Below are 53969 nucleotides of genomic sequence, written 5' to 3'. Positions count from 1 at the left end.
CTCGGCTTTTGCGTCGGGAGTGTGGCAAAAGTCCCGCGGCGCCGCGAATGTCCACCGGAGCCGCGCGATCACCGGCACCGCGGGGCGTCCGGGTCCCCCGGGATCAGGGGCGGCCGTGCTGCCGGCCCGCGAGGCGGTCGAGGAGCACGTGCGGCACGGTCAGGGCCGACAGCATCCGGAGCGTCAGGGTCAGCAGGTCGGATGCCGCGTCGGGCGGACCGGACGCGTAGAGCGGCCATAGGCCCGCGCCGATCAGGAGGGTCAGCGCGAAGACCGGCAGCGAGCCGCGGACGGCCCGGCCCATCGTGTCGATGCCGGGTGCCTTCGTGGAATCGCGCACCAGGGCCCGCATGTGCCGGGGGCCATGCAGGCCGACGAAGTACAGGGTGAAGGCGGTGAGCGGCGGCAGCAGCCAGAAGGCGGTCGCGAGGACGACGAACTCGGCCCGCAAAGCCGGCCGCGCGTGCCGCGTCAGGAGCCAGGCGGCAGCAAGGGCGAGCCAGAGCCAGGACGCGGCCGTCCACCACGCGGGAAGCGACGGAATCGGCACCCGTGCCACCGCCGCGAAGATCTCGGCCGTCTCCTGCGGGCGCAGGAGCGCCGGCAGGGCGATCGGCAGGCCTCCGCGCACGAGGGCCTCGAACGGTCGGCCGGGACCGGCATCTTCCTCGCCGAAATGCAGGACCGACAAGGCCAGGAAGCCGGCGAGCGCCGCAAGCGGCGCGAGCTGCCAGGCGAGGAGGACCAGGGCCGAGAGGCCGAGATAGGGGATGGCGAAGACCCCGAACCACGCCCGGCCGTAGCGGGGACGCAGAAGCGGTGCCGCGATCGCGCCGTCGAGCGCCCCGTGGGGTACGCCGAGGACGATCACGACCGCGAGCGCCGCGAGCCAGGAGGCTTCGCGCGGCAGGAACGCGGAGGCGACGAGCCCGAGCGCGACGAGCGCGGCGGCCAGGTGTGGCAGCCAGGTCGTCGCGGCGCGAAGGCGGCCCGCGGCGTCGGCCGCCGCGAGGGGCGGACGAGACGCGCGGACCGCCATGCGGTTCAAGCCGCCCGGCGCAGCGGCTTGGCGGCGGCCGTTCCCTCGGCCAGGTCGCGATCGACGGCGCGGGTCGTCTCCATCGTCGCCATGATGCCGTAGGCGACCTTGGCGGTCAGATCGAGGATCGCGACCACGGCGAGCGCGACGGCGGGCGAGAGTAGGCCGAGGCCATCCTGGCCGACGAGGAGCACCACCGGGTAGGCGCACCAGACTCCGGTGAAGAACACGGCGTTGCGCAGGAAGGCTTTTCGCACGTCGGCCCGCTCGGCGGCGTTTTCCTCGCGCAGCTGCACGAAGATCCCGTAGAACACGGCCAGGAACGCGCCGCAGGAGATGGCGAACCAGGTCCACTTCACCGCGGCGACCTCGGACAGGCCGAAGGCCAGCGCCGTGACGATCATGATCAGGTCGGAGCCGACGAGGCCCCAGACCACGGCCTGCCGGCGCATGCCGGAATGCATCGCGGTGCGCGCGAGCCCGACGAGCAGGAGCGGCGTGGTGAAGGTCCAGTCGATGTAGCGCGCGACGTAGAATTGCCGCGCGACGTCCGCCGCGTCGGGGCCGGCCGGGAGGGTGATGCTGCCCTGCCCCGTCGCCATGGCGAAGTAGGAGCAGGCGGCGATGATCGGCACGATCCCGTGGATGATCCCGTCGGCTTCCTCGGTGGGCGTCCGCCGCTTCGCCAGGAACAGGATCGCGGCGGCTCCGGCGGCCATGCCGGCGCAGCCCAGCCACAGCCAGAATTGAGGCGTCATCGTCGTCTCGTCGGTCGGGGGATGAAAGCGCGTCCGGGAACGTGGCAGCGCCCGAGCCCAATCCCCCCCCACCTCCGATCGTTGCGCCGGCGCGTTGTCGCGGGCGCGGCGCCATCACGGGCGCGGGACCCTCGCGGGCGGACGGGTGCCGAGGTGGTCGCGCAGGGTGCGGCCCGCGTATTCCGTGCGGACGAGGCCGCGCCGGCGCAGCTCCGGCAGGACCAGCTCGATGAAGTCGTCGAGGCCGCCGGGCAGGGTCGCCGGCATGACGTTGAAGCCGTCGGCCCCGCCGGCGCGGAAGCGCGCCTCCATCTCGTCGGCGATCTGCGTGGGCGTCCCGACGATCTGCGAGTGGCCCCGCGCCCCGGCGATCCGCAGGTAGAGCTGGCGCAGGGTCAGGCCCTCGCGGCGGGCGAGGTCGAACATCAGCTGCTGGCGCGACTTGGCGCCCTCGGCCTCCGGCAGCTCCGGCACCGGGCCGTCGGGATCGAAGCCGGAGAGGTCGAAGCTGCCGACCATCCGCTCGAGCAGGGCGAGGCCCACCACCGGGTCGATCAGGTCCTGCAGCGCCTCGAACTTGGCCCGCGCCTCCGCCTCGCTGCGCCCGACCACCGGGAACAGGCCCGGCATCACCTTGAGGTCGTCGGGGCTGCGGCCGAACCGCGGCAGGCGCGCCTTGAGGTCGCCGGTGAACTCCACCGCTTCCGCGAGCGTCTGGTTGGCGGTGAACACCACCTCTGCGGTGCGGGCCGCCAGATCCTTGCCCGGCCCCGACGAGCCCGCCTGCACCACCACGGGCTGGCCTTGCGGCGTGCGCGAGATGTTGAGCGGTCCGCGCACCTCGAAATGCGTCCCGCGATGGTTCAGTGGGCGGAAGCCGTCGGGCTTCGAGAACTGGCCGCTCGCGCTGTCGATCACGACCGCGTCGTCGTCCCAGGTGTTCCACAGCCCGAGCACCACGTCGACGAATTCCTCGGCCCGGGCGTAGCGATCGCCGTGGCGGGCGATGCCGGCCTCGCCGAAGTTGGCGGCTTCCGCGTCGGTGGTCGAGGTGACGAGGTTCCAGCCGGCCCGGCCGCCGCTGAGGTGGTCGAGGGAGGCGAAGCGCCGGGCGACGTTGTAGGGCTCGTTGAAGCTGGTGGAGGTGGTCGCCACGAGCCCGATCCGGTGGGTGACCGCGGCCAGCGCCGAGAGCAGCGTCACCGGCTCGAAGTGGGTGGAGCGGGCCGTGCGCTCGGACGAGCGCAGGTTGCCGTCGCGGATGCCGGAGCCGTCCTCGAGGAAGACGAGGTCGAACTTGGCCGCCTCGGCCCGCTGCGCCCAGCCGACGTAGCGTTCGAGGTTGAGGCCGCCGTCGGCCTCGCTCGACGGATGGCGCCACCCCGCCACGTGGTGGCCGGTGGCGTAGAAGAACGCACCGAGGCGCATCGTGCCGTGTCTCGCGGTGTCCTGTCCCAAGGTGCCCTACCCCGCCATCCGGTCGTGAAGCTCGCGCGAGCCTGGAGTCCCATCGCCCACCTTGCGAGAACGCACCGGGCGGCGGGCCGTTTCAGCCGAGCCTGCGCACGCACCGGAGAGCCCGGCTCCAGCCTCGCCTTACGGGTGCTTGTGGATCGGGTCGACCCAGTGGACGGCCTCGGGGCGCTCCACCGGCTCGACGTCGGGGATGTTGACCACCACCGCCTCGTTGTCGGAGCGCACCAGCACGCATTGCAGGGTCTCGTCGGGCGAGGCGTTGATCTCCTGGTGCGGCACGAAGGGCGGCACGAAGATGAAGTCGCCGGGGCCGGCTTCCGCGACGTATTCGAGCCGGTCGCCCCAGCGCATCCGGGCGCGCCCCGACAGCACGAAGATCACGCTCTCCAGGGCGCCGTGATGGTGCACCCCGGTCTTGGCGTCGGGCTCGATCGCCACGGTGCCGGCCCAGATCTTCTGCGCGCCGACGCGGGCATGGTCGATCGCCACCTGCCGGAACATGCCCGGCGTCTGCGCGGTGTTGGCGTCGAGCTTGTCGCCGGGGATCACCCGCACGCCGTCGTTCTTCCAGCGCTCGGTGGCGGCGCCCGGCGCCTCGCCTTCGTGCGGATGGCCGTGGGACGTGTCGTCGTGGGGCGTATCTTGGTGAGGCGTGTCTTCGTGAGGCGCATCTTCGTGAGGATCGTGCATCGCAAGGCTCCCGCTCGCCGGCCGTTCGGCGCATCCTAGCCGGTTGCAGGACGCCGGTGCGAGCGGGGCGTCGTCATCGCCGCCGCGTCCTCAGGGCGAGCGCCAGGGCCGCCGGCCAGAACGCGAGGCTGAGGGCGATCACCGGGCCGACGTTTCGCCCCTTCCACAGCGCGATGCCGACCGGAAGGAACAGGACGGGGATCGCGACCGCGAGAAACAGCCAGAACGCGCGGTCGCCCATGACGTCTTCAGGCATGTCGCGACCGGCTTGGCGTTCTTCGAGGAATGGCCTGAAGGTCCGCGCGTCCGACGGTGCCCGTGATCGAGCGGGCACGCCGAACGCTTCGCAATCCGCACCGATCCGCACCCGGCGCCGGCTGGCGGTTCAGCTCCGGCCGTGCTTGCACGCGTTGCGGAATTTCTTGCGCGCCTTGCCGTGCAGGCCCTGCTTGTCGGCTTGCATCGAGCAGTCCTTCGACTTGGCGGTCCGCTCCGCACTCGGGACGGCGGGCTTCCCCGTCGGCGCCGGCGCGGACGCCGCCGAGCCGGGCACCACGCCGGGGCTGGGGGCCGTGCCCTGCGCGTAGGCCGGGACCGCGAGGAGGAGGCTGCCGGCGACGACGGCGGCGGCGCGATTGAACGTCATGACGGGATGCTCCGGTGAGGCGCCAGAAACGGCTGCGCGCTGGCCGGCGTTCCACCCCACACGGATCGTTGATCGCCGGCGCCCCTCGCCCACCGTGGAGTCCGGCGGCACCGGTCATCCTTCCGAAACCTGTCCGGCGCATTCTGGTGAACGCTGCATCGCCAGCCGGCAGATCCGCCCGATCCGCTGCGGCGGCCCTGCTCGCTCCGGCGACGCGGGGCCGCCCCGTTCGGGTTTTGGGACGGTCGCCCAGCGGGTCCGCCGGCCACACGCGCCTCACCCCACCGGAATGTCAGGATCGTCCCGTTGCGGCCCGTCCGCTGCGTTGAGGCGTTCCTCGGCCGGCGTCTCCTCCGCGATGGGTGTGCGCAGCCAGGTCGCGATGCGCTGCAGGGCTTCGAGGGACGGGTCCTCCGGGCGGGGGCTGGCTGCGAGCGCCGCGCGGACGTCGCGCAGAAACGCTTCGGTGTCGTCATCGGACATCGCTGCTCGTCGAAGCTTGCGGAACGCCGGTCGCCGGCTTGGTGCAAGGGCGCGTGCCTGGCTGTCGGCCGGCCTCGCCGCGGGCCACGCCGAACGCGTGCGACCCACTATGGAGGCCGCGCGCGTCGCGCGCGGCCCAACTCGCTCGGTCAGGAGGTCGACCACTCGCGCTTGACCTCCTCGGCCGGGCGGTCGAGGCGCACCATGTCGCCCTCGACGGACTGGACGAAGTCGACGGGGATGTAGTGATGCAGGCCGCCGGCCGCGGCGTCCTTTTTCGTCAGCTTGATCTCGCCCTTGTCGACGTGGTCGACCGTGCCGACGTGGGCTCCGTCCGAACCCACGACGTCTGCGTGTTCCTTGATCTCTGCGACGTCGACCATGCGTTTCACTCCCGATCAGGCCCTCTCAACCGGGCCCGCGGGGCCGATGTTCCGGGAGCGTGAACTCTCGGAGGCCGGCGACCGGCCCGCCGCCCGCGGAACCGCCGCCACCGGGTGAGGTTGCGCTCATCGGGGACCCGACGACCCGTGAGGATCATGTGCGCGACAGCCGACGACCGTCACGCCGTGTCCTGCTGCGATCCGGGGGCTCCGTCGCCGCCGGGGCGATGCTCGGGATGGCGGCCGCGCAGGCCGGGGCGCAGGAGCCGGCCGTGACGGAGTCCGGCCGGCGCGCGAAATCCCTCGACACGGACTACTTCAAGGGCATGTACGCCACGGAAGCCGACCCGTGGAAGTTCGCCACCAGCGCCTACGAGCGCGCCAAGTACCAAGCCACCCTCGAAGCCCTGCCCCGGCCGCACTACGCCTCCGCCCTGGACGTCGGCTGTTCCATCGGCGTGTTCACGCACCAGCTCTGCGGGCGCTGCGACGCCGTGCTCGGGCTCGACGTGGTGCCCTCCGTGCTGGAGGCCGCGCGCGCCCGCTGCGCCGACTGCCCGAACGCGCGCTTCCAGTTCGCCGCCGTCCCCGGCCAATGGCCCGACGGGCGCTTCGACCTGATCGTGATCTCGGAGGTGGCCTACTACCTCGACCGCGCCGACCTCGCGCGCCTGGTCGCCCGGGTGGAGGGCGCGGTGCTGCCCGGCGCCGACATCGTCCTGGTGCACTGGCTCGGGGTCGCCCACTACCCGCTCTCGGGCGACGACGCGGCCGAAGGCTTCATCGCCGGCGCGAAGGGCTTCGCGCAGGTGCTGAAGCAATCGCGCACCGCCGAGTACCGACTCGACGTGCTGCGCGCGAACGAGGCGGCGCCCGCGCGCTGATTGCGTCGTGCCGCCTCATCGCCCCTGCGCCCGGCCCCTGCGCCGGGCATGCCGGTCCGCGACGCGGAACAGTACCAGGCCGACCCCCATCAGGAGCAGGCTCGCCAGCGCCTGGACCGGGCGCGAGGCGACGAGGTGGACCAGCATGAACAGCGTCACGCCGAGGAAGACCAGTGGCGTGACCGGATAGCCCCAGGCGCGAACCGGCCGCGGCAGGTCGGGCCGCGTGACGCGCAGCCGGATCACGCCGAGGACGGCGAGGAACGAGGACAGGATCAGGCCGAACTGGATGAATTCCAACACCGCCTCGAAGCTCCGCGTGAGGAGCAGGAGGCTGGCGATTGCGGCCTGGAGCAGGGTCGCGGCCACCGGCACGCCGGTTCGGGAACGCCGCGCGAAGAACGCCAGCAGCGGCACGTCCTCGCCCATCGCCACGGTGACGCTCGGGCCGATCCACATCATCGCGCTGATCGTCGGAATCAGGCCGAGGCAGATCAGCAGGCCGACGAGCCGGCCGCCCGCCTCGCCGAACACGTGCCGCCCGCTGATCAGGGCGACCTCGATCTGCCCGGCGAGCTCCGCCCTCGGCGTCGTGTAGAGGAACACCGCGTTCAGGGCGACGTAGAGCACGAGCACGACGCCCGTGCCGACGAACAGCGCCCGCGGCAGGCTGCGCGGCGGGTCGGCGAGGTCTCCGACGATGTAGGTCGCCGCGTTCCAGCCGGTGTAGGCGTACATCACGAAGACGAGGCTCACCGCGAAGCTGGCGCTGAAGATCTGCCCCGGGTCGGAGGCGCTCGGCAGGAAGCCGATCGAACCGCCCCCGCCGCCGGCAAAGCCCGCGACGATGAAGAGCACGATCAGCGCGAGCTTCACGAGTGTGAAGCCGACCTGGATCGCGTTGCCGTGGTGCCCTCCCCCGAGGCGCAGCGCCGTGGTCGCGGCGATCGCCGCGAGGCCGAGGGGCAGCGGCGGCGCCCCCGGCAGGATCGCCTGCGCGTATTGCCCGAACGCCATCGCCGCCAGCGCCACCGGCGCGCTGAACCCGACCGTCGCCGAGAGCCAGCCGGCCATGAACCCGAAGGCCGGCCCGTAGGCGCGCGTCAGGAAGTTGTACTCGCCGCTCGAGCGCGGAAACATCGCGGCGAGCTCGGCGTAGCTGAACGCCCCGCACAAAGCCACGACGCCGCCGACGAACCACAGCAGCAGCAGCGTGAACCCGGACGTGATGTCCACGACCTGGAAGCCGAGGCTGGTGAAGACGCCGACCCCGACCATGTCGGCGATCACGATCGCCGTCGCCGCCCGGGTCGTGACCGCCGGCGCCGGCTTCGCGGTGGGCGGATCGCCGGCGTCGGACATGGGCGCGATCATCGCCTCGGCGTCGCCCGCGATCAAGCGACATCATCCCGGCGATCCGGTGTTCCCGTCGGCGATGCCGGAGTCCCCTAGCTTAGGCGAGGATCGCGACGCCGGCGAAAGGCGGCGACCACGCAGCCTTCGCTGCGCGCCTCGCGGCCCCCGGCTTTGCTGGCCGGCCCCATACCGCGGTGGCGACAAATGCCGAAGGCCGAGGGCGCGACGCTCGCCCCTTCCGCCCTGTTCGACGGGCGCGACCGCATCTCCGTATAGTCTCTATCGGTGATCGCCTTCGCCGGCCTCGGCGCGGACGTGGCGCTCAGCCGGCGTCGAACGTCTCGATGTCGAGGGAGAGGCGAGCGCGCAGGACCACTTTCCGGTTCTCGTCGCGGACCACGGCGAGGTAGTCCTGGCGCTCGGGCACGGCCGTGAAGCCGAGGGCGATCTTCGACATGATCCGCACCAGCTTCTCGCGCGCGGCGTCGGCGTCGGGCAGGTCGAAGCCCTCGGTGTCGCGCACGAAATGCGCGCCGTCATGCAGGTCGATGGTGTAGCGCGGCATTGCGTGCGGTGTCCGTGGGATTTTATCCCACAACGATATGGGATTTGCGCGTCCATGGGAACGACCGTTCGGTCGCAGGCGACCGCGATCGGGGCGTCCGGTGCCGGACGTCCGCAACGAGAACCGAAGGCTCGGTTAGGAAGAAAGATCGTATCAGCGTGATGGACCGGTGAACAGGCGCGAGGACTGATCTCGCCATCACGAAGCGGCGGGTTCGTCACGTCTGGACTGAAACCGCGATCCGGCTCGGCCGTATCCATCGCGGCGTCCCGGTGGCATCGAAGGGGGCCGGGCGGTTGCGCCGCGGCGCCCGCCCCGCGATGGTGGTTCGGCTCGACCGATGCGGACCTCGCCCATGGACACCCTCTCGCTCGTCCTCGACGCCTTCGCGCCGATCGCCGGGCGCCGCCTCCTCGACGTCGGCTGCGGTCCCGGCGCGATGGCGGCCGCGCTCGCCGGCCACGGCGCATGGATGACCGGGATCGATCCTGGCGCGGCGGCGATCGCGGCCGCCCGGGACCGCGCGCCGGATTGCACCTTCGAGGCCGGCTCGGCCGAGAGCCTGCCCTTCGCCGACGGATCGTTCGACGGCGCGGTGATCCTCAACGCCCTGCATCACGTCCCCGACCCGCGCGCCGCGCTCGGCGAGGCGGCCCGGGTCGTCGTGCCGGGGGGCCGGATCGTCGTGGTCGAGCCGTTGGCAGAGGGCAGCTTCTTCGTGGCGCTCAGGCCGGTCGAGGACGAGACCGCGATCCGCGCGGCGGCGCAGGCCGCCATCGCCGACGCGATCGCGGCCGGGCGGTTCCGCTGCCTTTCCGACACGACGTTCGTGCGCCGCGAGACTTTTGCCGACCGCGACGCCTTCCTCGAACGTGTCGCCGCGGTCGACCCGGCGCGGCGGATCGCAATCCGCGACAACGCGGAAGCGATCGCCACCGCCTTCGCGGCTGCGACCGAGCGCGATGCGGACGGGCGTTACGGGCTATCGCAGCCGCTGCGGGCGCACGTCCTCGTCGCAGTGCGCGAGCCGGCTTGAGGTTTGCAGTTTGCGCCCGGGTCCTACGCCCGCGCCTTGGCCAGCCGATCGAAGGCCAGCAGTTCGGACAGGAGCGCCGACATGTCCCGCAGCGCCACCATGTTCGGGCCGTCGGACGGGGCGCGGTCGGGATCGGGATGGGTCTCGATGAAGACGCCGGCGACGCCGACCGCGACGGCGGCCCTGGCCAGCACGGCGACGAAGCGGCGCTCGCCGCCCGAGCTTCCCCCCTGCCCGCCCGGCTGCTGCACCGAGTGGGTGGCGTCGAACACCACCGGCGCGCCGCCGGTGACCGCGGCCATGATCGGCAGGCTGCGCATGTCGGAGACCAGGGTGTTGTAGCCGAACGAGGCGCCGCGCTCGGTGACCATCACGTTCGGGTTGCCGGCTTGGGTCACCTTGGCGGCCACGTGCTGCATGTCCCAGGGGGCGAGGAACTGGCCCTTCTTGACGTTGACCACGCGGCCGGTGGCGGCGGCGGCAAGCAGCAGGTCGGTCTGGCGGCAAAGGAAGGCCGGGATCTGGAGCACGTCGACCACCTCGGCGGCCGGCCCGCACTGCCCGGCATCGTGCACGTCGGTGAGCACAGGCAGGCCGTATCGTGCTTTGATCTCGGCGAAGATCGGCAGCGCGCCGGAGAGGCCGATGCCGCGGGCGGCCCCGCCCGAGGTGCGGTTGGCCTTGTCGAAGGACGCCTTGAACACGAGGCCGAGCCCGTGGGCCTCGGCCATCTCCTTCAGCGCGGCGGCGATCTCGAGGGCGTGGTCGCGGCTCTCGAGCTGGCACGGGCCAGCGATCAGCGCGAGCGGCAGGTGGTTGCCGAAGGCGACCGCGCCGGCGCGGACGGTCTTGGGCTCGTGGGTCTCGGTCGAATCGGGCATGGGCGGAGGCTTAGCCCGCCCTCGCCCCGTGCGAAAGTCCGGCCCTGCGGCGCAAGGCCGGCGGCCGGTTCGGTACCAGGACGCAGACCGTGAGGTCGCCGGCGAGCGCGTCGTCGCGCGGCCCGGTCTCGCAGCGGAGCGCCGCCTTGCCTGCGATGCCCTGGCGCGGCGCGTCGGCGAGCAGCGAATCCTGGTGGACCTGCCGCGCCAGCACCTCGGCGGCCTCGGCGGCCGCGCCGGTGAGCGCGCGCGCAGCCCGGCCGATCAGCGCGTAGTAGCCTCGGGTCGGCTCGCGGTCGCGGGAGGCGAACACCATCCGCGCCGGCGCCCGGCAATCGAGGCTCATCCGCTCGGCGTCGGTGGCGCGGAACACCGCGAGCGAGCCGGCGCGCCCGGCGAGCGAGGCCCCGGTGGCCCGGATCATCGTGGCGGCGAGCCGGTCGCAGGCATCGACCCGGGGTGCGGCGGCGGCCGGGATCGTCGTGGCGAGGACGAGGAATGCGGCCGCGCGCAGGAGGCCGCTCATTGCTGCGGCGCCGACCGCACCGCCCGCTCCGATTCGATCGCGGCGAGCAGGATGCAGAGCGCGATCCCCTCGGCCGCCTCGCGGACCTCGGACAGGCTCGGGTAGGAGGGCGCGAGGCGCAGCGCCGCGTCGCGCGGGTCGCGGCCGTTGGGGAAGGTCGCGCCGGCCGGCGTCAGGCCGATGCCGGCGCCCTTGGCGAGCGCGACGATGCGCTCGGCGGTGCCGACGCCGGCGTCGACGCTAACGAAGTAGCCGCCCTCGGGCCGGCTCCAGATCACGTCGGTCCCGGTGAGGTGGCGTTCGAGCGCCTCGGTCACGGCCGAGAACTTCGGGGCGAGGAGCTCGCGCTGGCGCTCCATGTGGGCGGTGAGCCCGGCCGGGTCGCGCAGGAAGCGGACGTGCCGAAGCTGGTTCAGCTTGTCCGGCCCGATGGTGCGCTTGCCGGCCCGCGCCAGGTACCAGCGCACGTTCTCGGGAGAGCCGGCGAAGAACGCCAGCCCCGCGCCGGCCAGCGTGATCTTCGAGGTCGAGGCGAAGACGAAGGCGCGGTCGGGGTTGCCGGCCTGCTTGCAGACATCGAGGATGTCGGGAATCGCGTGGTGCTCGGGCGTGAGGTGGTGGACGGCGTAGGCGTTGTCCCAGAACAGGCGGAAGTCCGGGGCGCCGGCCTTCATCGCCGCGAGCCGCCGGACGGTCTCGTCCGAATAGATCTCACCGGACGGGTTCGAATATTTCGGGACGCACCACATCCCCTTGACCGCCGGGTCCGCGACCAGGGCCTCGACCACCTCCATGTCCGGCCCCTCGGGGGTCATCGGCACCGGCAGCATGCGGATGCCGAACTCCTCGCACAGGAAGAAGTGGCGGTCGTAGCCCGGCACCGGGCAGAGGAAGGCCGGCGCCGCCTCCTTCGACCACGGGCGCTCGGAGCCGGGCACGCCCTTCAGCATCGCCCAGACGATGCAGTCGTGCATCACGGCGAGACTTGCGTTCTCGGCCACCACCACCTGCTCCGGCGGTGCGCCGAGGAGCGCCGGGCCGAACAGCGCGCGGGCCTCGGCCAAGCCCTGGAGGCCGCCGTAGTTGCGCGCATCCTCGCCCGACGCCGTGGTGTGGTCGCCGTTGCCGGGCAGCGCCAGCATCCCCGAGGCGAGGTCGAGCTGCTCGGGCGCGGGCTTGCCCCGGGTCATGTCGAGTTTCAGCCCGCGGGCGCGGAACGCCTCGTAGGCGCCTTGCGCCTGCGCGTAGCGCGCGGCGAGGTCGGCGGGGGACAGGTCTGCGAGTGCGGTCATCGGAACACGGGCCGGGTTGTGCGGGCGTCGGGGCGTGTCATAGGCCGATCCGTGTTCCAGCGCACGCGAAAGCCGCGGCCGGGACCGGCCGGCCCTTCCCGGATCACGGATCGGTGATCTAAGGTCGCCGCGAGGGGGCGGTCGATTCGAGAGCGCCATGATCGACGACGTCTTCACCTACGGCGGGCAAGGCCTGGGTTTCGTGGCGATCGGCCTGTGGGCCTGGCTCGCCATGACCGCGCCCGCGCTCCAGGCCTGGATCCTGGCGCGCTACGAGGACGAGCTCGGGCTCGGCGCCTCGCCGTCCGCTTCCGCCCCCGCACGCTCGGCCCGCATGGGGCTCGTCGCCGGCGGGGTGACGATGGTCGCGCTCCTGTGCCAGTCGATCGGGTTCGCGATCCCGGATTGACCTTGCCGCGATTGACCTTGCCCGGATTGAATTTGCCGCGATCGACCCTGCGCCGCCCCGCTCAGCGCCGCCCGAACAGCCGCTCGATGTCGTGGCGGCCGAGCGCGACGTAGGTCGGGCGGCCGTGGTTGCACTGGCCGGAATTCGGCGTCGCCTCCATGGCGCGTAAGAGCGCGTTCATCTCCTCCGGGCGCAGGCGGCGGCCGGCGCGGATCGAGCCGTGGCAGCTCATCCGCGAGAGCACCGCGTCGAGGCGGCGCCCGAGGGGGCCGTCCTCCAGGGCGCCGGCGCCGCCCTCCTCCACCCCGCTGGCGTCGAGCGCGTCGAGGATGTCGGCGACGAGGTCGCGCACCGAGGCGCCGGCGAGCGCCGCCGGCACGGCGCGCACCAGCACCGCACCGGGGCCGAAGCCTTCCAGCGTCAGGCCGAGCCGTTCGAGTTCGGGGGCCGCCGCGGCCAGCCGCTCGGCGGCCTCGGGCGCCATCTCGATCACGTCGGGGATCAGCAGGCCCTGCCGCAGGATGCCGCCCGACGCGCGCTCGCGCTTCATCCGCTCGTAGACCAGGCGCTCGTGCGCCGCGTGCTGATCGACGATCACCACGCCGTCGCGGGTCTGGGCGACGATGTAGGTCTCGTGCAGCTGCGCCCGCGCGGCGCCCAGCGGATGGTCGAGGGCGTCCTCGGCCGCGTCGAGGCTGCGCAGGTCGGCGGCCGGCGGCGCCAGGTCGGCCGTCGGTTCCGCCAAGCCGGCCATCGGGTCCGATAAGTCGCCGGCCGGGTCGAACGCCGCCTGCGCCGCCTCGCCGAACCCGTAAGCCTGGTTCGGTGCGGGCCGGCGGAAGCCGGACGGCGCCGCGAGCGACGGGGTGCCGGGCCGGAACGCGCCGGTTCGGGCTGCCTTGAACAGGCTCGGGCTCGCCGCCCCGCCATGTTGAGTCAGGGCATGCTGCGTCAAGGCATGTTGCGTGAGCGGAAGCCCGCTGGAGGGGCGTAGGGCGTCGAGGGTGCGGGCGGCGACGCCGGTCGAGGCCCGCGCTCCGCCCCGGCGCAGGGCCTCGTGGATCGCGCTGACGACGAGCGCCCGCACCAGCCCCGGATCGCGGAACCGCACTTCGGTCTTGGCCGGGTGGACGTTGACGTCGACGAGGCCGGGCTCGCAGGCGATCGCCAGCCCGAGCACCGGATGCCGGTCGGAGCGCAGGGTGTCGGCGTAGGCGCCGCGCACGGCGCCGAGCAGCAGCCGGTCGCGGACGGGACGGCCGTTCACCGTGAAATGGATGTGGTTGGCCGCCCCGCGATGGAAGGTCGGCAGCCCGACATGGCCGGTGAGCGAGAAGCCCTCGCGCGCCATCGCCACCGGCAGGGCGTTCTCGGAAAAGTCCGACCCCAGCACCTGCGCCAGCCGGGCGAGGTTGGCCGCCGGGTCGTCCGGCCCGGCGCCGGCGAGCGCCGGCAGCACCAGCGGCGTGCCGCCCTCGCTCGTCAGCGTGAAGCGGATCGCAGGCTGCGCCACGGCGAGCCGGCGCAGGATGTCGGAGACCGCCGCGCTCTCGGCGCGGTCCGACTTCAGGAACTTCAGCCGCGCCGGCGTCGCCGAGAACAGGTCGGTCACCTCGATCCGGGTTCCGCGCGCGGCCGGCGCCGGGCGCACCGCGCCGCGCAGGCCCGCCTCGACGACGAGCGCCGCGCCAGATTCGGCCTCCGCCGTGCGCGTGGTGATCGACAGCCGCGAGACCGCGCCGATCGAGGGCAGCGCCTCGCCGCGGAAGCCCAGCGTGTCGATCCGCGTGAGGTCGCCGCCCGGCAGCTTCGAGGTGGCGTGGCGCTCGACGGCCAGGACGAGGTCGTCCGCCGACATGCCGGCGCCGTCGTCGACCACCCGGATCAGCCGCCGGCCGCCGGCCTCGATCGTCACCGCGACCGAGCGGGCGCCGGCGTCGATCGCGTTCTCCACGAGCTCCTTGACGGCGGAAGCCGGCCGCTCGACCACCTCGCCCGCGGCGATGCGGTCGACGAGGACCGGGTCGAGACGGCGGACGGGCGCGGGGGCGGACATGATCGCCCGCTTATAGACCCGCCGCACGCGCCGATCCATCGGCGTCGCGGGTCCGCCCCCATCCGCCGTTGACGCCGCATTAACTACGCCCGGCTAGCCTTCGTTAACCATGCGGAAGCGGTGCGGCGATCTTTGCGCGCCCAACCAGGGGAGTCGGGATCCGGTGCTGGGGGTGGAAGGCGACGGGCATGCGCGACGGGAGGCAGGCCGTGCCTGCGGCCTCGCGCTGCTGCTCGCCGGCCTCCCGGCGGCGCTCGCGACCCTGCCCGCCGCGGCGCAGGCGCAAGGCGCGCGCTTCGAATCCCTCAGTCCCGTCGGCGGCCAGCCCGACAACCCCGGCATCGGCCAGGAGCCCGGCCAGGACGGATTGCCGACCTTGCGCCGCCGCCCCATGGACGGTCCGCCCCGCCTCGGCAACGGCACGTCCGGCGAGACGTCCGGCGGCGAATCCTCCGGCGGCCTCACCTCGGGCGGCGCCAGCCTGTCCGGGCCGACCGGCGCCGAGGCCGGCGCCTCGACCTTCGACACGCGCGTCCGCTCCTCCGGCAGCCGCACCGGCGGCGCCACCTCGGGCGCCAACAACCGCGCGCCGATCAGCCTGCTGCGCCAGCGCGCGGCACCGCCCCGGCGCCAGGGGACGGCGACGCGGCGCTTGACCCAGGACGTCACCCAGATCCCGCCGCCGTCCCTGCGGCTGTCGCCGGTGATCCAGAACCCGGTCGTCGGCGTGCCCCTGCCGCCGGAGGCGCCGCGGCCGCAAGGGGCGGGGCTGCCGCTGATCAATCCGCTGAGCGGCGTCCTCACGCCGGGCGCGCTGCTGGCCAACAGCCTGCGGCGGCCGCTCGCCACCGACGACGCCTACGCGCCGCTCGGGCTGAAGCTCGGCAGCTTCACGGTGCTGCCCTCCTTCACCCAGAGCCTCGGCTACGACAGCAACCCGGACCAGACGACGCCCTCCCTCGCCAAGGGCTCGGTGGCGCTGAGGAGCGAGGGCGAGCTGAACTTCCGCTCCGACTGGTCGCGGAGCGAACTCGCGGGCGAGCTGCGCGCCGGTTACCTCGAGACCCCGCAGAACGAGGTGGCGAGCCGCCCGAACGCGGCCGGCACCGTGCGGCTGCGGATCGACGCCAACCGCGACCTGCGGATCGACGCCGAGACCCGCTTCCTCGTCGACACCCAGCGCACCGGCAGCCCCAACCTCCAGGCCGTGACGGCGACCAACCGGCCGATCGTGGCGACCTATGGCGGCTCGCTCGGCGCGACGGAGACCTTCAACCGGCTGTCCGTGTCCCTGCGCGGCTCGGTCGACCGCTCCGAGTTCGAGGATGCGCGGCTGTCCGACGGCACCGTGATCAGCCAGGCCGACCGCAACCAGAACCAGTACAGCATGCGCCTGCGCACGGCCTACGAGGTGTCGCCGGAGATCAGCCCCTTCGTCGAGCTGCTCGCCGACACCCGGGTCTACGACCTGCCCCGCGACGCCAGCGGCCTGCGCCGCGACTCGGACGGCATCGCCGCCTCTGTCGGCGCGACCCTGAACTTCACCCGCTCGATCAGCGGCGAGATCTCGGGCGGCCTGCAGCACCGCACCTACGTCGACCCGGCCTTGCGCGGCCTCGACGCGCCCATCCTGGCCGCCGCCCTGATCTGGGCGGCGAGCCCCCTCACCACCGTGCGCCTCAACGCGCAGGCCGGCGTCACCGAGACGACGGTCCCCGGCTCCAGCGGCATCCGCACCCAGACGGCGACGCTGGAGGTGCAGCACGACCTCCTGCGCAACCTCTCGATCATCGTCGGCGGCGCCTACCTGCACAACGACTACCAGGGGGTCTCGATCCGCGAGACCGGCTTCTCGGCGACCGCCCGGCTCGACTACCGCTTCAACCGCTGGCTGACGCTGCGCGGCACCTATCTCTACCAGGAGATCAACAGCTCGGTGGCGACGGCGAGCTTCTCCGACAACACCTTCCTGCTCGGGCTGCGGGTGAGCCCGTAGCCCCACACGCGGCCGATACCGGACCTCGGTGAGCGCGACTCGTCGCGGTCCGGCCGCCGCGACTGCGGGGCGGCGGCAATCCGCCGGACCTCATCGGTCCTGACCCGTGAGACTTGGTGTAAGCCCTCAGCGCACCAGCGCGAGGGAGGCACCGGACTTGGTCAGCGCGCCGTCGAGGGCGCCGCCGCCCTGGCGTAGGCGCGCGGCCACCGTGCCGCCCTGCTGGTACAGGTAGACCTCGCCGTCCCGGAAATCCCAGGCCGTGACCTTGGCCAGATCCTTGTTCGGGCAGCCCGCGGCGGAGGCCTTGTAGAGGTCGAGCGCCGGCGCGCTGGACAGCGTCACCTTGCAGCTCGCCCCGGTCGCATCCTTGGCGTCCCAGGCGCCGACCACCGAGGCGCGCCCGCTCGCCACCACCGGCGGGGCAGGCGGCGGCGCGACCACCGGCTCGGGGATGACGTTGGAGGCCGGCGGGGCGATCGAGGCCTGCGCGCCGATCGGCGCCCCGTCCGGCGCGGCCGAGGCCCCCGGCGGCGGCGCGAGCGGCGCGGAGGTCACGGCGCCCGAGGGCATCGCCGGCGCGATGTTGTCGATGGCGGCCTGCTGTGCCGGCGCGCGGACGCGAGGTCCGTCGAAGCGCTGCGACGAGCAGGCGCCGAGACCCGCGGCCAGCGCGAGGAGGGCGATCGTCGAACGGTACTGGCGCGGCATCGGTCTCGGCTTCCCCGGCGCGCGTGCGGCGCCCCTTGCGGGTCCTTGCGTCGGGGGCAAATGCGATGGCCGCAAGGCGGGGGATCGGGGAACGCCCACCCGAGTGCCCACGCACGGGGCTTTTCGGGGCGAGTGTGGCGGGGCGGCCTCAGTGCCGCGCCCCGCCAGATCAGACCGTGCGCTCGACCATCATCTTCTTGATCTCGGCGATGGCTTTGGCCGGGTTCAGGTTCTTCGGGCAGGTGTTGGCGCAGTTCATGATCGTGTGGCAGCGATAGAGCTTGAACGGGTCGTGCAGCGCGTCGAGGCGGTCGCCGGTGTTCTCGTCGCGGCTGTCGATCAGCCAGCGGTAGGCCTGCAGCAGCGCGGCAGGCCCCAAGAACTTCTCGCCGTTCCACCAGTAGCTCGGGCACGAGGTGGTGCAGCAGGCGCACAGGATGCACTCGTACAGTCCGTCGAGCTTGGCCCGGTCCTCCGGGGTCTGCGGCCATTCCTTCTCGGGCGCTAGGGTGTCGGTCTTGAGCCAGGGCTCGACCGAGGCGTGCTGGGCGTAGAAGTTCGTCAGGTCGGGAACGAGGTCCTTCAGCACCGGCATGTGCGGCAGCGGGTAGATCTTCACCGCGGCGGTCTTCCGGCCCTTGGCGTGCTCCTGGCACTCGTCGATGCCCATGGTGCAGGCGAGCGCGTTCTGGCCCTCGATGTTCATGGCGCAGGAGCCGCAGATGCCCTCGCGGCACGAGCGGCGGAACACCAGCGTCGAGTCGACCTTGTTCTTGATCCACAGGAGGGCGTCGAGCACCATCGGCCCACAATCGTCGCGGTCGACCTGGTAGGTGTCGATCCGCGGGTTCTTCCCGTCGTCCGGGTTCCAGCGGTAGACGCGGAACTCCTTGAGGTTCTTGGCCCCCGTCGTCGCGGGCCAGGACTTGCCCTCGGTGATCTGGGAGTTCTTGGGGAGGGAGAATTCGGCCATGGCTGTCGTTGGCTTCCGCTAGAGTCGATCGAAGCAACGATCGGCAAGACGCATCGAGGACGCGGCCTCGCCGATCGGCTTTCCGAAGCGCAGCTTAGTAAACGCGCGCCTTCGGCTCGATGTACTGGATCTCGTTCGACATCGTGTAGGTGTGGACCGGGCGGTAGTCGATGTTCACCCGGTGGGCGCTCTCGTCCAGCCACGACAGGGTGTGCTTCATCCACTCCTTGTCGTTGCGGTCGGGGAAGTCCTCGCGGGCATGCGCGCCGCGCGATTCCTCGCGGTTGGCGGCCGATTCCATCGTGACGACCGCCTGGCCGATCAGGTTGTCGAACTCCAGGGTCTCCAGGAGGTCGGTGTTCCAGACGAGCGACCGGTCGGTGATGCGGATGTCGGCCGACGCGCTCCAGACCTTGTGGATCAGGCCCTTGCCCTCCTCCAGCACCTCGCCGGTGCGGAACACGGCGCAGTTGTTCTGCATCGTCTTCTGCATCTCGAGCCGCAGGTCCGCGGTCGGCGTGCCGCCGTCGGCGTAGCGGAAGCGGTCGAGGCGGGTGAGCGCCTTGTCGGCCGAGTCCTTGGCGAGGTCCATCGGCCGGCCGTTCGGCTCGACGATCTCGGCGCAGCGTTGGCCCGCCGCGCGGCCGAACACCACGAGGTCGATCAGCGAGTTCGAGCCGAGGCGGTTGGCGCCGTGCACCGAGACGCAGGCCGCCTCGCCGATCGCCATCAGGCCGGGCACCACGGTGTCGGGGTTGCCGTCGCGCAGCGTCAGCACCTCGCCGTGATAGTTCGTCGGGATGCCGCCCATGTTGTAGTGCACCGTCGGCAGCACCGGGATCGGCTCCTTGGTGACGTCGACGCCGGCGAAGATCTTGGCCGATTCCGAGATGCCCGGCAGGCGCTGGTGCAGGATCGCCGGGTCGAGGTGGTCGAGGTGCAGGAAGATGTGGTCGCCGCCCTTGCCGACGCCGCGGCCGGCCCGGATCTCCATGGTCATCGAGCGCGAGACCACGTCGCGCGAGGCGAGGTCCTTCGCCGACGGCGCGTAGCGCTCCATGAAGCGCTCGCCCTCGGAGTTGGTGAGGTAGCCGCCCTCGCCGCGGGCGCCCTCGGTGATCAGGCAGCCGGCGCCGTAGATGCCGGTGGGGTGGAACTGCACGAACTCCATGTCCTGCAGCGGCAGGCCGGCGCGCAGCACCATGGCGTTGCCGTCGCCGGTGCAGGTGTGGGCGGACGTCGCCGAGAAGTACGAGCGGCCGTACCCGCCGGTGGCGAGGATCACCATCTGCGCGCGGAAGCGGTGGATCTCGCCGGTGGCCTGGTCCATGGCGACGACACCGCGGCAGCGGCCCTCGTCGTCCATGATCAGATCGAGGGCGAAGTACTCGATGAAGAAGTTGGTCTGGTTCTTCACCGCCTGCCCGTAGAGGGTATGGAGCATCGCGTGCCCCGTGCGGTCGGCGGCCGCGCAGGTGCGTTGCGCCGTGCCCTTGCCGTAATCTGTGGTCATGCCGCCGAAGGGCCGCTGGTAGATCTTGCCCTCCTCCGTGCGGGAGAACGGCACGCCCCAGTGCTCGAGCTCGTACACGGCCGCCGGGGCGTTGCGCACCAGGTACTCGATCGCGTCCTGGTCGCCGAGCCAGTCCGAGCCCTTCACGGTGTCGTACATGTGCCAGCGCCAGTCGTCCGGCCCCATGTTGCCGAGCGAGGCCGAGATGCCGCCCTGCGCCGCCACGGTGTGCGAGCGGGTCGGGAACACCTTGGTGATGCAGGCGGTGCGCAGGCCGGCCTGCGAGCAGCCGACGGTGGCGCGAAGCCCTGCGCCGCCCGCGCCGACGACGACGACGTCGAAGGTGTGGTCGGTGATGGAATAGGCGGGTCCCTGCCCGTTCTGTCCGTTGGCGGCCATGGAAGGCTCCTTCAAGCTCGCGGGAAGCAGGTCAGACGAGGCGGCCGAGCCCCACGCGCAGGATGGCGTAGAGGCAGGCCACGGCCACGACGACCGCGTAGAAGTTGTTGGCGAACACCGCGGCGATCTTCAGCCCCGGGCTGTGGATGTAATCCTCGATGATCACCTGCATCCCCAGACGCATGTGGATCGCGACCGAGGTCACGGCCAGGATCAGGACGATCGCGACGAAGGGGTGCGACACCAGGGCCACCGCCTCCGGATACGGTCGGCCGGCCATCAGGGCGATGATCACCACGAAGGCGAGCATCAGCGGCGCGTTGGCGGCGGCGGTCAGGCGCTGCATCCACCAATGCCCGACGCCGTGGTGGGCGACGCCGAGGCCGCGGACGCGGGCGCGGGGGGTGCGGATCGAGACCTGCGGGTTCTGAAGGATCTTGGCCTTGGCCATGGCGGCAACTCCTCAGCGCGCCAGAAGGGCGACGGCCCAGACGACGACCGTCAGCGTCGTCGAACCGATCAGGGTAGCGCGGGCCAGCGCCATGCGCTTGTCGCGGTCGAATCCGTAGCCGGCGTCCCACACGAAGTGGCGCAGACCGCCCAGCATGTGGTGCAGCAGGATCCAGGTGTAGGCGAACAGCACGATCCGCCCGATCCAGGACCCGAAGAACCACGCCACCCAGGCGTAGGCCGCCGGGCCGGAGGCGAGCGCCACGAGCCAGATCGCGACGAGCGCGGTGCCGCCGTAGAGGGCGGTGCCGGTGACGCGGTGGAACACCGACATCGCCATCGTCCAGGTCCAGCGGTAGATCTGGAGGTGCGGCGAGAGCGGCTGGGCCACGGTGGGGCGTGCGGTGGGTGCCATCGTGCGGGGGGCCTCGTGTCGTTCTCGGAATGGGCTTCGAATTGGACCGTCTCTAATCTGTAGCGCTAGAGGTCCAGGCGTTTCGCCGCAATGCGGCATGGCGGGGCGGTGTTGACGATTCCGCCGGGATATCGCCTTCCCATTGCTGTCCTGGGGGCTCTGCTTTCGCGATAGGCCGCCTCGTCATGGCAGCCGTCCGATCAGTCGCCACCACAGGTAGTCGAGGGGTGCGGCGACCAGCAGCCCGGCGATGCCGTAGGCGAAGGTCGCCCGCGTCGCGTCCGCGAGGGACACCCCGCCCAGCTCGCGCGCGAATACGATGGGCGGCGCCTGGTAGGGGAAGAACAGGGTCGCGTAGCCGACCACCTGCACCATCACCACGTCGAGCAACGGCCAACCGCTGGCCTTCGCCACCTCGCCGGCCAGCGCCGTGTAGAGCGCGGGCGCGCCGTTGGCGGTGACGACCAGGGCCAGCGCCGTCGCGATGCCGACGAGCACGGCGAAATTCTGGACCGGGGCGCCGAGGCTGAGGGGCGCGACCGCCAGCAAGGCGTGGCCGAGGCGCTCGCCCAGGCCGGTCTCGTTGACCAGCGCGACGAGGCCGAGGAGGGCGGCGATGTAGAAGCAGGTGCGCAGGGAGACTTGCGTGAACGCCTCCGCCGGCAGCACGCCGACCCGCGGCATCAGGCAGATCACCGCGGCCGAGAGCCCGACCCAGGCCGGGGCGATCCCGTGCAGCCCGTCGGTGGTCCACAGGACCAGGGTGCCGACGAGGATCGCCGCGAGGCGGCGCTCGGCGGGCGAGGCCGGCGGCAACGCCGGCAGGGCCGCGGCCTCGGCCTCGAGCCGGTCGGGGAACAGTTTTACGAGCAGCAGGACGAGGAGCGCGCCCTTGACCAGCGCGAGCACCGGCGCGTGCAGCCAGAGATAGGGCAGGTAGGTGAGGTGCAGCCCCTGGAGCCGCTCGGCGGCGCCGGCCATCACGAGGTTCGGGACGTTGGCCGGCAGGATCGCCGCCGACAGGATCGGGGTCGCGAGCCCGATCGCCATCACCGCGCCGACCCGGCCCTTGCGACCGGGCGCCAGCCCGAACGCGTCGCAGAGCGACAGCGTCACCGGGATCATCAGGGCGATGCGCCCGAGGTTCGACGGCATCACGAAGGCGAGGAGGAAGCTGAACCCCACGAGCCCGGCGATGAAGCGCGCATAGGAGCCCGAGAGCCGGCCGCTCAGGCCCTGCGCCAGGCGCGCGCCGAGGCCGGTCCGGGTCATCGCGAGGCCGACCACCATCCCCGACATCACCAGCCAGAAGGCCGACGACGCGAAGCCCGAGAACACCGTCGCCGCCGCGCCGAGCTTGAGCAGCATCGCGAGCGCGAAGAACAGGAGCGCGGTGACGATCTCGGGCAGCAGCGCCGTCGCCCACAGCCCCATGCAGAGCACGAGCAGGCCGGCGGTCGCCAGGATCGTCGTCTCGCCTCCCATGTTGCTTCGCCCCGCCGCGTTCGGTTCCAGGCTCGTTTAGGGGCCGGATTGGAACGGTTCGCAATACGGCATCCTTTGACGGTGCCTTCGCGAACGGCGAAGGATGTGGACCGCGGTCGCCCGTCGCGCAGGGCCGGCCGCGGGGCGGACGCAGGGCGGCTTCGCGCCCGGCGAACAAGGAGGCGTCCTGCGATGATGCGCTTCGACCTCCCCGACCTCACCCTCTTCCGTCACGTGGTCGAGGCCGGCTCGATCACCCACGGGGCTGCGCGGGCGAACCTCGCGCTCGCCGCCGCCTCGACGCGCATCCGGGCGATGGAGACCTCGCTCGGCGCAGCCCTCCTCACCCGCAGCCGCCTCGGCGTGGTCCCGACCCCGGCCGGGCGGACGCTGCTGGCCCATGCCCGCGGGCTGATCGCCGGCATCGAGCGGATGCAGGGCGAGCTCTCGGCCTATTCCGGCGGCACCGTCGGGCAGATCCGGGTCCTGGCTAACACCAACGCGCTCACCGAATTCCTGCCCGATGCGCTCGCCGCCTACCTGACAAGGAACCCCGGCGTCAGCGTCGAGATCGACGAGCACACCTCGGACGAGATCGTCGGCCTCGTCGCCGACGGGCAGGCCGACCTCGGCATCCTGTCGGGCACGGTCGACACCGGCACCCTGCAGACGTTTCCGTTCCGGAAGGACCGGTTCGTGCTCGTGGCGGCCCGCGGCCACGCCCTGGCCGAGCGCGAGACCGTCTCCTTCGGCGAGGTCCTGGCGCACGACCTCGTCGGCCTCGACCGGGCGAGCGCGCTCACGCGCTTCCTCGCCGACAAGGCGGCCCGCGTCGGGCGCCCGATGCGCCTGCGGGTGCAGCTGCGGGGCTTCGACGCCGTCTGCCGCCTCGTCGAAGCCCGCGTCGGGGTCGGCATCGTGCCCGAGAGCATGGCCCGGCGGGTGGCGCGCGGCCTCGACATCGCCGTCGTGCCGCTGGTCGAGCCCTGGGCGACCCGCGCCTTGACCCTGTGCCTCCGCAGCTTCGAGGGACTTCCGGCCTTCGCGCAGGACTTCGTCAGGCACTTGCGCGATGGTGGTGAGAACCGAGCGTAAGTCACAAGCTCTCATTGTTTGAGATAATGAATACATTCTACCTAGGGTAGAATGTTTCCGAATTTTTCAGACCGTGCACGTTTCGTTGATCGTGGAGGACTACGCAAAGACCTTTTTTCGGGATGGAGTCTGCCATCTCTACCGTGCGGGCGTCGCGAAGACGCTGGCTGCCGGACGGATGTCTTCGATGATGCCTGCTCAAACAGACTGCTTCGACGTCGTGGTGATCGGCGCCGGCCTGGCCGGAACCTGCCTCGCCGGCCGCCTCGCCAGCCAGGGCCGCAGCGTGGCGCTGATCGACGCCCACACCGTCCACCCGCACGATTTCCGTGCGGAGAAGTACGGCTCGGCGCAGATGACGCTGTTCGAGGCGCTCGGCTTCGGCGACGCCACCCGCGGCTGCACGACCCGGACCGATTCCGTCCGGGTCGTCCGCTTCGGCCGCCTCGCCCACTGGGAGCGGACCACCGAATACGGCGCTGCCTATCCCGACCTGATCAACGCCCTGCGCGCCGCCCTGCCCGCCGGGCTGCTCACCGTCGGCCGGGTCGCCGACCTCGACCTCGGCCCGGACCGGCAGGTTGTCACACTCGCCGACGGGCGCCGGTTCGAAGGCCGGCTCGTCGTGCTGGCCACCGGCCTCGGCGACGTGCTGCGCCGCAAGGCCGGGATCTCACGGCGCGTGATCGGCGAGCGACACTCCCTGGCTGCGGGCTTCGACATGGCCGCGCCGCGTTCCGCCTTCCCGTTCCCGGCGATGACCTACTTCTCCGAGCGCTTCGGCGGCGGCGACGCCTACCTCACGCTGTTCCCCCTCGGCGAGACCATGCGGGCGAACCTGTTCTGCTACCACCAGCCGAACGCCCCCTGGACGAAGGCGCTCCGCGCCGACCCGGAGGGCGCCCTGCGCACGCTGATGCCGGGGCTCGCCGCCCATTGCCTGGACCTCGCGATCGCGGGCGCGGTCGAGGTTCGCCCGATCGACCTGATGCGGGCCGAAGGCCACGTGCGCGACGGGCTCGTCCTCGTCGGCGACGCGTTCCAGACCGCCTGCCCGATTCCCGGCACCGGGATCGGCAAGGTGCTGACCGACGTGCGCCAGCTCGCCGAGGCGCACCTGCCGGGCTGGCTCGCGACGCCGGGGATGGGCGCCGACAAGGTCGCCGCGTTCTATGCCGACCCGGTCAAGGTCGCCTGCGACGCCGCGAGCCTGGAATCCAGCCTCTACGCCCGCGCGCTGGCCACCGAGACGACCCTGCCCTGGGCGGCCCGCCGGGTGCGCAACCGCGTCGCGCGCCACGCGATCCGCTACGCGACCGACGCCTCGCGCGGGGCGATGCGCGCAGCCTCGGTGGTCGTGGCCCACTTGGCGGTGTGAAGCGGGCTTGGCCGTTTGAAGCGGGCTTGGCCGTGTGACGCGAACTCGGCCGTGTAATACTAAGTCTCATGGGTCAGGACCCATGAGGTCCGGCGGATTGCCGCCGCCCCGCAGTCGCTGGGGCCAGACCTCGATGAGTCGGGCTCATCAAGGTCTGGTATAACGCGGACTCGGCCGTCCGACGCGCGCCGCGCGGTTGCCCCGTCCCGCCGTTGGCGTAGCCTCGGTGGCGCGACGGAGGGGACGGCGATGGCGATCACCAATGTGGAGTCTCTGGGCAGCCGCCGCGGGGCGATGGTGCTGCTCGAGGTGCTGCGCTCCGAGGGCGTGCGCTACATCTTCGGCAATCCCGGCACCACCGAGTTGCCGCTGATCGATGCGCTCACCGACACCCCCGACATCGCCTACGTGCTGGCGTTGCAGGAGGCGAGCGCGGTGGCGATGGCCGACGGCTACGCGCACGCCGCGCGCCGGCCCGCCTTCCTCAACCTCCACACCGCCGGCGGCCTCGGCCACGGCTTCGGCAACCTGATCAACGCCCACGTCTCCGGCACGCCGCTGGTGGTGACGGCCGGCCAGCAGGATTCGCGGCACGCGATCACCGACCCGCTGCTGTTCGGCGACCTCGTCAGCCTCGCCACCCCCGCCGTGAAGTGGGCGCGCGAAGTGACGAACGCCGACCAGCTGCCGACCCTGCTGCGGCGCGCCTTCCACGATTGCTCGGCCGCCCCCTCCGGCCCGGTTTTCCTGTCGCTGCCGATGGACGTGATGGAGGCGATGACCCAGGCGCCTGCCGGCGGCGTCTCGACCATCGACCGCTGCGCCGTGGCGGGCTCGCTGGACCGGCTGGCCGACCATCTCGCCGCGGTGGCGCCGGGGCGCCTCGCCCTCATCGCCGGGGACGAGATCGACGCCAGCGACGCGTCCAGCCAGGCCGTGGCGCTCGCCGACCTCCTCGGCGCGCCGGTCTACGGCTCGTCCTGGCCGGCCCACATCCCCTTCCCCACCGCCCACCCGCTCTGGGCCGGGAGCCTGCCGACCAAGGCGACCGAGATCGCGAAGATCCTCGGCGCCTACGACGCTGTGTTCGCCCTCGGCGGCAAGTCGCTGATCACCGTGCTCTATACCGAGGGCTCGGCGGTGCCGGCCGGAACGCAGGTGTTCCAACTCTCGGCGGACGTGCGCGACCTCGGGCGCACCTACGAGACCACGCTGTCGATGGTCGGCGACGTCCGTGCCTCCCTCGACGCGCTGCTGCCGCTGCTGAAGCCGCGCCTCGCTGGCCGCGCCGACGCCTACGCCGCCCTGCGGGTCGCGGCCGCCCGGAACTACGCCGTCCGGCGCGAAAGACTGATGGAAGCGGCCGACGCCGCCTTCGCCGACCCGGTGATCGCGCCGCTGGTGGCGGCCCGCGAGATCGCCCGCGCGGTGGGGGCCGACACCGCCATCGTCGACGAGGCGCCGGCGACGATGGCGCACCTGCGCACCTTCCTGCACAGCGAGCGGACGCACCAATACGCCTCGATGCGCGGCGGCGTGCTCGGCTGGGGCATGCCGGCCTCGGTCGGCACCTCGCTCGGCCTCGACCGCGCGCCGGTGGTCTGCGTCGTCGGCGACGGGGCGGCGATGTACTCGCCCCAGGCCCTGTGGACCGCCGCGCACGAGAATTTGCCGGTGACGTTCGTCGTCATCAACAATGCCGAGTACAACATCCTGAAGAACTACATGAAGTCGCAGACGCACTACGCCTCGGCACGCGCCAACCGCTTCATCGCCATGGACCTCACCGACCCGCGGATCGACTTCCCGGCGCTCGCCGCCTCGATGGGGGTGCCGGCGCGGCGCGTGACCCGGGCGGGCGACATCGCGGCGGCGATCGAGGCCGGGATCGCCTCGGGCGGGCCGAACCTCGTCGAGGTCGTGGTGCGGGCGACCTGAAGCGTCTCACGGGACCAGCAGGATCGCCCCCGTCGTCGCCCGCGCCTCCGCCGCGCGATGCGCCTCGGCGACGTCCGCCAAGGGGAACCGCGCCCCGATGCGCGAGACGATCGCCCCGGAGGCGATGGCGGCAAAAACTTCGGCGGCGTTGGCCCGCAGGGTCGTGGCGTCGGCGTTGTGCGGGAAGACCGAGGGGCGGGTGAGGAACAGGCAGCCCTTCTTGTTCAGGAGTTCCGGCTCGATCGCCGGCGCCGGGCCGGAGGCGGCGCCGTAGAGTACCACGAGGCCGAAGGGCGCGGCGAGGTCGAGGGAGTGCAGGAAGGTGTCGCGGCCGACCGAATCGTAGACGACCCGCGCCTTGCGCCCGCCGGTGGCAGCGAGCAAAGCCTCGGGCCAGCCCGCTTGCGAATAGTCGATCGCCACGTCGCAGCCGGCCTCGCGCGCCACCGCGCACTTCTCCGCCGAGCCGGCGGTGCCGACGACGACGGCGCCGAGCGCCTTCGCCCAGCGGCACAGGATTTGCCCGACGCCGCCGGCGGCTGCGTGGACCAGCACCATCTCGCCCGGCTGCACCGCGTGGGTGCGCCGGAGCAGGTACTGCGCGGTCATCCCCTTGAACAGCAGGGCGGCGGCGTCATCGTCCGAGACGGCGTCGGGGATGGCCACCAGCTTGTCGGCCGGCACGATCCGCCGGTCGGCGTAGGCGCCGAGGCCGGCGTTCATGGTCGCGACCCGGTCGCCGACCCGGAAGCCCGCGACGCCCTCGCCCAGCGCCTCGATCCGCCCGGCGGCCTCGTGGCCGAGCCCGGTCGGCAGCGGCAGCGGGTAGGCGCCCTTGCGCTGGTAGACGTCGATGAAGTTGAAGCCGATCGCGGTCTGGCGCAGCAGCACGCTGCCCGGCCCCGGCGGCGGCACCTGGACCGGCTCGAGCCGCATCGCCTCGGGGCCGCCGAAGTCGCGGAGGATGACGGCGTTCGCGTCGGTCATGGCGTTTCTCCGAACTTCGGCCGCGTTCATGGGCGCCGTCTTCGCGTAGACCTAGCCCCGCGCCCGGCCTCTGCCTAGAAGGCGCTCGATGCAACCGGAAAGGGAGAGTGCGATGGCCGTCGCCGACGTCGCCGCGGATTCGCTCGCCGCCCTCGACACCCCCTGCCTGCTCCTCGACGAGGCGCGCCTGACCGCCAACGTCGCGCGGATGCGCGAGCGGCTTTCCGGCCTCGGCGTCGCGTTCCGGCCTCACCTCAAGACCCCGAAGTCGCTCGCCGTCGCGCGGCGCGCGATGACCGGCCCGCACGGTCCGGCCATGGTCTCGACGCTCCGCGAGGCCGCCTACTTCGCCGAGGGCGGCGTCACCGACCTGACCTACGGCGTCGGCATCGCGCCGCAGAAGCTCGACCGGGTCGGCGGCATCCGCCGGCAATTCGGGGCCGACCTCGCGATCATCCTCGACAGCGTCGCGCAGGCCGAGGCCGTCGCGGCCTGGGTGGCGGCCAACCGCGATCCCTCCTGCGCCCCCTCCTGCGCCTCCCTGCCCTGCCTCATCGAGGTCGACGCCGACGGGCACCGCTCCGGCGTCGCCCCGGACGACGCCGGCACGCTCGTCGCCATCGGCCGCATCCTCGTCGACGGCGGCGCCGAGCTGCGCGGGGTGCTGCTGCATGCCGGCGACAGCTACGGCCTCGACGACCCCGAGCGAATCGCGGCGGCGGCCGAGGCCGAGCGCGCGGCGGCCGTCGCGGCGGCCGGGCACCTGCGCGCGGCCGGCCTCCCCTGCCCCGTGGTCAGCGTCGGCTCGACGCCGACCGCGCGGTTCGCCGGGGATCTCGACGGCGTCACCGAGGTGCGGGCCGGCGTGTTCATGTTCGGCGACCTGTTCCAGGCGGGCGTCGGCAGTTGCGGCGCCGACGACATCGCCCTGTCGGTGCTCGCCACCGTGATCGGCCACCAGGCGGCCAAGGGTTGGATCATCGTGGATGCCGGATGGATGGCCCTGTCGCGCGACCGCGGCACCGCGCGCCAGGTCGTGGACCAGGGCTACGGCATCGTCTGCGATCCCGCGGGGCGCCCCTACCCGGACCTGATCGTGCGCGACGCCAACCAGGAGCACGGCATCGTCTCCCTCCGCCCCGGGTCGAGGGCGGCGCTGCCGGAGCTTGCCTTGGGCGCGCGCCTGCGCATCCTGCCCAACCATGCCTGCGCCACGGCGGCGCAGCACGCCTGCTACCACGTGCTCGACGCGTCCGGGCGCGTCTCGGCCACGTGGCCCCGCATCGCCGGCTGGTGACCTTTTCCATGACGCATCCAATCGCCAAGACGCATCCGATCGAGCGCATCGCGACGAAGGCCGTACCGGAGCCCGCCGGCCATTACGTGCAAGCCACCGCGTGGCGCGACCTCGTCTTCGTCTCGGGCCAGCTCGGGCCTCGCCCCGACGGCAGCCACACCTTCGATCGCCCGTTCGAGGAGCAGGCGCGGCAGGCGCTCGCCAACGTGCTCGCCATCCTCGGCGAGGCCGGATGCGGGCCGGAGCGCGTGCTCAAGGTCACCGCCTACCTCGTCGGAGTCGAGAACTGGCCGGCCTTCGACCGGATCTATGCCGAGGCGTTCGGCGAGGCCCGCCCCGCCCGCGCGGTGGTGCCGGTGCCGGGCCTGCATCACGGCTACCTCGTCGAGATCGAGGCGATCGCCGCCCGGCCCGACCCGGCCTGATCACCGGTCCGCGCGGAGCCACCCCCTCAAAACCCATCGCCTCTCAGTACCGCTCGACCCAGGGGCGCAGCTCCAGCTCCTGGGTCCAGGCGCTGCGGTCCTGGCGCAGCACGTCGCGGTAGCTGCGGGCGATGGCCTCCGGGTCGAGGTGGCTGTCGGGCGCGTCCGGCGCCTCGGGCGCGCGGGCCGGATTCCGGATCGCGCCATCGATGACGAAGTGCGCGACGTGGATGCCCTGCGGCTGCAATTCGCGCGCGAGGCTCTGGGCCAGGCCGCGCAGGGCGAATTTGCCCATCGCGAAGGCCGAGGAGCCGGCGAATCCCTTCACGCTCGCCGAGGCCCCGGTGAGCAGGATGGCGCCGTGGCGGGCGGGCAGCATCCGCTTGGCGGCGGCCTGCGCCACCAGGAAGCCGCCGAAGGCCGAGACCGCGAGCGCCTGCGCGACGGCTTCCGGATCGAGCTCGGCGATGCCGCCGCGCACGCGTCCGCTGGCGTTGTAGACCACCACGTCCGGCGCTCCGCCGAGCGCCGGCTCGATCGCGGCGAACAGTGCCTCGACCTCGGCCGGCCGACTCGCGTCGCAGGCGTGGACCGACGCACCGGTCTCGCGGGCCAGCGCGTCGAGTTTTTCGACGTTGCGCGCCGCCAGGCCGACCCGCAGCCCGTCGGCGGCGAGTTGCCGGGCGAGCGCCGCGCTCAAGCCCGAGCCGGCTCCGACGATCAGGGCGCGATGATAGGTCGGCGTCATGGATGCGGCCTCCGGGCTGTGCGAGCCGGCAACGTCGGGCGCGCGCGGCGGTTCGCGCCACGCAATGGATCAGTCGCGCCGCGCGCGGAAGAAGTCGCGCAGCATCCGCGCCGCCTCGTCCTCGCGAAAGCCGCCATACACGTCCGGCGCGTGGTGGCAGGTCGGCTGGTTGAACACGCGCGCACCGTTCTCGACACCGCCGCCCTTGGGGTCGGCCGCCCCGTAATAGAGCCGCCGGATCCGCGCGAAGCCGATCGCGCCCGCGCACATCGGGCACGGCTCCAGGGTGACGTAGAGGTCGCAGCCCGACAGCCTTTCGTCGCCCAGCGCGGCGCAGGCGGCGCGGATGGCCAGGATCTCGGCATGCGCCGTCGGATCGCGCAGCGCGCGGGGCCGGTTGTGCGCCACCGCGAGCACCACGTCGTCGCGCACGACCACCGCGCCGACCGGCACCTCGCCGGCCTCCGCAGCACGGCGCGCCGCCGCGAAGGCGAGGTCGAACGGCGTCTCGCCCGGCCGGCCGGCGAGCGACGTCGTGTTCGCGGCGAGGCGCGTTTTCGCGGGAGGGATCGAGTCGGGCACGACGACGTTCCTAGCGGTCGCCGCCGCCGCCGGGAAGCGCGCCGCCGCCCCTACACAGGTCAATGTTAATCGGCGGAACATTAATCCGCCTTCCGCCGTTTCTCCCCTAGCGCGGCAAGGCCGCATTCAGGACGAGGAGCCGGCGATGAGCAGCACCACCGACAAGATCAAGGGCGCGGCCAACGAGGCGATCGGCAAGGCCAAGCAGGGCATCGGCAACGCGACCGACAACGCGAACCTGAAGGCCGACGGCGTTGCGCAGGAGGCCAAGGGCAAGGCCGAAGGCGTCAAGGGCGACGTGAAGTCTGCCGTCGGCAAGTAAGCGACAGAAGTAAGCGAGCCGCGGATGCAATTGTCCCGACCCGGACCCGGAGATCGGGTCCGTGTCGGGGCCCCATCAGCCCTGCATTGAAGAATTCGTTTTGAGGAGGTCTGCATGATCGGTTGGGCCATCACCTTTCTCGTGGTCGCGTTGGTCGCGGCGCTCCTCGGTTTCGGCGGCATCGCCGGGACGGCGATGGCGGCGGCCAAGATCGTGTTCTTTGTGGCCATCGCCCTGTTCCTGATCTCCGCCGTGTTCGGCGTGATGCGCGGGCGTGCGCCGAGGCTCTGACGGGCCGGATTTGTTCTGCGTCGTGAGAGGGGTGGTCTGACAAGGACCGCCCCTTTCGCGTTCGGGGGTGCGTTGCGCTGCGCCAAGCCTTAGGATCGCGGCCGCGCCACCGCGATCGTCCCCAATGGCCCCCTACCCATGAATCCCCACACCTGGGCGCTCTTCCTCGGCGCCGTCTTCCTGCTGTCCGGCACGCCCGGCCCGAACATGCTGCACGTGATGACGCGCAGCCTCCGCTTCGGGTTCGGTGCCAGCCTGTTCGCCATGGCCGGGTGCCTCTCGGCCGTGGTGCTGGTGCTCTGCGCCTCGGCGACGGGGCTCGGGGCGGTGCTGGCCGCCTCGCCGAACCTGTTCGCGTGGCTACGCTATGCCGGCGTCGCATACCTGATCCTCCTGGGGATCCAGGCCTGGCGCGGAGCCGGCGGCGCGGTCGAGGTCGGCGCGGACCCGGTGGCGCCGTCGGCCGCCCGCCTGTTCCGGGGCGGCTTCCTGATCGGCGTGAGCAACCCGAAGCTGCTGCTGTTCGCGGCGGCGTTCCTGCCGCAATTCATCGATCCCACCGTCGACCAGGGGCTGCAGCTCGCGATCCTGGTCGCGACCTTCGCCGCCGCGGAAGGCTTCTGGTACGCGACCTACGCGCTCGGCGGCCGGCACCTCGCGCGCCATCTCGCCCGGCCCGCCCTCCGGCGCCTGTTCGACCGCGCCACCGGCGCGATCTTCGTCGGCTTCGGGCTCGGCCTCCTCGCGGGCCGCCCCTGAGCGACAAGGCCATCGCTCGACAGCGCTGGCCCTGATTGTCTTCGGCCTCAATCGCCGGTGCCCGCCTCCGCGGGCTCAGGCTTTCGCTCCGCGGGGCGCTCTTCGCGCCCTGAAGCCGCCGAACGCGGCTTCAAGTGATCGCCGTGCCCTGGTGACGATCCGTCTCGCGTGGCGGAGCCGGCTCTGTTATGGGCTTGGCGATGAGCGACAATCCGACCACCCCCTCCGCGGACGAGCCCGTTCGCGGGACCGACACCACGCAGGCCCCCGAGACTCCGGCGAAGGCACGGCCCGCACGCCGCACGGCCGCCGCGCGGGACAAGGCCTCGCAGCAGGAACCCGCCTCGCACGAGCCTTCGAGCCAAGAGCCTTCGAGCCAAGAGGCTTCGAGCCCGGCGGCTTCGAGCCCGGCGGCTTCGTCACCGGAGCCTTGGAGCCCGGCCACCGACGCCAACGTCCGCTCCGCCGACGACGAGGCGCCGCGCGAGCGCGTGGCCCGCGCCCGGCCGAAGGACCGCCACGCCAACGAGCGTCCGGCCAAGGACGCGACGAAGGACGCGACGAAGGATACGGCCAAGGCGCCGACGAAGGCCGCCAAGGCCCCGAAGGAGCGCGGCGGCGACGCCCCATTGCGTCGCCGCCCGGCTGCGGCCGTGCCGGCGCCGGCCGATCCGGCCTCCCTCGACCCAGCCTCGGTCGACGCGGCCCCCGCCGACTTGGCTCCTGTCGATTCGGCTCCCATCGACCTGGCCCCCGCCGCCATGTCTCCCGTCGATTCGGCTCCCGTCGAAACCCATGCGGACGCGGACTTCGACGACGCTCCGGAGACGGTCGCCGTCGAGGCCGCTCCGAAGGCCGAGACCGCCGCGAAGGCAGAACCTGCCGCGCCCGAGACCTACGAGGGCGAGCGCATCGCCAAGGCGATCGCGCGGGCCGGCATCGCCTCGCGCCGCGACGTCGAGGCGATGATCGCCGAAGGCCGCATCACCCTGAACGGCCGCGTCCTCGACACGCCGGCGATCAACGTCACCGATGCCGACGCCATCACCGTCGACGGCGAGCCGCTGCCGACCCGCGAGCGCACCCGGTTGTGGATCTTCCACAAGCCGCGGGGCCTCGTCACCACGGCTCGCGACCCGGAAGGCCGCCAGACCGTGTTCGAGGTGATGCCCGAGGAGATGCCGCGCGTCGTCGCGATCGGCCGCCTCGACATCAACACCGAAGGCCTGCTGCTGCTCACCAACGACGGCGGCCTCGCCAAGGTGATCGCCCACCCCGACACCGGTTGGCTGCGCCGCTACCGCGTCCGCGCCTTCGGCGACATCACCCAGATGGAGCTCGACCAGCTCCGCAAGGGCGTGACCATCGACGGGATGGAATACGGGCCGGTCGAGGCGACCCTCGACCGCGCCACCGGCGACAACGTCTGGCTGACGCTCGGCCTGCGCGAAGGCAAGAACCGCGAGGTCAAGCGCATCCTCGAGCATCTCGGCCTCTCGGTGAACCGGTTGATCCGGCTGTCGTTCGGGCCGTTCCAGCTCGGCGACCTCGAGGTCGGGCTGACCGAGGAGATCAAGACCAAGGTGCTCAAGGAGCAGCTCGGCAAGGGCCTGTCCGCGCAGGCCGGCGTCGACTTCGAGAGCCCGGTGCGCGAGCCGATCGCACCCTTCGGCGCGCCGAAGAAGGAGGCGCAGGCCGAGCGGCCGCGCCGGGACGAGGCCCCCCGCGGCCGTGCGCCCTCCGGCGGCGCGCGTCCCATGCGTCCGGCGACGCCGGCCCGCGTGCCGACCGGCGGCATGGGCGCGGGCCCGCGCCGTTCGGTCTGGCGGGCCGACGAATCCGACAACCCGGAGGGCTTCCGGCCCTCCAAGGTGCCGCGCCGCGGCGCCGACCCGAAGGCCGAGCGGGCCGCCGCCGCGGAGAGCCGCGGGCGCGAGCGCGTCGGCGCGATCAACACCGGCGACCGGCGCGTGCTGGTCGAGCGCCTGTCGGCGAGCCCTGCGCCTGCCGAGGAGGCGGCGCCGCAGCGCCGCTACGCCCGCGACGAGAACGGCGCCAAGCCGCAGCGCCGCCGGGACGACCGCGACGCGGGCGCCCGCCCGGACCGGCCCTACACGCCGCGCTTCAACGAGGGCGCCGACCGCGGCCCCCCGCGCAGCGACCGCGGCACGGGGTTCCGCGGGCAGGATGCGAACGAGCGTCCGCGCGAGGCCCGCGGCTACCAGGGCGAGCGCCGCGACGGCGGCCGCACCGAGGGCGCCCGCCCGGAGGGACGCGGCTACCAGGGCAAGAAGCCGGCCGGCCAGCCGAGAAGCTTCGAGGGCAATTCCGGTGGGTTCGGCGGCAAGCCATCCGGCGGGTTCGGGGGCAAGCCCGGCGGTGAGCGCGAGACCGGCTACAAGGGCCGCGTCGAGGGCAGCTTCAAGCCGCGCAGCGAAGGCGGCTTCAAGGGCGGCCAGGGCCGGCCCGGCGGCGGGGCCGGTCGTCCGGCAGGCGGCAAGCCCGGCGGGTTCGGGGGCAAGCCCGGAGGGTTCGGCGGGAAGCCATCCGGCGGGTTCGGCGGCCGGCCCGGTGGCGGTCGTCCGCCCGGCCGCGGCGGGCGGTGAGGATCGTCGGCGGGGATTGGCGCGGCCGGCGCCTCGCCACCCCGCGCTCCGACGCGATCCGCCCGACCACGGACCGCCTGCGCGAGGCCCTGTTCAACGTGCTGGCCCACGCCTACGACGACGCGGTGCCGGGCGCCCGCATCCTCGACCTGTTCGCCGGCACCGGCGCCCTGAGCTTCGAGGCGTTGTCGCGCGGCGCGGCCTACGCGCTCCTGGTCGACGAGGGGGCTGAGGCGCGCGGCGTGATCCGTGAGAACATCGAGCAGTTCGGCGCCGAAGGGCGCACCCGGCTGTTTCGGCGCGACGCGACCAAGCTCGGCCCCTCCGGCACCACTGGGCGCTTCTCCCTGGTGTTCTGCGATCCGCCCTACGGCCGCGACCTCGCGCCGGCGGCGCTCACCGCGGCCGCCGAGGGCTGCTGGCTGACGCAGGACGCCCTGGTGGTGGTCGAGGAGGTCGCCAGCGCCGTCGTCGCCCTGCCCGCGGGGTTCTCCGAGCTCGAACGGCGGACTTACGGCGACACGGCGGTGACGCTGGCGCGCTTCACCGGCTGAGGTCCGCATACGGCGCGTTCGCACCCGGTGAGAAAGGCGCTTCCTTGACCCCTCCGTCCATCGCCCCCTTGCCCCTCGTCCTCCTGACCAACCCGATCCACGACGACGCGGTCGCGATGCTGGCGCCCCATGCCCGCGTCGTCGTCGCCCCCGACACCGCCGCGGCGACGCTGCGGGCGCTCGCCCCCGACACCGCCGGGATGATCGTGCGCGCGCAGCTGCCCGACGACATCCTCGACCACGCCCCGAACCTCCGCGGCATCGTCCGCCACGGGGTCGGGCTGGACTTCGTGCCGCTGGAGGCCGCCACCGCCCGCGGGATTCCCGTGGCGAACCTGCCCGGCAGCAACACCGGCGCGGTGGCCGAGTACGTCTTCTCCGCCCTGTTCGCCCTGCGGCGGCGGCTCGCCGACCTCGATGCCGGCCTGCGTCGTGACGGGTGGCTCGCGGCCAAGACCCGCGCCAACGACCTCGCCGAGGTCGGCGGCTCCACCCTCGGCATCCTCGGGATGGGCGAGATCGGCCGCCGCGTCGCCGGGATCGCCCGCCACGGCTTCGGCCTGCGTGTGCTCGGTTCGTCGCGGACCGCCTCGGACCATGGCGGCCTCGTCGAGCCGGTGGACGTCGCGACGCTGTTCTCGGAGAGCGACGCGGTGGTGATCGCCTGCCCCCTGACGGACGCGACGCGGGGGCTGGTCGACGCGGCGCTGATCGGGCGGATGCGCCCGGGCGCGGTGCTGATCAACGTCGCCCGCGGGCCGATCGTCGTCACCGACGCGGTGGCGGCGGCCCTGAACGCGGGCCGGCTCGGCGGCGCGGCGCTCGACGTGTTCGAGCAGCAGCCGCTGGCGCCCGACCACCCGCTCCACGCCTGCCCGAACCTGCTGCTGACGCCGCACGTGGCCGGCACCACCGCCACGAGCCTGCGCGCCATGGGCCTGGGCGCCGCCGAGGAGATGCTGCGCATCCTGGCGGGCGAGCGCCCGCGGAACCTCGTGAACCCGGCCGCGCTGGAGCGTTGAGGGCGATCGCCGGCGGCCTGGGTCCGAAGTGCGCTCGGGGGCCGTGACGGTGCGCGGGGCGACAGGATTCGCGCATGCCGGTACTGGCGGTTCGCTTTGCGCGCATCCCCTCGCCCCGCATGGATCTCGGGCTTGCCCGAGATCCGAACCTACCTGCCGAAATCGGGCAGGCCCGACTTCGGTGGGAGAGAGGGCTTTTCCGACCTCGTCGTCGGCGAAGCGAGGCGGCAGCCGAGGGTGAGGGGGCTGCCACGGAGGAACCACATCCGTTCGCACCCCCTCACCCTCGCTTCGGCGTTGCCTTCGCTTCCCGCACGGACGAAGAGGTCCGTGCGGGCCTCTCCCCGCCCGCGGGGAGAGGGGGAACCCGCGCGTCGTCCGACGCCATGGCGAAACGTGCGAATACGGTGGCCCGTTCGCGATAGGGCGCGCGCTTGTCCGGATCGAAGGAGCAGACGATGAGCAAGGGCCTGCGGAAGGGTCTCACCAGCTACGGCGATGCCGGGTTCTCGCTGTTCCTGCGCAAGGCCTTCATCAAGGCGGCGGGCTATTCCGACGACGCCCTCGACCGGTCGATCGTCGGCATCACCGACACGGCCAGCGACTTCAACCCGTGCCACGGCAACGTGCCGGCGCTGATCGAGGCGGCCAAGCGCGGGGTGATGCTGGCCGGCGCGATGCCGATGGTGTTCCCCACCATCTCGATTCACGAGAGCTTCGCGCACCCGACCTCGATGTTCCTGCGCAACCTGATGGCGATGGAGACCGAGGAGATGATCCGCGCCCAGCCGATGGACGCGGTGATCGTGATCGGCGGCTGCGACAAGACCCTGCCGGCCCAGATCATGGCGGCGGCGAGCGCCGACCTGCCGACGGTGGTGATCCCCACCGGGCCGATGGTCGTCGGCCACCACAAGGGCGAGGTGCTCGGCGCCTGCACCGATTGCCGCCGGCTCTGGAGCGCGCACCGCGCCGGCCAGCTCGACGCGGCCGAGATCGCCGCCGTCGAGGGCCGGCTCGCGCCGTCCGTCGGCACCTGCATGGTGATGGGCACGGCCAGCACCATGGCCTGCATCACCGAGACCTTGGGCCTGTCGCTGCCGATGTCGGCGACGATCCCCGCGCCCCATGCCGAGCGCATCCGCCTCGCCGAGGCCAGCGGCCGGCGCGCCGCCGAGATGGCGGTCTCGGGCGGTCCGCGCCCGAGCGCGCTGCTGACGCCGGAAGCGTTCCGCAACGCGCAGGTGGTGCTCCAGGCGATCGGCGGCTCGACCAACGGGCTGATCCACCTCACCGCCATCGCCAACCGCACGCCGCACCGAATCGACCTCGACGCCTTCGACCGGCTCGGCCGCGCGGTGCCGGTGCTCGTCGACCTGAAGCCGTCCGGCGAGCACTACATGGAGCATTTCCATCATGCCGGCGGCGTCCCGAAGCTGATGGCGCAGCTCGGCGACCTGATCGACCTCGACGCCGGGACGGTGGCCGGCGGGACGCTCCGCGACGTGGTCGCGGCGGACGAGGACGTGCCGGGCCAGGACGTGATCCGGCCGCGCGACAACCCGATCAAGCCGCTGGGCGCGATGGCGGTGCTGCGCGGAAACCTCGCGCCGCGCGGCGCCGTGATCAAGCACAGCGCCGCGAGCCCGGCGCTGCTCCAGCACGAGGGCCGGGCGGTGGTGTTCGCCTCGATCCCCGACATGACCGCACGGATCGACGACCCCGACCTCGACGTCGGCCCTGACGACGTGCTCGTGCTGCAGAACGCCGGCCCCAAGGGAGCGCCCGGCATGCCGGAGGCCGGCTACCTGCCGATCCCGAAGAAGATCCTGGCGACCGGGGTGAAGGACATGGTCCGCATCTCCGACGCGCGGATGAGCGGCACCGCCTTCGGCACGATCGTGCTGCACGTCACGCCGGAATCGGCCGACGGCGGCCCGCTCGGCCTCGTGCGCACCGGCGACCGCATCCGCCTCGACACGGCGGGCCGGCGGATCGACCTCCTGGTCGATCCGGCCGAGCTGGAGCGCCGCCGGTCGGAGGCCGGGCCGGCCGAGCGCCCGGCCTGGGCCGCCCGCGGATACAGCCGCCTGCTCTACGAGACGGTCGAGCAGGCCGACGAGGGCTGCGACTTCGGTTTTATGCGCGCGACGCCCGAGGCCGGCTGACCGCTCCCAACCTTAGCCCTCCGCGCCCGGCAGGACGATTTCCGCGCGCAGGCCCCCCTGCGGCAGGGTCGCGAGCCGGATCTCGCCGCCATGCGCGCGGATCGCCGAGCGCGCGATGGCCAGCCCGAGCCCGGTGCCGCCGGTCTCGTCGTTGCGCGAGTCGTCGAGGCGGGCGAAGGGCTCGAACATCGCCTCGACCCGGTCCGCGGGGATGCCCGGCCCGTCATCCTCGACCCGGATGCGCACCTCCGCCCCGTCGCGGTCGAGGGCAATGCGGGCGCGCGCCCCATAGCGAACCGCGTTCTCGACGAGGTTGTCCAGCGCCCGCCGCAGGGCGTCGGGCCTCCCTGCGAAGGGCAGGGTTTCGGGCGCCGACAGGGTGACGTCGCGGCCGAGCGCCACGTGGTCCGAGACCAGGGTGCGGGCAAGCTCAGTGAGGTCGAGGGGTCCGCTCGCCTGCGAGGCGGCGTCGTCGCGGGCAAACGACAGGGTCGCCTCCACCATCCGCTTCATGTCGCCCAGCGTGCGCACCATGCCGGCGCGCAACGCCTCGTCCTCCACCATCTCCGCGCGCAGCCACAGCGAGGCGATGGGCGTACGCAGGTCGTGGCTCACGGCGGCCAGCATCCGCGTGCGGTCGTCGACGTAGGCCCGGAGCCGCGCCTGCATCCGGTTGAAGGCGATCGTCATCGTCTTTAGCTCCGCCGGCCCCGGCTCCGGCAGGGGCGCGACCAGGGTGCCGCGCCCGGCCTCCTCGGCGGCCTGCGCCAGGGCGGTCACCGGCCCGACCACCCCGCGCAGCCCGAGGCCGACGGCGACGAGCACGGCGACGACGCTGGCGGCGATCTGGAACAGGCCGATCCGCATCCAGGGCGGCGTCGGCAGCGCGACCGGCGCCTCGCCGTTGAGCCAGCGCCCGTCGGCGAGGTGCACCGAGACCTGGAGCGCCTCCGGTTTGGCCCGGCGCTCCTCGGCGCCGGGGGCGTCCGCGACGTCGCGCTCGACCGAGTCGTGTTTGACCGCGTCGTGTTTGACCAAGTCGCGCTTCACCAAGAGGAGCCGCGCCTCGCTCGCATCCGCCTGGAGCCTGCGGTCGAGGCCGTGCGCCAGCCGCGCCTCGTCGGCGTCCATCGCCCCGTCGGGGACGAGGCTGGCCTGGCCGATCGAGAAGTGATGGCGCGGCGAGTTGAAGGCCGCGATGGTGCCCGGCACCGCGTCCGCCGGCACCGTGTCGAGCAGTCGCACGAGGATGGCGATGCGGTCGATCACCTGGGTGCGTCCCGCGGCCCGCCCGACGCGGGTCGCCTCGCTCGCGAACATCGCGAAGGCGGCGGCCTGCGCCGCCACCACCGCCAGCACGAGCAGCAGCGCCAGCCGCCAGACCAGCGCGCGCGGCACCAGGCGGATCACCGGACCTCCCGCACGTCGGCGGCGAAGACGTAGCCGCCGCCCCACACCGTCTTCAGCAGCTCGGGATGGGCCGGGTCGCGCTCGAGCTTGCGCCGCAGCCGGCTGACCTGGTTGTCGATGCTGCGATCGAAGGCCTGGGCCGTGCGCCCGCTCGTCAGGTCGAGGAGCTGGTCGCGCGACAGCACCACCCGCGGGCGCCGCACCAGCGCTGCGAGCAGGCGGAACTCGGCGGTGCTGAGCACCACCGCCTCGCCGCCCTCGCCGACGAGCTCGCGCCGGTCGCCGTCGAGGACCCAGCGGTCGAAGGCGAGGCGAAGCGCGCCGGGCTCCGCCCGCTCCCGCGGCAGGGCGGCGGCGCGGCGCAGCAGGTTCTTCACCCGTGCCAGCAGCTCCCGCGGGTCGAAGGGCTTCGTCACGTAGTCGTCCGCGCCGATCTCCAGACCGACGATCCGGTCGGTCTGCTCGGCCATCGCGGTCAGCAGGATCACCGGCGTGTCGTGCACCTCGCGGATGTGGCGGCAGAGCGAGAGCCCGTCCTCGCCGGGCATCATCACGTCGAGGACGACGAGGTCGATGGCGCTGGTGTTGAGGATCGTGCGCGCCGCCGCGGCGTCGGCCGCCACGCTCACCCGCAGGTCGTGGCGGCGCAGGTAGGCGGCCAAGGGATCGCGGATGTCGCGGTGGTCGTCCACGACCAGCAGGTGGGCAGCGTCCATGTCGTCGAGCCTTTCGCCGCCGATCCTAGCGGCGGCCCGCGCGCGGGCGCGGGAAACAACGTCGCAAGATGTATCCGGCGCTCCGGCCTGCGACAGCTCGACACGAAAGTCCGCCCGCCCGGGATCGTTGCGCGACAGGCCGAGGCCAAGGTTCGTTCCAACCCGATTTGCCAGGCCGATTCGCCGAGCAGATTCGCCAAGCCGCCGGTGCGGTGCGCCGCGGGGGGATCGAAGGATCGACGCGATGACCACGGACGCCGTCCTGGCGCTTAACCGGTTCGGAGTCGGCGCGCGGCCGGGGGAGGTCGCCCGCATCGCCGCCGACCCCCGCGGATGGCTTCGCGCGCAGCTGTCGCAGCCCGCCGCGGCCCTGATCGACGACCCTGCGCTCCTGTCCTCCGATGCGGCGGCGAGGCAGCTCGCGCAGGCCCGCCGGGCGAAGCGCGATCCGGCGGCCGAGCCTGCGGCGCAGGCGGTCGATCCCGGGCAGGTCCGGCGAACGATCGGGCGGACCGAGGTCGCGGCGCGGCTCGCGCACGGCGTGGCGACGGAGGCCGGCTTCGTCGAGCGGCTGGCGCTGTTCTTCGCCAACCACTTCGCGGTCTCGGCCGACAAGGGGCCGGTCCGCGTGCTCGCCGGCGCCTTCGAGCGCGAGGCGATCCGCCCGCACGTGCTCGGGCGCTTCGCCGACATGCTCCGGGCCGTGCAGCGCCACCCGGCGATGCTGATCTACCTCGACAACCAGCGCTCCGTCGGCCCGGGCTCGGTGGCCGGCGCGCGCCGCGGCCTCGGCCTCAACGAGAACCTCGCCCGCGAGACCCTGGAATTGCACACGCTGGGCGTCGACGGCGGCTACGGCCAGGCCGACGTCACGGCGCTGGCCGCGGTCCTCACCGGGCGCGGCTGGGTGCCGCCGCGGGCCGACCGGCCGGATGCCGGGCGCTTCCTGTTCAGTCCCAACCGGCACGAGCCGGGCCCGGCGACGATCCTCGGCCGGACCTACGAACCGGGCGGGCTGGAGCAGGGCGACGCGGTGCTGGACGCGCTCGCGCGCCACCCGGCGACCGCCCACCACCTCGCCCGCAAGCTCGCGACCCACTTCATCGCCGACGACCCGCCGGACGGCGCGGTGGCGCGCCTCGCCACCGCCTACCGCGAGGGCGACGGCGACCTCGCCGTGGTGGCCGCCGCCCTCGTCGCGACGCCGGAGGCGTGGGACCCGGCGCCGCGCAAGTTCAAGACGCCCTACGAGTTCGTGCTGAGCGCGGCCCGCCTCGTGCCCGGCATCGGCGCGGGCGACGGCCGCACCCTGCGCGCGCTCGCCGCCTTCGGGCAGCGCACCTTCGCGCCGCCGAGCCCGCGCGGCTGGCCGGACGCCGCCGCCGAATGGCTCGCGCCGCACGCCTTCAAGGCCCGGATCGACTGGGCCGCCGAGGCCTGCGAGCGGGCGCCGCCCGCGGACAACCCGGTCGCGCTCGCCGAGGACGCGTTCGGGCCGCTGCTCTCCGCGGCCACCCGGCGCGAGATCGCCCGGGCCGAAACCGGGGCGCAGGGCCTCGCCCTCCTCCTGATGAGCCCGGAATTCCAGCGGAGATAGGTCGATGCGCCTCCACCTTCCGACCCGCCGCGGCCTGCTCGCCGCCGGCTCGACGCTGGCGGTTTCCGCCCTGATGCCGCGGATCGCTTCGGCCACCACCCGCGATCCGCGCTTCGTCTTCGTGATCCTGCGCGGCGCCCTCGACGGGCTCGCCTTCCTGCCCGCCCTCGGCGACCCGGCCTATGCGAGCTTGCGCGGCGCGCTCGCGCTGCCGGCTTCCGGCGACGGCGCGGCGCTGCCGCTCGGCGGCCTGTTCGGGCTCAACCCGAACCTGCCGTTCCTGAAGGGGCTGTTCGACGCCCGCGAGGCCTTGATGCTGCACGCGGTGGCGACGCCCTATCGCGAGCGCTCGCATTTCGACGGGCAGGACGTTTTGGACAACGGCACTCCCAGCCCGAACGGCAGCGCGACCGGCTGGCTCAACCGTGCGGCCGGCCTGCTCCCGGCCGCCGGACCGGCCCGCGGACGCGACCTCTTCGCCTGCGGCGCGACGGTGCCCCTGGTGATGCGCGGGCCCGCCCCGGTGATGAGCTGGTCGCCCGGAAACCTGCGCACGCCCCTCGATGACACCGTGATGCGGCTGGAGCGCCTCTACGGCGAGCGCGACCCGCGCCTGCTGGCGGCGCTGACGGAGAGCAACCGCCTCGACGCGATGCTTCCCAAAGGACCAGCCAGAGGCGGCCCGGGCCGGTCCTACGCCACCCTGGCGGCGGCGGCGGGCCGGGTGCTCGCCCGGCCCGAGGGCCCGCGGATCGCGACCCTGGCGCTCGACGGCTGGGACACCCATGCGGCGGAGGGGCCGGCCTCCGGCCGCCTCGCCCACCTCCTCAAGGCCCTCGACGACGCGCTGGCCGCGCTGAAGGCGGAGCTCGGCCCCGCCTGGGGCGAGACCGTGGTCGCGGTCGCCACCGAGTTCGGCCGCACCGCCTACCCCAACGGCACGGACGGGACCGACCACGGCACGGCGGCGGCGGCCTTCCTCGCCGGCGGCGCGGTGGCCGGCGGCCGGGTCGTCGCCGACTGGCCGGGGCTTGCGCCCGCCTCCCTCCTCGACGGGCGGGACCTCCGCCCGACCCTCGACCTGCGCGCCGTGCTGAAGGGCGTCCTGCGCGACCATCTCGGCCTGCCGGACCGGGCGCTTTCCGACACCGTCTTCCCGGGCAGCGGAGGCGTCGCGCCGACGCGCGACCTCCTCGCCTGACCATCGTTTCCTGGCCTGCCAGTCCGGAATCCCGGTGCGGCGCGCTAGCGCCGCACCTCCCCCTCACGAAAGGACGATCCGATGTTGAGCAGATCCCTGGGCGCCGCCATCCTCGCCAGCGCCTTCGCCGCGACCCTGTCGGGGCCGGCCTCGGCGCTTCCCCTCGTCGGCCTCGATGCGCCGGAGGCGAACATCGTCCAAGTCTACGGTGGCTGCGGCCCGTTCGGCCACCGCGGCCCCTACGGCGGCTGCCGCACCGGCGGGCAGGCGGGCGGCTACGTCCGCGGGCGCTCCTGCCCGCGGGGCTTCCACATCGGCCCCGCCGGCCGCCGCTGCCGGCCGAACCGCTTCTGAGCGATCGATCCCGCGCCGCCCCTCGCCGGGCGGCGTGGTCCCCGAGCCCACGGAGCAGCAAGCTTACCCGGCGAGGCCTGCCAAATGCAGGAGGATGCCGGCCGCGGAGCAGGCCGCCAGCGTCGGGATCACGCCGGCCCTAAACCGGAACACCGCCACGAGCGCCCCCAGCGCGAGGAGCAGCGCCCACGGGTCCAGGCTGGCGAGCACCGGCAGGTCGAGGCGGATCGGCCCGAAGGCGACCGGTTCGAGGCGGGCGAACAGCGTGTGCAGGGCGAACCAGACCGCGAGGTTCAGGATCACCCCGACCACCGCCGCCGTGATCGCCGAGAGCGCGCCGGCCAGCGTTCGGTCGCCGCGCAGGCGCTCGACGTAGGGCGCGCCGACGAAGATCCAGAGGAAGCACGGCGCGAAGGTCACCCAGGTGGTGAGCAGGCCCCCCAGCGTCCCGGCGAGCAGCGGCGGGAGGCCGCCCGGATTGCGGAACGCGGCGAGGAAGCCGACGAACTGCGTCACCATGATCAGCGGCCCCGGCGTGGTCTCGGCCATGCCGAGCCCGTCGAGCATCTCGCCGGGCCGCAGCCAGCCGAACTGCCCGACCGCCTGCTGGGCGACGTAGGCGAGCACCGCGTAGGCGCCGCCGAATGTCACCATCGCCATCTTCGAGAAGAACAGGGCGATCTGCCCGAACACGTTGCCGGGGCCGAGGAGGCCGACGATCGCGGCGACCGGCACCAGCCACAGCGCCGCCCAGGCCGCCGCCGTCAGGAGCGTGCGCGCGGGGGCCTCGCGCTCCTGCGGCAACGCCGCGTCGCCGAGGAGATACGGCCCGGCCTTCGCGGCGCCGGTCGCGCCGTGGCCGCCGCCGACCCGGAACTGCGGCAGGCCGGCGCGGCCGCCGAGATAGCCGAAAAAGCCCGCCGCCAGCACGACCGCCGGGAACGGCAGGTCGAACAGGAACAGCGCGACGAACGAGGCCGCCGCCAGCGCCACCATCGGCGCGCTCTTCAGGGCGCGCCGGCCGATGCGCAGCACCGCCTCGGCGACGACGGCCAGCACCGCCGCCTTGAGCCCGAAGAACAGGCCGGCGACCACGCCGACGTTGCCCGACAGCGCGTAGATCCAGCTCAGCGCCATGATCGCGACGAGGCCCGGCAGCACGAACAGGCCCCCCGCGACGAGCCCGCCGCGGGTGCCGTGCATCAGCCAGCCGACATAGGTCGCGAGCTGCTGTGCCTCCGGCCCCGGCAGCAGCGTGCAGAAGTTCAGCGCGTGCAGGAAGCGATCCTCGGAGATCCAGCGCCGCTCCTCGACGAGGATGCGGTGCATCACCGCGATCTGCCCGGCCGGCCCGCCGAAGGACAAGGCGGCGATGCGGCCCCAGACGGGGACCGCCTCGGCCAGGCTCGGCATCCGCAACCCGGGCGTCGCGGTGTCTGGCATCGGGATGTCGGCGCCGTCCGCCATGTCGGGTTTCGCCTTCCGTGCGCCCGCCGCGGCCGGGCTGTCCGAGGTTTTAGGCGGCCACGCGGGAGGCCAGCACCTTGTCGATGCGGCGCCCGTCCATGTCGACCACCTCGAAGCGCCAGCCGCCGGCCTCGAACGCGTCGCCCGCCGCGGGGATGCGACCGAGCTCGTAGATCACGTAGCCGGCCAGCGTCGTGAAGTCGTCGGAATCCGGCGTCTCGGCCAGTTCCAGCCGCTCGAACGCCTGGCGGGCCGGGATCATCCCGTCGATCAGCAGCGAGCCGTCGGCGCGTTCGACCACGTCGGGCTCCTCGCCGGGTTCCGGGATGTCGCCGGCGATCGCCTCCAGCAGGTCGGTCTGGGTGACGATGCCCTCCAGGGTGCCGTACTCGTCGACGACCACCGCCATCCGCATCGGCTGGCTCTGGAAGGTTTCGAGCACCGCCAGGATCGTCATGCTCTCGTGCACGACGATCGGGCCTTGCGTCGCGGCCGTCAGGTCGATCGCGTCGCCGTCGAGCACCTGGTCGAGCAGGTCCTGCTTGCGCACCACGCCGACGAGCTCGTCGACCTGGCCCCGGCTGACCACGACCTGGGCGTGGCCGCAGGCGCGCACGGCCTTGAGGATCGCCGCGTGGTCGGCGTCGGCGTCGACCCACTCGACCTCGTGGCGCGGGGTCATGATGTCGCTGACCCTGCGCTCGCCGATGGCGAAGATCCGCTCGACCGCCTCCTGCTGGACCTCGCGGATCAGGCCGGCCTCCTGGCTCGCCTGGATCAGCAGGTTGAGTTCGGCGGTCGAGTGCAGCGAGCCCTCGCCATGGCCCGGCTGGAGGCCGAACAGGCGCAGCACGCCGTTGCCGAGCCCGTTGAGGAACAGGATCGCCGGCCGGAACACGAACAGGAAGAGGCCGAGGGGGCGGACCACCGCGAGCGCGGTGCGTTCGCTGCGCTGGAGCGCGAGGCTCTTGGGCGCCAGCTCGCCGAGCACGATGTGCAGCGACGTGATCAGGGCGAAGGCGATCGCCACCGCGATGGAATGGGCGGCGACCGGCCCGAGCGAGAGCGGCAGCCCGTCCACCGCCGGCGCGATCAGGTGGGCGAGCGCCGGCTCGCCGACCCAGCCCAGCGCCAGCGACGACAGGGTGATGCCGAGCTGCGTCGCGGCCAGATGCGCGTCGAGGCGGTCGGTCGCCCGCTGCAGCGCCGCCGCGTTCGCGCGCCGCTCGGCGACGAGTTCGGCGACGCGGCTCCGGCGCACCGAGACCAGGGCGAATTCGGCCGCCACGAAGAAGCCGTTGGCCAGCACCAGGACGAGGACCGCGAGCAGCCCCAGCGCGGTCGCCCATGCATCGTCGGAAATCGCCGTCTCCCGTCGTGTCGAACGCCCCGCCATAGCAGCCGGCGGCGCGCCGGGCCACGTCGAAGGTCTCGGCCAGCAGTGCTTCGCGGAAAGCAAAATCAGAAACGATGGGTTTCCATCGTTTCCGTTTCAAATCGCCGGGATGATCCTCAAATCAAGCCGATCGCGAGCGCCGGGCGGCGCTCTCAAAGGAGATACGTCATGTCCGAGATCGGCCTTCACCACGTCACCGCCTTTTCCGGCCCGGCGTCGCGCAACCGCGACTTCTACACCCGGGTGCTCGGGCTGCGGCTCGTCAAGACGACCGTCAACTTCGACGACCCGGGCACCTACCACCTCTATTACGGCGACGAGACCGGCCGCCCCGGCACGCTGCTGACCTTCTTCCCGATCGCGCATGCGGCGCCGGGCCGGCTCGGCGTCGGCGAGACGCAGGAGATCGCGCTGCGGGTGCCGCGGGCCGCGATCGGCTGGTGGATCCACCGCTTCGTCGCGACGTCCGTCGATCACGACGCGCCGGCGAGCGTCTTCGGCGAGCCGACCCTGCGCTTCCGCGATCCCGACGGGATGCGGCTGGCCCTGGTCGGCGTCAACGGGGCGGAGCCGGAGCCGGCCTGGGGCGGCGGCGCGGTGCCGGCCGAGCACGCGGTGCGCGGCCTGCACGGGGTCACGTTGCGCCTCGCCGAGACCGGCCCGACCGCGGCGATCCTCGCCGACGGCCTCGGCTTCCGCGAGACCGCGCGCGAGGGCGCGTCGATCCGTTTCGCCGGGGACGCGGCGGCCGGCGGCTTCGTGACCCTCGAGGCGGCCGGCGCGGTCGCCCGCGGGCGACAGGGCGCCGGGTCGGTGCACCACATCGCCTTCCGGGCCGCCGACGACGCGGCCCAGGCGGCGATGGTGGCGCGGCTCTCCGCCGACCACGGCCTCGCGGTCACCGAGCAGCGCGACCGCCAGTACTTCCGCTCGGTCTACTTCCGCGAGCCCGGCGGCGTGCTGTTCGAGATCGCGACCGATGCGCCGGGCTTCGCCATCGACGAGCCGCTCGCCACCCTCGGCTGCGCCTTGAAGCTGCCGGCCGGCCTCGAACCGCACCGGGCGCGGATCGCGGCCGCCTTGCCCGACCTCGCCTTGCCCGACCTCGCCTTGCCCGACCTCGCCTCGCCCGACCTCGCCTGACCCGTCTTCCCGCCCCGCGCCTACGGGGCGGGATTGCCCTGCCCGCTTCCTGGAAGTCCGTCATGACCACCACCGATCTCGGCTTCGTCCACCGTTTCGAGCCGGGCGACGCGTCCGTTCGCCCCCTGCTCCTCCTGCACGGCACCGGCGGCGACGAGGCCGACCTGCTGCCGCTCGGCCGACGGGTGTCGCCGGGCGCGGCCCTGCTGTCGCCGCGCGGTCCGGTCCTGGAGAACGGCATGCCGCGCTTCTTCCGCCGCCTGTCCGAGGGCGTGTTCGACGCCGACGACGTGCGCCGCCGCGCGGCCGACCTCGCCGGGTTCGTGGCGGCGGCGCGGGCGCGTTACGGCCTTCCGGCACCGCTGGCGCTCGGCTTCTCGAACGGCGCCAACATCGCCGCCGCGATGCTTCTGCTGCACCCCGAAACGCTGGCGGGCGCCGTGCTGCTGCGGCCGATGGTGCCGCTGTCGGACGCCGCGCCGGCGGACCTCGCGGGCCGGCCCGTGCTGCTGCTGTCGGGCGCGGCCGACCCGATCGTGCCGGCCGAGAACGCGGCGCGGCTCGCCGCCCTCCTCACGGCGGCCGGAGCCCGCGTCGAGCACGCCACGCTTCCGGCCGGGCACGGCCTGTCGCAGGCCGACCTCGCCGGCGTCGAAGCCTGGATGGCGCGCGAAGCGCCGCCGGCTTGAGAGCCGCCGCCGGCCTGAGGGCCGCCCCCGATCCGCGGCCATCCCCCGCAGGCGCTCCCTCGCGGCGTGCAAGCGTATAGGAAGGCACGCCGCGCCCTGCCGACGCCCGGCAGGACGCGCACGGACGCGGGAGCTTTCCATGGATGCCGACCTCGCCGAAACCCTGCGCCGGGCCGCCGCCGCCGGGCGTTGGCACGCCCAGGCCTTCGTCGTCCAGACTTTCGTCGACCAGGTCGGCGCCGACGCCCTCCCCTGGTCGGTGGTCGCCGCCTTCGACGCCGAGATCCGCGGCTCGGTCGAGCGCGACCGGCGGATCGAGGACGAGCGCGACCGCGTGCTGATCGCCGCGGTGAAGCTCGCCGACGGCAGGCCGGAGGACGGGGCTGAGGCGATCGAGACGGCGCGCGCGCACCTGATCGCGGCGATCGACTACCTGGAACAGGCGGTGCTGCGGTTCGGCGTCGTCAGCCGGGCCGGGGCGAAGCACGGCTTCGGCCCCGCCGGCCGTCCGGTCGCCGCGCGGAGCTGAGCACCCCACGGCCTGATGCGTCGCCTGCGTTCGAGCCGGGGTCCTGGCGAAATCGCCGTCGCCGCGTGCGACGACTGCGAGCCCCCCCGGTTGACGTTGGCGGGCTTCCTCGGGCCCTTCGTAAGGATCGTTCCGGCCGCCGCGACGGTTTGCGCCTGCGCAACCGTCGTCCACCTCGACAACCGATGCCGCGCCGGCCGACCGGTGGCGGCTGGAGACTTCCGTGCCGCACAGACAGCCGCTTCGCCTCTGGATCGTCCGCCATGGCGAGAGCGCCGGCAACGTCGCCCGCGATGCGGCCCAGGCCGCCGGCGCGACGCGGATCGACATCGCCGAGCGCGACGTCGACGTGCCGTTGAGCGAACGCGGCCACCGGCAGGCCGAAGCCCTCGGGCGCTGGTTCGCCGCGATGCCCGCCGACGCGCGGCCGAACCTCGTCCTGGCCTCGCCCTACCGCCGCGCGGTCCAGACGGCCGAGGCGATCCGCGCATCGGGGGCGCTCGCCGCCGGCGCGCCGCCGCTGCTGGTCGACGAGCGCCTGCGCGAGAAGGAGTTCGGCATCCTCGATCGCCTCACCCGCGCCGGCATCGAGCAGTTGCACCCCGAGCAGGCGGAACTCCGCACCGACCTCGGCAAGTTCTACCACCGGCCGCCGGGCGGCGAGAGCTGGTGCGACGTCATCCTGCGCCTGCGCAGCGCACTGGACACGATGGCGCTGCATTACGAGGGCCAGCGCATCCTCCTGGTCGCCCACCAGGTGGTGGTCCTGTGCCTGCGCTACCTGCTGGAGAATAGGACCGAGGCTGAGATCCTGGCCATCGACGCGCAGGGCGACGTCGCCAATTGCGGCGTCACGGAATACGCCCCCGCGGCGGTCGCCGCGCCCGGCCCCGCCCTCGACCTGATCCGCTACAACTTCGTCGCACCCCTTGAGGCACAGGGTGCTCCCGTTACTTCCGAACCCGACGCCAACGAAGCGGACGCCAAGAGTTGACAGCGTTGCACCATCGTCGGAAACCGACCGGAGGACAGCCATGGGCGCCGTGACACCGCTGACCGAGCACGTGCTCCGCGGCATGGCGCCCCCCAAGCCGGAGGGCGACAGCAAGGACGGCCGCGGCTGCGTCCTTATCGTGGCCGGGTGCACGGGCCTGCCCGGTGCCGTGCTGCTGAGCGCCAACGCGGCGATGCGCGTCGGCGCGGGCAAGCTCCAGATCGGCGTGTGCCGCGACCTCGCGATCCCGGTCGGCATCGCCGTGCCGGAAGCCCTGGTGGTCGGCTTGGCGCAGACCGAGGGCGGCGGCATCGGCCGCGACTGCGCCGACGACCTCGCGGGGCGGTCGCGCGCCGTCGACGCGATCCTGACCGGTCCGGGCATGAGCGAGGACGCCGACACCGAAGCCGTGGTGTCCGCCCTCGTGCGCGGGGGCAAGGAGGCGGCGTTCGTCCTCGACGCCGGGGCGCTCGTTGCGCTCCGCGCCGACCCGGACCTGACCCGAAGCCTGTCCAGGCCGGCGATCATCACCCCGCATGCGGGCGAGATGGCCAAGCTCCTCGACCTGGATCGCGAGGCCGTCGAGGCCGACCCGCTGGCCGCGGCGCGCCGCGCCACCGAGCGCTTCGGCACGGTGACGGTGATGAAGGGCGGCCGGACGCAGGTCGTCTCCCCCGACGGCCGCGCCTGGTGCTACGAGATGGGGCATGTCGGGCTGGCGATCTCGGGCTCGGGCGACACGCTCGCGGGCCTGATCGTCGGGCTGCTCGCCCGCGGGGCCGAGCCCGAGGCGGCGGCCCTGTGGAGCGTCTACGCCCACGGCGAAGCCGGTCGCCGGCTCGCCCGCCGCTACGGCGGGATCGGCTTCCTGGCGCGCGAGATCCCGGCGGAGGTGCCCTGCATCCTCGCCGAGGTGATGACCTGAGGCCGAGTCCGGCCCCCAACGTTTGCGAAGCGAGGACCCCATGGCGCAGCCGCCGGACGACAACCTGGACCACTACGCGCTCGGCTTCTACGCGCCGGGCAAGACCCTGCGCCGCGAGGACTGCCCCTATGCCGAAGGCATGGAGGCGCACGACCTCTGGCTCGCGGGCTACGACGCGGCCCTGCGCGGCGACACGCTCGAGGATCGTCCCGCGCCGCAGGCCTGAGCCCGGGCGACGGCGTTTGGCCGTCGGAAACGCCCGCGGCGCATGGACTACCAGGGCACGGTCTGCCCGGCGTGGTCGAGGAAGACGCAGCCGCGCTGCCCGAGGTGCCGTTCGAGCACCGTGACGATGCCGCGCGCGCTGGTCTCGACGTCGTGGGTCGCGCGCCGGCCGCCGAGATCCGTGCGCACCCAGCCCGGATGCATCAGCACGACGCCCCAGGCGGCCTTGGCGTGCTGCCCGGTGAAGGAGCGGGCCAGGGTGTTGAGCGCCGCCTTAGCTCGCGCGGTAGCTGCTCCAGCCGCCGCCGCGGTTCAGCGAGACCGAGCCGAGCTTCGAAGTCATCAGGACGACGAGCCCGTCGGGGGCCACGCGCGCGTGGAACGCCTCGGCGAAGCGGATCGGGCTGAGGGCGTTCGTCTGGAAGACCGCCGTCGCCACCGCGCGCGGCATCGCGGCGGCCGGCGTGCCGGCCTGGGTGGCGACGCCCGCGACCACGAAGACGAGGTCGAAGGCCGGCGCGTCCGCGAGCGTCCTGCGCAGGGCGGTCACCGCCGCGTCGTCGTCGATGTCGACGCCCGCCTCGATCCGCAGCCGGCCGTCGGTCGCGAGGCCGGACAGGGCGGCGGAAGGGCGGCGCACGGTGGCCGTCACGTCCCATCCGCGATCGAGGAACCGGGCGACGAGGCCGAGCCCGAGGCCGCGGGAGGCGCCGACGACCAGCGCCCTGCGGGCGGTCAAGGCGCACATCCCCGGCTGGGCATTACGACGACCGGCCTGCGCGGCAAGGCCGATGAAGCGCCGCCTGCGACGGCTCTCGTGACGGCATCGATGAGGGGAGGCATCGCTTCAGGATAGGTCCCGGAGCCGGCCTGTCGAGGAAACGGTTTGTCGCGTGGCAACGCCCGGAGCGGATGGGGCCGAGCCGCGTTGACCCTGCGACACCGCCGGACAGGACCCCCTCGATGCATGCGAAGCGACTGGCGGAGACCGAGGCGGCACTCGCCCGCACCGATCGCCTCTGGCGGGCGGAGGTGAGCCGGCTCTACGGCCCCGAGGGCGTCCTCCGGTTCGGCTACGGGCCGGAGGGGCGCGGCGTGGACGGCTCGTCCGTCCGGCGCGCCTACGAGGCCCGTCGCGACGCGGTCGCCTCCTGGCGCCACGAGCGGCGGTCGGCGCACGCGGTCCGGTAGCCCGACCGTGTCGACCACGACGGCCTCCATCCTCGGCCTGTGGTCCGCCTACTGGGCGGCGATGTTCGCGCAGGTCGCCCACCTGCGGACGCTCGACGACGGCGTCGGCGCCACCACCTGCGGCTGGGTCTCGCGAAGCCTCCTGGCCATCGGAACCGCGTTCTTCCTGCTGGCGAAGGGCGGGTAGGGGAAGGCACGCGCGGGGTCGGCTCTGGATCGACGCCTGCCCCTCCGGCCGCCTGCGAATTGCTGAGCCGGCCAGGTCGGTGACGTAGCGCCGGTGGACCCAGCCGGACCGGCACGGTCCCGCGTAGGCGGTCCGGCGCGGCCAGGGCGTCGCGACGCCGCAATCCCGTCCCTCCCGGTCCGCGTACACGACGCCGAGCCACGGCCCACGGGTCTCGCAGACCGACAGGCGCTGGCCCGTATGGATGCGATCGACCTCGCGGTAGGGGCGGCCGCCGGGGCCGCTGCGCACCGAGAGGAAGTCGTCGCCCTTCGGGTCGAGGCCGGTGACGGCTGCCAACCGCGGGCAGGCGTCGAGCTCAGGCCCGTCCGCGCCAGGCTGGACCGGCACGTCGAGGGAAGCGGTTTGCGCGTGGGCGGCCGCGATCGACAGGCCGAGCGCCGCGGCGAGGACGAGCGGCTTGCGCCAGGTCATGAACGACTCCGTTGCGGACGGGGCGACGCCGCGCCTGGCGAGCTATGTCGGCGGCGGATCACCGGTCAAGCACCGGCGGCGCGGCAGCGCGCGTGCGCCGAAACCGGGCGAGGCCGTGCCGGACGGCCGCCACCAGGCCGAACGCGGTGAGCCAGGCGAGGAGCCAGATTTCGTACAGGTCGGCATCCATCGCCGATTCCCCGTCGAGGCCGAGCCAGGCGGCGAGGCCGTGCGGGACCGGAACGCCGGACCGGAGCGCGAGGCGCATCGCCGGGATCGATAGCAGCGAGGCGGCAAGGATGTGCATCGCCGCCCGGTAGAGCGGCCGGGCCGCGCCCGCGACGGTTCCCGCGAAACCCGCGAGCAACGCCGCGCCGAGCCAGAGCGCCACCGGCCGCCGGGCCGCGTCGGCCTCGGCCCCGCCGGGCAGGAGCGGAAACAGGAGGAACAGCGGCGCCAGGCCGAGCGCGAACAGCAGCGCGAGGGGCGGCACGTGCAGCAACCGGGCGACGCGACGGCGAACCGATTCGTCGGCGTCGGCGCCGCGCTCAGCCGCCCGCATCGCGCGCCGCGTCGAGGATCTTTAGGATCGCAGGGCTCCGGCCATGGCGACGGCGCAGGCGCGCCTCGTCCGCGTCGAGGGCGTCGCAGCCCAGGTCCTTCACCGCGTCGGCGATCTCCCGCCCCCGGGCCGCGTCGTAGGCGTCTTCGCCGGTCCAGTGCCGGCAGCCGGTCAGGCGCGTCAGGTAGCGCTCCACGTCGGCGGGGCGTCGGCCGGGCTCCGCCGCCAGCGGCGACACCGGAAGCAGCGCGGCCAACAGCGCGAGCCGCATCGTCCGTCCGGTCATTCCGTCACCCCCGCCCTCACCCCCGCCCC

Annotated in this window: 58 protein-coding genes; 27 read left to right on the top strand and 31 right to left on the bottom strand. The window is 73.1% G+C overall.

Going from position 1 to position 53969, the window contains the following annotated elements; genetic code table 11:
- Positions 1-103: 103 nt before the first annotated feature.
- From FV226_RS10795 to FV226_RS10760, 8 genes are all read right to left on the bottom strand, one after another.
- Entirely contained in the window at positions 104-1039 is a 936-nt protein-coding gene (locus FV226_RS10795; RefSeq protein ID WP_147762897.1) for a Brp/Blh family beta-carotene 15,15'-dioxygenase, read from the bottom strand.
- A 5-nt stretch (positions 1040-1044) separates the two neighbouring features.
- On the bottom strand, positions 1045-1797 hold the full coding sequence (locus tag FV226_RS10790) for a bacteriorhodopsin (RefSeq protein WP_147762896.1): 753 nt from the start codon (positions 1795-1797) through the stop codon (positions 1045-1047).
- 114 nt (positions 1798-1911) lie between these two features.
- Positions 1912-3225 carry an LLM class flavin-dependent oxidoreductase gene (locus tag FV226_RS10785; RefSeq protein ID WP_147762895.1) on the bottom strand — a complete coding sequence of 438 codons (1314 nt, stop codon included), beginning with the start codon at positions 3223-3225 and terminating at the stop codon, positions 1912-1914.
- A gap of 168 nt (positions 3226-3393) precedes the next feature.
- A complete protein-coding gene (locus tag FV226_RS10780; protein ID WP_147762894.1) occupies positions 3394-3963 on the bottom strand; it encodes a cupin domain-containing protein in 570 nt (189 codons plus the stop codon).
- Between the two features lie 73 nt (positions 3964-4036).
- On the bottom strand, positions 4037-4219 hold the full coding sequence (locus FV226_RS10775) for a hypothetical protein (protein WP_147752366.1): 183 nt from the start codon (positions 4217-4219) through the stop codon (positions 4037-4039).
- Positions 4220-4348: 129 nt separating this feature from the next.
- Positions 4349-4609: a phosphate starvation-inducible protein PsiF gene (locus FV226_RS10770; protein ID WP_147762893.1), complete on the bottom strand. Its 261-nt coding sequence runs from the start codon at positions 4607-4609 to the stop codon at positions 4349-4351.
- 276 nt (positions 4610-4885) lie between these two features.
- On the bottom strand, positions 4886-5092 hold the full coding sequence (locus FV226_RS10765; protein ID WP_147762892.1) for a hypothetical protein: 207 nt from the start codon (positions 5090-5092) through the stop codon (positions 4886-4888).
- A 149-nt stretch (positions 5093-5241) separates the two neighbouring features.
- On the bottom strand, positions 5242-5475 hold the full coding sequence (locus FV226_RS10760) for a DUF2171 domain-containing protein (protein ID WP_147762891.1): 234 nt from the start codon (positions 5473-5475) through the stop codon (positions 5242-5244).
- A 236-nt stretch (positions 5476-5711) separates the two neighbouring features.
- Here FV226_RS10760 and FV226_RS10755 point away from each other — a divergent pair, with 236 nt between their 5' ends.
- Positions 5712-6359: an SAM-dependent methyltransferase gene (locus FV226_RS10755; protein WP_147762890.1), complete on the top strand. Its 648-nt coding sequence runs from the start codon at positions 5712-5714 to the stop codon at positions 6357-6359.
- 15 nt (positions 6360-6374) lie between these two features.
- On the opposite strand, the gene FV226_RS10750 is transcribed toward FV226_RS10755, so the two are convergent.
- A complete protein-coding gene (locus FV226_RS10750; protein WP_147762910.1) occupies positions 6375-7721 on the bottom strand; it encodes an amino acid permease in 1347 nt (448 codons plus the stop codon).
- Between the two features lie 316 nt (positions 7722-8037).
- Complete coding sequence (locus tag FV226_RS10745) at positions 8038-8280, bottom strand: hypothetical protein (RefSeq protein ID WP_147752371.1); 243 nt, start codon at positions 8278-8280, stop codon at positions 8038-8040.
- Between the two features lie 355 nt (positions 8281-8635).
- Here FV226_RS10745 and FV226_RS10740 point away from each other — a divergent pair, with 355 nt between their 5' ends.
- The gene (locus FV226_RS10740) at positions 8636-9316 is read left to right on the top strand and encodes a class I SAM-dependent methyltransferase (protein ID WP_147762889.1); all 681 of its coding nucleotides are present in this window, start codon (positions 8636-8638) and stop codon (positions 9314-9316) included.
- Between the two features lie 23 nt (positions 9317-9339).
- On the opposite strand, the gene kdsA is transcribed toward FV226_RS10740, so the two are convergent.
- From kdsA to FV226_RS10725, 3 genes are read right to left on the bottom strand one after another with little or no spacing between them, the layout of a single operon-like run.
- Positions 9340-10197 (bottom strand): 3-deoxy-8-phosphooctulonate synthase, encoded by an 858-nt coding sequence (gene kdsA, locus FV226_RS10735; protein WP_147762888.1) that lies wholly within the window; start codon positions 10195-10197, stop codon positions 9340-9342.
- 10 nt (positions 10198-10207) lie between these two features.
- Positions 10208-10723: a hypothetical protein gene (locus FV226_RS10730; RefSeq protein ID WP_187278728.1), complete on the bottom strand. Its 516-nt coding sequence runs from the start codon at positions 10721-10723 to the stop codon at positions 10208-10210.
- Positions 10720-12015, bottom strand: a complete 1296-nt coding sequence (locus tag FV226_RS10725; RefSeq protein WP_147762887.1) for an aminotransferase class I/II-fold pyridoxal phosphate-dependent enzyme — start codon at positions 12013-12015, stop codon at positions 10720-10722. Before FV226_RS10725 ends, FV226_RS10730 begins: the two co-directional genes overlap by 4 nt.
- A 157-nt stretch (positions 12016-12172) precedes the next feature.
- Between FV226_RS10725 and FV226_RS10720 the strand changes: the two genes are divergently transcribed.
- Positions 12173-12424 (top strand): hypothetical protein, encoded by a 252-nt coding sequence (locus FV226_RS10720; RefSeq protein ID WP_147752375.1) that lies wholly within the window; start codon positions 12173-12175, stop codon positions 12422-12424.
- Positions 12425-12485: 61 nt separating this feature from the next.
- Here the strand turns inward: FV226_RS10720 and mutL are convergent, their stop codons facing one another.
- Positions 12486-14480, bottom strand: coding sequence for a DNA mismatch repair endonuclease MutL (gene mutL / locus FV226_RS10715; protein WP_147762908.1), 1995 nt, complete (start codon positions 14478-14480; stop codon positions 12486-12488).
- Between the two features lie 163 nt (positions 14481-14643).
- Here mutL and FV226_RS10710 point away from each other — a divergent pair, with 163 nt between their 5' ends.
- Positions 14644-16476 carry an outer membrane beta-barrel protein gene (locus tag FV226_RS10710; RefSeq protein ID WP_246691548.1) on the top strand — a complete coding sequence of 611 codons (1833 nt, stop codon included), beginning with the start codon at positions 14644-14646 and terminating at the stop codon, positions 16474-16476.
- A gap of 126 nt (positions 16477-16602) precedes the next feature.
- On the opposite strand, the gene FV226_RS10705 is transcribed toward FV226_RS10710, so the two are convergent.
- The 6 genes from FV226_RS10705 to FV226_RS10680 all read right to left on the bottom strand — a co-directional run bounded on the left by FV226_RS10705 (position 16603) and on the right by FV226_RS10680 (position 22422).
- Entirely contained in the window at positions 16603-17187 is a 585-nt protein-coding gene (locus tag FV226_RS10705; protein WP_147762885.1) for an AprI/Inh family metalloprotease inhibitor, read from the bottom strand.
- Positions 17188-17356: 169 nt separating this feature from the next.
- Positions 17357-18160, bottom strand: a complete 804-nt coding sequence (locus FV226_RS10700) for a succinate dehydrogenase iron-sulfur subunit (protein ID WP_147753922.1) — start codon at positions 18158-18160, stop codon at positions 17357-17359.
- 94 nt (positions 18161-18254) lie between these two features.
- On the bottom strand, positions 18255-20072 hold the full coding sequence (gene sdhA / locus FV226_RS10695) for a succinate dehydrogenase flavoprotein subunit (protein WP_147753923.1): 1818 nt from the start codon (positions 20070-20072) through the stop codon (positions 18255-18257).
- 31 nt (positions 20073-20103) lie between these two features.
- Complete coding sequence (gene sdhD / locus FV226_RS10690; RefSeq protein WP_147753924.1) at positions 20104-20523, bottom strand: succinate dehydrogenase, hydrophobic membrane anchor protein; 420 nt, start codon at positions 20521-20523, stop codon at positions 20104-20106.
- Positions 20524-20535: 12 nt separating this feature from the next.
- Positions 20536-20937 carry a succinate dehydrogenase, cytochrome b556 subunit gene (gene sdhC / locus FV226_RS10685; protein WP_147762884.1) on the bottom strand — a complete coding sequence of 134 codons (402 nt, stop codon included), beginning with the start codon at positions 20935-20937 and terminating at the stop codon, positions 20536-20538.
- Between the two features lie 183 nt (positions 20938-21120).
- Positions 21121-22422 carry an SLC13 family permease gene (locus FV226_RS10680; protein ID WP_246691547.1) on the bottom strand — a complete coding sequence of 434 codons (1302 nt, stop codon included), beginning with the start codon at positions 22420-22422 and terminating at the stop codon, positions 21121-21123.
- Between the two features lie 192 nt (positions 22423-22614).
- Here FV226_RS10680 and FV226_RS10675 point away from each other — a divergent pair, with 192 nt between their 5' ends.
- The 3 genes from FV226_RS10675 to FV226_RS10665 all read left to right on the top strand — a co-directional run bounded on the left by FV226_RS10675 (position 22615) and on the right by FV226_RS10665 (position 26833).
- Positions 22615-23517 carry a LysR substrate-binding domain-containing protein gene (locus FV226_RS10675; RefSeq protein ID WP_187275236.1) on the top strand — a complete coding sequence of 301 codons (903 nt, stop codon included), beginning with the start codon at positions 22615-22617 and terminating at the stop codon, positions 23515-23517.
- 187 nt (positions 23518-23704) lie between these two features.
- Positions 23705-24895, top strand: coding sequence for an NAD(P)/FAD-dependent oxidoreductase (locus tag FV226_RS10670; protein ID WP_147762883.1), 1191 nt, complete (start codon positions 23705-23707; stop codon positions 24893-24895).
- Positions 24896-25144: 249 nt separating this feature from the next.
- Positions 25145-26833, top strand: coding sequence for a thiamine pyrophosphate-binding protein (locus FV226_RS10665; protein ID WP_147762882.1), 1689 nt, complete (start codon positions 25145-25147; stop codon positions 26831-26833).
- A 6-nt stretch (positions 26834-26839) separates the two neighbouring features.
- On the opposite strand, the gene FV226_RS10660 is transcribed toward FV226_RS10665, so the two are convergent.
- Positions 26840-27820 carry a quinone oxidoreductase gene (locus tag FV226_RS10660; RefSeq protein ID WP_147762881.1) on the bottom strand — a complete coding sequence of 327 codons (981 nt, stop codon included), beginning with the start codon at positions 27818-27820 and terminating at the stop codon, positions 26840-26842.
- A 112-nt stretch (positions 27821-27932) separates the two neighbouring features.
- Between FV226_RS10660 and FV226_RS10655 the strand changes: the two genes are divergently transcribed.
- Both FV226_RS10655 and FV226_RS10650 read left to right on the top strand, forming a co-directional pair.
- On the top strand, positions 27933-29117 hold the full coding sequence (locus FV226_RS10655) for an alanine racemase (RefSeq protein ID WP_147762880.1): 1185 nt from the start codon (positions 27933-27935) through the stop codon (positions 29115-29117).
- An 8-nt stretch (positions 29118-29125) separates the two neighbouring features.
- On the top strand, positions 29126-29542 hold the full coding sequence (locus FV226_RS10650; RefSeq protein ID WP_147762879.1) for a RidA family protein: 417 nt from the start codon (positions 29126-29128) through the stop codon (positions 29540-29542).
- A 43-nt stretch (positions 29543-29585) separates the two neighbouring features.
- Here the strand turns inward: FV226_RS10650 and FV226_RS10645 are convergent, their stop codons facing one another.
- Together FV226_RS10645 and FV226_RS28570 are read right to left on the bottom strand one after the other, a co-directional pair.
- The gene (locus FV226_RS10645; protein ID WP_147762878.1) at positions 29586-30290 is read right to left on the bottom strand and encodes an SDR family NAD(P)-dependent oxidoreductase; all 705 of its coding nucleotides are present in this window, start codon (positions 30288-30290) and stop codon (positions 29586-29588) included.
- A gap of 69 nt (positions 30291-30359) precedes the next feature.
- A complete protein-coding gene (locus FV226_RS28570; RefSeq protein ID WP_281406035.1) occupies positions 30360-30872 on the bottom strand; it encodes a nucleoside deaminase in 513 nt (170 codons plus the stop codon).
- A 145-nt stretch (positions 30873-31017) separates the two neighbouring features.
- On the opposite strand from FV226_RS28570, the gene FV226_RS10635 reads away from it, so the two are divergent.
- The 7 genes from FV226_RS10635 (at position 31018) to FV226_RS10600 (ending at position 38594) form a co-directional block, all read left to right on the top strand.
- Positions 31018-31194, top strand: a complete 177-nt coding sequence (locus FV226_RS10635; RefSeq protein ID WP_147762876.1) for a CsbD family protein — start codon at positions 31018-31020, stop codon at positions 31192-31194.
- A gap of 114 nt (positions 31195-31308) precedes the next feature.
- Positions 31309-31485 carry a DUF1328 domain-containing protein gene (locus FV226_RS10630; protein ID WP_147754530.1) on the top strand — a complete coding sequence of 59 codons (177 nt, stop codon included), beginning with the start codon at positions 31309-31311 and terminating at the stop codon, positions 31483-31485.
- Between the two features lie 138 nt (positions 31486-31623).
- Positions 31624-32244: a LysE family translocator gene (locus tag FV226_RS10625; protein WP_147762875.1), complete on the top strand. Its 621-nt coding sequence runs from the start codon at positions 31624-31626 to the stop codon at positions 32242-32244.
- A gap of 200 nt (positions 32245-32444) precedes the next feature.
- Positions 32445-34850, top strand: coding sequence for a pseudouridine synthase (locus FV226_RS10620; RefSeq protein ID WP_246691546.1), 2406 nt, complete (start codon positions 32445-32447; stop codon positions 34848-34850).
- Complete coding sequence (gene rsmD, locus FV226_RS10615) at positions 34847-35404, top strand: 16S rRNA (guanine(966)-N(2))-methyltransferase RsmD (protein WP_246691545.1); 558 nt, start codon at positions 34847-34849, stop codon at positions 35402-35404. The genes FV226_RS10620 and rsmD overlap by 4 nt, the downstream gene beginning before the upstream one ends.
- A gap of 44 nt (positions 35405-35448) precedes the next feature.
- Complete coding sequence (locus FV226_RS10610) at positions 35449-36426, top strand: NAD(P)-dependent oxidoreductase (RefSeq protein ID WP_246691544.1); 978 nt, start codon at positions 35449-35451, stop codon at positions 36424-36426.
- Between the two features lie 458 nt (positions 36427-36884).
- Entirely contained in the window at positions 36885-38594 is a 1710-nt protein-coding gene (locus FV226_RS10600; protein ID WP_147762873.1) for an IlvD/Edd family dehydratase, read from the top strand.
- A gap of 12 nt (positions 38595-38606) precedes the next feature.
- Here FV226_RS10600 and FV226_RS10595 read toward each other — a convergent pair whose 3' ends face one another.
- Entirely contained in the window at positions 38607-40004 is a 1398-nt protein-coding gene (locus FV226_RS10595) for an ATP-binding protein (protein WP_147762872.1), read from the bottom strand.
- Positions 40001-40720, bottom strand: a complete 720-nt coding sequence (locus FV226_RS10590; protein ID WP_147762871.1) for a response regulator — start codon at positions 40718-40720, stop codon at positions 40001-40003. Before FV226_RS10590 ends, FV226_RS10595 begins: the two co-directional genes overlap by 4 nt.
- Positions 40721-40964: 244 nt before the next feature.
- On the opposite strand from FV226_RS10590, the gene FV226_RS10585 reads away from it, so the two are divergent.
- The 3 genes from FV226_RS10585 (at position 40965) to FV226_RS10575 (ending at position 43872) form a co-directional block, all read left to right on the top strand.
- Complete coding sequence (locus FV226_RS10585; RefSeq protein WP_147762870.1) at positions 40965-42317, top strand: DUF1800 domain-containing protein; 1353 nt, start codon at positions 40965-40967, stop codon at positions 42315-42317.
- A 4-nt stretch (positions 42318-42321) separates the two neighbouring features.
- Positions 42322-43518 carry a DUF1501 domain-containing protein gene (locus FV226_RS10580; protein WP_147762869.1) on the top strand — a complete coding sequence of 399 codons (1197 nt, stop codon included), beginning with the start codon at positions 42322-42324 and terminating at the stop codon, positions 43516-43518.
- An 81-nt stretch (positions 43519-43599) separates the two neighbouring features.
- A complete protein-coding gene (locus FV226_RS10575; RefSeq protein WP_147753882.1) occupies positions 43600-43872 on the top strand; it encodes a hypothetical protein in 273 nt (90 codons plus the stop codon).
- Positions 43873-43935: 63 nt separating this feature from the next.
- On the opposite strand, the gene chrA is transcribed toward FV226_RS10575, so the two are convergent.
- Both chrA and FV226_RS10565 read right to left on the bottom strand, forming a co-directional pair.
- A complete protein-coding gene (gene chrA / locus FV226_RS10570) occupies positions 43936-45315 on the bottom strand; it encodes a chromate transporter (protein ID WP_246691552.1) in 1380 nt (459 codons plus the stop codon).
- Between the two features lie 73 nt (positions 45316-45388).
- Positions 45389-46735, bottom strand: a complete 1347-nt coding sequence (locus FV226_RS10565) for a hemolysin family protein (protein WP_147762867.1) — start codon at positions 46733-46735, stop codon at positions 45389-45391.
- Between the two features lie 168 nt (positions 46736-46903).
- Between FV226_RS10565 and FV226_RS10560 the strand changes: the two genes are divergently transcribed.
- The 6 genes from FV226_RS10560 to FV226_RS10535 all read left to right on the top strand — a co-directional run bounded on the left by FV226_RS10560 (position 46904) and on the right by FV226_RS10535 (position 51241).
- Positions 46904-47878, top strand: coding sequence for a VOC family protein (locus FV226_RS10560; RefSeq protein WP_147762866.1), 975 nt, complete (start codon positions 46904-46906; stop codon positions 47876-47878).
- A 62-nt stretch (positions 47879-47940) separates the two neighbouring features.
- A complete protein-coding gene (locus tag FV226_RS10555; protein ID WP_147762865.1) occupies positions 47941-48567 on the top strand; it encodes an alpha/beta hydrolase in 627 nt (208 codons plus the stop codon).
- Between the two features lie 139 nt (positions 48568-48706).
- Positions 48707-49096 carry a hypothetical protein gene (locus FV226_RS10550; protein WP_147762864.1) on the top strand — a complete coding sequence of 130 codons (390 nt, stop codon included), beginning with the start codon at positions 48707-48709 and terminating at the stop codon, positions 49094-49096.
- A 223-nt stretch (positions 49097-49319) separates the two neighbouring features.
- On the top strand, positions 49320-50090 hold the full coding sequence (locus FV226_RS10545; RefSeq protein WP_147762863.1) for a histidine phosphatase family protein: 771 nt from the start codon (positions 49320-49322) through the stop codon (positions 50088-50090).
- Positions 50091-50130: 40 nt separating this feature from the next.
- Entirely contained in the window at positions 50131-51015 is an 885-nt protein-coding gene (locus FV226_RS10540; RefSeq protein ID WP_147762862.1) for an NAD(P)H-hydrate dehydratase, read from the top strand.
- Between the two features lie 40 nt (positions 51016-51055).
- The gene (locus FV226_RS10535; protein ID WP_147753890.1) at positions 51056-51241 is read left to right on the top strand and encodes a ribosome modulation factor; all 186 of its coding nucleotides are present in this window, start codon (positions 51056-51058) and stop codon (positions 51239-51241) included.
- 47 nt (positions 51242-51288) lie between these two features.
- On the opposite strand, the gene FV226_RS29075 is transcribed toward FV226_RS10535, so the two are convergent.
- Both FV226_RS29075 and FV226_RS10530 read right to left on the bottom strand, forming a co-directional pair.
- Positions 51289-51450: a hypothetical protein gene (locus FV226_RS29075; RefSeq protein ID WP_348644097.1), complete on the bottom strand. Its 162-nt coding sequence runs from the start codon at positions 51448-51450 to the stop codon at positions 51289-51291.
- Between the two features lie 64 nt (positions 51451-51514).
- Positions 51515-51979 (bottom strand): SDR family NAD(P)-dependent oxidoreductase, encoded by a 465-nt coding sequence (locus FV226_RS10530; RefSeq protein ID WP_348644096.1) that lies wholly within the window; start codon positions 51977-51979, stop codon positions 51515-51517.
- Positions 51980-52203: 224 nt separating this feature from the next.
- Here FV226_RS10530 and FV226_RS10525 point away from each other — a divergent pair, with 224 nt between their 5' ends.
- Together FV226_RS10525 and FV226_RS10520 are read left to right on the top strand one after the other, a co-directional pair.
- The gene (locus FV226_RS10525) at positions 52204-52431 is read left to right on the top strand and encodes a hypothetical protein (protein ID WP_147753892.1); all 228 of its coding nucleotides are present in this window, start codon (positions 52204-52206) and stop codon (positions 52429-52431) included.
- Between the two features lie 7 nt (positions 52432-52438).
- Positions 52439-52618: a hypothetical protein gene (locus FV226_RS10520; protein WP_147762861.1), complete on the top strand. Its 180-nt coding sequence runs from the start codon at positions 52439-52441 to the stop codon at positions 52616-52618.
- Positions 52619-53150: 532 nt separating this feature from the next.
- Here FV226_RS10520 and FV226_RS10515 read toward each other — a convergent pair.
- Together FV226_RS10515 and FV226_RS10510 are read right to left on the bottom strand one after the other, a co-directional pair.
- Positions 53151-53654 carry a hypothetical protein gene (locus tag FV226_RS10515; protein WP_147762860.1) on the bottom strand — a complete coding sequence of 168 codons (504 nt, stop codon included), beginning with the start codon at positions 53652-53654 and terminating at the stop codon, positions 53151-53153.
- A partial coding sequence (locus FV226_RS10510) for a hypothetical protein (protein WP_348644095.1) occupies positions 53641-53969 on the bottom strand: 329 nt, incomplete at its 5' end. The genes FV226_RS10515 and FV226_RS10510, both read right to left, overlap by 14 nt.

Origin of the sequence: Methylobacterium sp. WL12 (genome assembly GCF_008039475.1) — a bacterium.
Classification (GTDB): Bacteria; Pseudomonadota; Alphaproteobacteria; order Rhizobiales; family Beijerinckiaceae; genus Methylobacterium; species Methylobacterium cerastii.
Note: the sequence above shows the minus strand (reverse complement) of the source record. Positions and strands in the feature narration are given on the sequence as shown.

What these genes read in the sequence shown, in the direction of transcription:
- FV226_RS10565 (WP_147762867.1), bottom strand. Translation starts at nt 46,735, where the DNA reads ATGGCGGGGCGTTCGACACGACGGGAGACGGCGATTTCCGACGATGCA.
- FV226_RS10575 (WP_147753882.1), top strand. Translation starts at nt 43,600, where the DNA reads ATGTTGAGCAGATCCCTGGGCGCCGCCATCCTCGCCAGCGCCTTCGCC.
- chrA (WP_246691552.1), bottom strand. Translation starts at nt 45,315, where the DNA reads ATGCCAGACACCGCGACGCCCGGGTTGCGGATGCCGAGCCTGGCCGAG.
- FV226_RS10770 (WP_147762893.1), bottom strand. Translation starts at nt 4,609, where the DNA reads ATGACGTTCAATCGCGCCGCCGCCGTCGTCGCCGGCAGCCTCCTCCTC.
- FV226_RS10720 (WP_147752375.1), top strand. Translation starts at nt 12,173, where the DNA reads ATGATCGACGACGTCTTCACCTACGGCGGGCAAGGCCTGGGTTTCGTG.
- FV226_RS10535 (WP_147753890.1), top strand. Translation starts at nt 51,056, where the DNA reads ATGGCGCAGCCGCCGGACGACAACCTGGACCACTACGCGCTCGGCTTC.
- FV226_RS10515 (WP_147762860.1), bottom strand. Translation starts at nt 53,654, where the DNA reads ATGCGGGCGGCTGAGCGCGGCGCCGACGCCGACGAATCGGTTCGCCGT.
- FV226_RS10775 (WP_147752366.1), bottom strand. Translation starts at nt 4,219, where the DNA reads ATGCCTGAAGACGTCATGGGCGACCGCGCGTTCTGGCTGTTTCTCGCG.
- FV226_RS10555 (WP_147762865.1), top strand. Translation starts at nt 47,941, where the DNA reads ATGACCACCACCGATCTCGGCTTCGTCCACCGTTTCGAGCCGGGCGAC.
- FV226_RS10675 (WP_187275236.1), top strand. Translation starts at nt 22,615, where the DNA reads ATGATGCGCTTCGACCTCCCCGACCTCACCCTCTTCCGTCACGTGGTC.
- FV226_RS10550 (WP_147762864.1), top strand. Translation starts at nt 48,707, where the DNA reads ATGGATGCCGACCTCGCCGAAACCCTGCGCCGGGCCGCCGCCGCCGGG.
- FV226_RS10705 (WP_147762885.1), bottom strand. Translation starts at nt 17,187, where the DNA reads ATGCCGCGCCAGTACCGTTCGACGATCGCCCTCCTCGCGCTGGCCGCG.
- FV226_RS10745 (WP_147752371.1), bottom strand. Translation starts at nt 8,280, where the DNA reads ATGCCGCGCTACACCATCGACCTGCATGACGGCGCGCATTTCGTGCGC.
- FV226_RS10525 (WP_147753892.1), top strand. Translation starts at nt 52,204, where the DNA reads ATGCATGCGAAGCGACTGGCGGAGACCGAGGCGGCACTCGCCCGCACC.
- FV226_RS10560 (WP_147762866.1), top strand. Translation starts at nt 46,904, where the DNA reads ATGTCCGAGATCGGCCTTCACCACGTCACCGCCTTTTCCGGCCCGGCG.
- FV226_RS10750 (WP_147762910.1), bottom strand. Translation starts at nt 7,721, where the DNA reads ATGTCCGACGCCGGCGATCCGCCCACCGCGAAGCCGGCGCCGGCGGTC.
- FV226_RS10645 (WP_147762878.1), bottom strand. Translation starts at nt 30,290, where the DNA reads ATGACGCCGACCTATCATCGCGCCCTGATCGTCGGAGCCGGCTCGGGC.
- FV226_RS10790 (WP_147762896.1), bottom strand. Translation starts at nt 1,797, where the DNA reads ATGACGCCTCAATTCTGGCTGTGGCTGGGCTGCGCCGGCATGGCCGCC.
- FV226_RS10730 (WP_187278728.1), bottom strand. Translation starts at nt 10,723, where the DNA reads ATGAGCGGCCTCCTGCGCGCGGCCGCATTCCTCGTCCTCGCCACGACG.
- FV226_RS10740 (WP_147762889.1), top strand. Translation starts at nt 8,636, where the DNA reads ATGGACACCCTCTCGCTCGTCCTCGACGCCTTCGCGCCGATCGCCGGG.
- FV226_RS10700 (WP_147753922.1), bottom strand. Translation starts at nt 18,160, where the DNA reads ATGGCCGAATTCTCCCTCCCCAAGAACTCCCAGATCACCGAGGGCAAG.
- FV226_RS10780 (WP_147762894.1), bottom strand. Translation starts at nt 3,963, where the DNA reads ATGCACGATCCTCACGAAGATGCGCCTCACGAAGACACGCCTCACCAA.
- FV226_RS10620 (WP_246691546.1), top strand. Translation starts at nt 32,445, where the DNA reads ATGAGCGACAATCCGACCACCCCCTCCGCGGACGAGCCCGTTCGCGGG.
- FV226_RS10635 (WP_147762876.1), top strand. Translation starts at nt 31,018, where the DNA reads ATGAGCAGCACCACCGACAAGATCAAGGGCGCGGCCAACGAGGCGATC.
- FV226_RS10590 (WP_147762871.1), bottom strand. Translation starts at nt 40,720, where the DNA reads ATGGACGCTGCCCACCTGCTGGTCGTGGACGACCACCGCGACATCCGC.
- FV226_RS10670 (WP_147762883.1), top strand. Translation starts at nt 23,705, where the DNA reads ATGATGCCTGCTCAAACAGACTGCTTCGACGTCGTGGTGATCGGCGCC.
- FV226_RS10600 (WP_147762873.1), top strand. Translation starts at nt 36,885, where the DNA reads ATGAGCAAGGGCCTGCGGAAGGGTCTCACCAGCTACGGCGATGCCGGG.
- FV226_RS10760 (WP_147762891.1), bottom strand. Translation starts at nt 5,475, where the DNA reads ATGGTCGACGTCGCAGAGATCAAGGAACACGCAGACGTCGTGGGTTCG.
- mutL (WP_147762908.1), bottom strand. Translation starts at nt 14,480, where the DNA reads ATGTCCGCCCCCGCGCCCGTCCGCCGTCTCGACCCGGTCCTCGTCGAC.
- FV226_RS10630 (WP_147754530.1), top strand. Translation starts at nt 31,309, where the DNA reads ATGATCGGTTGGGCCATCACCTTTCTCGTGGTCGCGTTGGTCGCGGCG.
- FV226_RS10580 (WP_147762869.1), top strand. Translation starts at nt 42,322, where the DNA reads ATGCGCCTCCACCTTCCGACCCGCCGCGGCCTGCTCGCCGCCGGCTCG.
- FV226_RS10655 (WP_147762880.1), top strand. Translation starts at nt 27,933, where the DNA reads ATGGCCGTCGCCGACGTCGCCGCGGATTCGCTCGCCGCCCTCGACACC.
- FV226_RS10665 (WP_147762882.1), top strand. Translation starts at nt 25,145, where the DNA reads ATGGCGATCACCAATGTGGAGTCTCTGGGCAGCCGCCGCGGGGCGATG.
- kdsA (WP_147762888.1), bottom strand. Translation starts at nt 10,197, where the DNA reads ATGCCCGATTCGACCGAGACCCACGAGCCCAAGACCGTCCGCGCCGGC.
- FV226_RS10765 (WP_147762892.1), bottom strand. Translation starts at nt 5,092, where the DNA reads ATGTCCGATGACGACACCGAAGCGTTTCTGCGCGACGTCCGCGCGGCG.
- FV226_RS10660 (WP_147762881.1), bottom strand. Translation starts at nt 27,820, where the DNA reads ATGACCGACGCGAACGCCGTCATCCTCCGCGACTTCGGCGGCCCCGAG.
- FV226_RS10585 (WP_147762870.1), top strand. Translation starts at nt 40,965, where the DNA reads ATGACCACGGACGCCGTCCTGGCGCTTAACCGGTTCGGAGTCGGCGCG.
- FV226_RS10540 (WP_147762862.1), top strand. Translation starts at nt 50,131, where the DNA reads ATGGGCGCCGTGACACCGCTGACCGAGCACGTGCTCCGCGGCATGGCG.
- sdhA (WP_147753923.1), bottom strand. Translation starts at nt 20,072, where the DNA reads ATGGCCGCCAACGGACAGAACGGGCAGGGACCCGCCTATTCCATCACC.
- FV226_RS10795 (WP_147762897.1), bottom strand. Translation starts at nt 1,039, where the DNA reads ATGGCGGTCCGCGCGTCTCGTCCGCCCCTCGCGGCGGCCGACGCCGCG.
- FV226_RS10625 (WP_147762875.1), top strand. Translation starts at nt 31,624, where the DNA reads ATGAATCCCCACACCTGGGCGCTCTTCCTCGGCGCCGTCTTCCTGCTG.
- FV226_RS10680 (WP_246691547.1), bottom strand. Translation starts at nt 22,422, where the DNA reads ATGGGAGGCGAGACGACGATCCTGGCGACCGCCGGCCTGCTCGTGCTC.
- FV226_RS10650 (WP_147762879.1), top strand. Translation starts at nt 29,126, where the DNA reads ATGACGCATCCAATCGCCAAGACGCATCCGATCGAGCGCATCGCGACG.
- FV226_RS10725 (WP_147762887.1), bottom strand. Translation starts at nt 12,015, where the DNA reads ATGACCGCACTCGCAGACCTGTCCCCCGCCGACCTCGCCGCGCGCTAC.
- FV226_RS10785 (WP_147762895.1), bottom strand. Translation starts at nt 3,225, where the DNA reads ATGCGCCTCGGTGCGTTCTTCTACGCCACCGGCCACCACGTGGCGGGG.
- sdhC (WP_147762884.1), bottom strand. Translation starts at nt 20,937, where the DNA reads ATGGCACCCACCGCACGCCCCACCGTGGCCCAGCCGCTCTCGCCGCAC.
- sdhD (WP_147753924.1), bottom strand. Translation starts at nt 20,523, where the DNA reads ATGGCCAAGGCCAAGATCCTTCAGAACCCGCAGGTCTCGATCCGCACC.
- FV226_RS10755 (WP_147762890.1), top strand. Translation starts at nt 5,712, where the DNA reads ATGGCGGCCGCGCAGGCCGGGGCGCAGGAGCCGGCCGTGACGGAGTCC.